This window comes from Streptomyces brasiliensis (genome assembly GCF_014647875.1).
GTDB lineage: Bacteria > Actinomycetota > Actinomycetes > Streptomycetales > Streptomycetaceae > Streptomyces > Streptomyces brasiliensis.
Genome location: NZ_BMQA01000033.1, coordinates 1 through 57,671, shown reverse-complemented (window position 1 = coordinate 57,671; position 57,671 = coordinate 1). Strand labels below are relative to the sequence as shown.

Genomic DNA, 57,671 nt, shown 5'->3' with positions numbered 1-57,671 from the left:
GTGCTGGAGGCCGCGGCGAGCGGGCTGCCGGTCCGTCAGGTCGCCGTGTACGAGACGCCGTTCGCGGACCACAGCGGCGACGGTGCGAAGGAGCGCGCCGAGTACACCGAGCGGCTGACCGAGGCCCTCGGGGCGGAACGTCGCGGGGACGCGGTCGAGCTCTTCCTGCGTCTGACCGGGATGGCCGAGGAGATGATTCTGGGCGCCCGCAACTCCCCCATGTGGGCCGCGATGGAGGCGATCGCGCCGAGTCTGGCGTACGACGACGCCGTGATGGCCGGCGGCCTGGTGCCCCGGGAGCGGATCGCGTCGATCGGTGTGCCGGTGCTTGCGGTCGCGGGCGGCGCGAGCCCGACGTGGCTCCAGGCGGCGGTCGAGGACGTCGCCGACGCTGCCCCCAAAGGCATGTACCTCACCCTCGAGGGCCAGACCCACATGGTCGACCCGGACGTACTGGCGCCGGTGCTGGCGGAGTTCTTCCAGGTGTAGGCGCTCGGTTACGCCGAAGCGCCGGCCCGCCGGGGCGGGAGGACGACGGGAACGGCTTCCGTGACCGGGTCGTGGTGGACGCGCTCCGGCGGCACGCCGAGTGCCGTGAGCCGGCGTACCGCGACTGCGACCAGCCGGGCGGGCCCCTGACGTGGGCGTCGTGGCTAGGCGACCCCGGCCGTCGCCCGGACCGTCGACGCGATCGTCGCCGAACCCACCACGCGTGTGTCGTCGTACAGGACGATCGCCTGGCCGGGGGCCACGCCGCGGACCGGCTCGGTGAAGATGACGCGCAGGTCGCCGTCGACCAGTTCGGCCGTCACCTCGGTCTCGCCGCCGTGTGCGCGCAGCTGGGCCGTGTAGGTGCCGGAGCCGGTCGGGGCGGTGCCGCACCAGCGGGGCTTGATCGCTGTCAGGCCGCTGACGTCCAGGGCGGCGGCCGGGCCGACCGTCACCGTGTTGGTCACCGGGGAGATGTCGAGGACGTAGCGCGGCTTGCCGTCTGCGGCGGGCGTGCCGATGCGCAGGCCCTTGCGCTGGCCGATCGTGAAGCCGTACGCCCCGTCGTGCGTGCCCACCTTGCTGCCGGACTCGTCGACGATGTCGCCCTCGGCCTTTCCGAGGCGCGTCGCGAGGAACCCCTGGGTGTCGCCGTCGGCGATGAAGCAGATGTCGTGAGAGTCGGGCTTCTTCGCGACCGCGAGGCCGCGGCGCTCGGCCTCGGCGCGGATCTCGTCCTTGGTGGTCACCGTGTCGCCCAGCGGGAACAGGGCGTGCGCGAGCTGCCGCTCGTCCAGGACACCGAGGACGTACGACTGGTCCTTCGCCATGTCGGAGGCGCGGTGCAGCTCGCGCGTGCCGTCGTCGTGGGTCACGATCTTGGCGTAGTGGCCCGTGCAGACCGCGTCGAAGCCGAGCGCGAGCGCCTTGTCCAGCAGCGCCGCGAACTTGATCTTCTCGTTGCAGCGCAGGCACGGGTTGGGGGTGCGCCCCGCCTCGTACTCGGCGACGAAGTCCTCGACGACGTCCTCGCGGAAGCGGTCGGCGAGGTCCCAGACGTAGAACGGGATGCCGATGACGTCGGCTGCGCGCCGGGCGTCGCGCGAGTCCTCGATGGTGCAACAGCCCCGCGCGCCCGTACGGAACGACTGCGGGTTCGCGGAGAGCGCGAGGTGGACGCCGGTGACGTCGTGGCCGGCTTCCGCGGCGCGGGCGGCGGCGACGGCGGAGTCCACGCCGCCGGACATGGCGGCGAGGACGCGGAGGGGGCGCTGCGAGGTCTCAGTCATAACCCTTCCAGGGTACGGGTCCACGGGAACCCGGACCCGCGGGTATCCGTTGACGATCACATGGGGGAGAAACAGGCCGACGCGAAGCGCGGCGACTCGGACCGTCGGCTGGGGCGGCGGGCCCTGCTCGTGGGCGGCGCCGTCGCCGCGGTGGGCACGGCGGCGCTGGCGCGCGAGGAGCTGGCCCACCTGTGGTGGCGGCTGCCGGGCGTGGAGAAACCGCGGGTGGCGGGCGCGGTCGACTTCCGTGGCGCGCGCTGGGTGGCGGCGTCCCCGGCGAACTACCGGCGGGCGGACCGGCCGGACGACTACGCGATCGACCGCGTCGTCATCCATGTCACCCAGGGCGGCTACCGCAGCGCGGTGCAGGTGTTCCAGGACCCGGGGCACGGGGCGGCGGCGCACTACATCGTGCGCAAGGACGGGCTGATCACCCAGCTGATCCGCGAGCTGGACGTGGCGTTCCACGCGGGCAACCGGGGGTACAACGAGCGGAGCGTCGGCATCGAGCACGAGGGCTTCGTGGAGCGCGCCTCCTCGTTCACGGGCGAGATGTACGCGTCCTCGGCACGCCTGACGGCCGCGATCTGCGGGCGGTACGGCATACCCGTCGACCGGAAGCACATCATCGGCCACGTGGAGGTACCGGGCACGGACCACACGGACCCGGGACCGCACTGGGACTGGGACCGGTACATGGGACTTGTGCGGAAAGCCCGGTCGGCGGGGGCGGTGCGGGGGGCCTGACGGCCGGGGCTTCGGGAGCACCGCGGCGCTCCCGCGCCCGCCGTGCAGCCGGGCTTCGGGAGTTACGTCAGGCCCGCCGCGCGGGCTCGTTCCACCGCCGGGCCTATCACCTTCGCGACCGCTTCCACGTCCGCCTGCGTCGAGGTGTGGCCGAGGGAGAAGCGGAGGGTGCCGCGGGCCAGGTCCGGGGCGGCGCCCGTGGCGAGCAGGACATGGCTGGGCTGGGCGACGCCCGCGGTGCAGGCGGAGCCGGTGGAGCACTCGATGCCCTGGGCGTCCAGCAGAAGCAGCAGGGAGTCGCCCTCGCAGCCCGGGAAGGTGAAGTGCGCGTTGGCCGGGAGGCGGCCCTCCGGTGCCGGGTCGCCGCCGAGGATCGCGTCCGGGACGGCCGTACGGACCGCCTCGATCAGCTCGTCGCGCAGGGCGCCGATCTCGCGGGCGAACCACTCGCGCTGCTCGGCGGCCAGCCGGGCGGCGACCGCGAAGGAGGCGACCGCGGGGACGTCGAGCGTGCCCGAGCGGACGTGCCGCTCCTGCCCACCGCCGTGCAGAACGGGTACGGGGGTGTACTCACGGCCGAGGACGAGGGCGCCGATGCCGTACGGACCGCCGATCTTGTGCCCGGAGACCGTCATCGCGGCGAGGCCGGAGGCGGTGAAGTCGACGGGGACCTGGCCGAAGGCCTGCACGGCATCGGAGTGCAGCGGGACCCCGAACTCCCCTGCGACCTGGGCGAGTTCATGGACCGGCATGATCGTGCCGATCTCGTTGTTCGCCCACATGACGGTGGCGAGGGCGACGTCGTCGGGGTTGCGGGCGATGGCCTCGCGCAGTGTCTCCGGGTGGACGCGGCCGTAGCGGTCGACGGCGAGGTACTCGACCGTGGCGCCCTCGTGTTCACCGAGCCAGTGGACGGCGTCGAGGACCGCGTGGTGCTCGACGGGGCTGGAGAGGATGCGGGTACGGGCCGGGTCGGCGTCGCGGCGGGACCAGTACAGGCCCTTCACCGCGAGGTTGTCGGCCTCGGTGCCGCCGGCCGTGAAGACGACCTCACTGGGGCGGGCGCCCATGGCTTCGGCGAGCGTCTCGCGGGACTCCTCGACCGTACGCCGGGCTTTACGGCCGGATGCGTGGAGCGAGGAGGCGTTGCCGGTGATGCTCAGCGCGGCAGTCAGTGCCTCTGCCGCCTCCGGGAGCATCGGGGTGGTCGCGGCGTGGTCGAGGTAAGCCATGATGAGGCCGATTCTACGGTGCGGGACCCGGGCAGTTGGCCTTGGCCGCGGCTTGAACAGGTGCAGCCGGGGTCGGTCGTGCGGCGCCCGGTGTGTCGGCCGTGCCCACCCTCCCCCACTCCCGGCTTCGCTCGAGCGAGGGACCCCATCGCCCTGCGGAACGACCGCCCGCAGCAGTAGCGGACGATCGTCCGCGTCAGGTGCGGGTGGTGGGTGCGGCCCGCCCCTGGCCGCCCGTCGTCGCCCTGGAACGAGTCGACGTCGCTGGTGCTGTGACCGGAAAGGTTCACCGGCTCGCGACGCCCGGCACGGCACCTCGCGGCGTTGTCGCATCACCCGAGTACATCCAGTACGCGGGTGACGCTCCGCCTTGCGATGCACCGCACCGGACCCCGCGAGCTTCCCGGCAAACCTTCCCGACCGCAGCACTAGAGGCTCCAGGACACCGTGCTGTCCGCCTGCATGAACGCCACCAGGACCAGCAGGTCCGCGAGGCCCAGGGCCAGGCCCAGGAGGGCTCGGCCTCGGCGGGTGGTGCCTCGCCGGAGCGCCGCGCCTGCCAGGGCGATGGCGATCGGGCCGAGGAAGAGGTTGAGGACGAGGAGGCCCAGCAGGCCCAGGATGAAGGATGCGACGGCCATGCCGTCGGCGTCAGGCGTGCCGGTGCGGCGCGTGGCCGCTGCGGTGAGTTGCATGGTGGTCGGCTCCCGGTGCTCGGGGCGGTCAGTGATTCGGGGTCAGTGGGTGGGCGTGCCGCGGTGGCGCGCGCGACGCTCGCGGAGCGCGAAGACGCCGAGCCAGACGGCGATGACGGCGGCGGCGACGGCGACGGCGGTGAAGGACAGCGGCGCGTGGGCGACGGTGCCGATCACGACACCGAACAGCAGAAGCGCGGCCACGATGAACAGCATGGGATGTGATCCCCCCTCCGAGATGCTCGCGGATGCTCGCACGGAACTTCGGCGAACGGTTTTGGTGAACGGTTGTAGAAACAACTGTTCACTGACTAGTGAGTCTAGTGCTCCCCGTCGCTTTGAAATTCCGGAGAACAGTTGTTAACTGGATGACATGAGTCACACCCTCGGCATCCGGCAGGCCCAGAAGCAGAAGACCCGGCAGGCGCTCCTGGACGCGGCGCTCGGACTGCTGGAGGAGCAGAGCCTGAGCAGCCTGGGCCTGCGCGAGGTCACCCGCGCGGTCGGCGTCGCCCCGACCGCTTTCTACCGGCACTTCCGCTCGATCGCGGACCTCGGCGTGGCCCTGGTGGACGAGGCGCTGGGCAGCCTGCACCCCATGGTCCGTACGACGGTCTCCGCCACCCGCGGCATCGACGAACGGATCACGCGTGCCGTCGAGTTGATCGAAAGGCACGTGGCGACGCACCCCGCGCACGTCCGGTTCATCGCCCGCGAGCGGCACGGCGGGGTCCAGCCGGTACGGGAGGCCGTCCAGGCCCAACTGGCCCGGTTCACCGACGAGGTGAAGACGGAGGTGGCCAAGGACCCGGAGGCGGCCGGCTGGAGCGACGAGGATCTGCTGATGCTCGCCCAGCTCTACGTCGACCAGATGCTCATCACCTCCTCGCTCTTCCTGGATGCCCTGGAGGAGTCCCAGGAGGAGCGGGAACGCGTCGCCCAGGTCGCCACCCGCCAGCTCCGCCTGATCAGCATCGGCCGCCGGCACTGGCTGGACTGACCCGCGCCGGGCCCCCGCCCATCACCCGTCCGGGTACGACTCCATGACGGAACACGCCGCCGTGAGTTCCGCGCGCCTCGGGCGGGTCTACGACCTCCGCCAGGCCGGAGAACACGGGCAGTCGACGGGCCGCGCGGACGACCGGCCACGACAGCCGTGCCGTCACCCACTCGCCCGTGCCGTCGCCGTCGTCGGGAAGTTCCGTCAGCGAGGCGGCCGCCAGGCGACGGAACAGGTCGAGCCGCTCGCACCGCGCCCGCACCGTGACCTCGACCCGGACGCCGTCCACCTCGCCACCGCGCGAGTACTGCGAACGGACTCGACAGCCCTCGTCACGTACGACGACCGGCCGGCGCTCGCCGCCAAGAACGCCGGCATCGAGGCCGTCAGCCCCCGTTGACGAGCCTGACCCGGGCCAGCTGCCGGGACTGGGCGACCAGCCGGTCCTGGCTGTCCCAGACCTCGGCGTCCTCCTCCAGGAAGCCGCCGGCCAGGTTGCGGGTGGTGATCGACACCCGCAACGGGCCGGGGGCCGGACGGTGGCGTACGTGCACGGTCAGCTCGACCGTCGGCACCCAGCCGGACAGGCCGAGTTCGAAGGCGGTGGGCGGCAGGGCGTCCACGGCGAGCAGCAGGGAGAGGGGGTCGGCGTCCCGGCCGTCCGCGAGGCCGAACCAGGCGCGCATCTCACCCTTGCCGGAGGGCGAACCGAGCGCCCAGCCCAGGGTGGCCGGGTCGAGCTTGAGCATCAGCCGGTCGGTGATCGCCGAGCTGCCCGACACCGGGGACGGACCGTCCTGCGGGCCGAAGCACTGGTCCAGGGGCGGCATCGCGGGCGGCGTCGCTGCCGTACGGACGTCGTCGGGGAGGGCGCCGAGGTCGCCATAGGAGGCGAGGACGCGGATGCGCTCGACCTCGTCGCCCTGCTCGTCGTACTGGAAGAGGGAGGCCTGGCCGGTGGACAGGGTGCGGCCGGTGCGCACGGTCTCGGTGCGGACCACCGCCGGGCCCGGCTGGGAGGCGGTCAGGTAGTGCGCGGAGATCGTGAACGGGTCGGGGTGCGGGAGCGCGTCCGCGAGCGCTCGGCCGAGGACGGCCAGCAGATAGCCACCGTTGACCGCGTTGATGATGGTCCAGCCGGCGGAGAGGTCGATGTCGTAGACGCCGGGCCCGCGCCGGGTGAGCGCCGTGTCGCGGTCGAACTCGCTGTCACCGATCACGGCCTGCGGTGGGGGTCCCCCCGCTCGAGCGAAGCCGAGAGCGGGGGAGGATGCGGTAGCTGCTTCTGACATGGATGAACGGTACAACATGCAATTACTAAGCGGTAGCTTTGCCTTTGGGTGAGATTTGAGCAATATCTTAGTAAGCGTCCGCAGTTATCCATGAACCTGACGTCCCAGCTCCCCCTCTATGAGGACATGAGCCTCACCGGGACTCCATTCCTTTCCACCCTGATCCTGCTGTCCGTCGTCGCCGTCGTCCTCCCGCTCATCCTGTGGACGCGGCTCCAGGGGCCGCGGGCGCTGCGCGCCGCGGGCCGGATGCTGATGCTCGCGTTCGCCCAGGGGACGGCGATCGCCCTGGTCTTCGTGCTGGTCAACAACGAGAACAACCTCTACGACAACTGGTCCGACCTGCTCGGCACGGGCAACGAGGTGCAGCAGGCCGCGAACCTGGGCGCGGACGGCACCGGCGGGGTCGTCCCGGACCGGCTGCCCCGGGTCAGGCAACGCTTCGGCGAGGCCGGCGACGGAGTGCGCGTCAGCCAGCTCAAGGGCCGGGTGTCCGGGGTGAACGCCGAGGTCTACGTCTGGCTGCCGCCGCAGTACGGCCAACCCGCCTACCGGCACCACAGGTTCCGCGTCGTGGAGCTGCTGCCGGGCTACCCCGGCTCGGCGAAGGCCTGGTTCGGCGCGCTCAGCGCACAGAAGCAGCTGGAGCCGCTCATGCGCACCGGCCAGGTGGCGCCGTTCATCCTGGTGGCGCCACGCACCAATCTGCTGGCCGGCGTGGACACCGGCTGCGCGAACATCCCGGGCACGGTCAACGCCGACAGCTGGCTGAGCATCGACGTGCCCAAGATGGTCATGGACAACTTCCGAGCCAAGCCCGCGCCGTCGGGCTGGGCGGTCGCCGGGTACTCGGCGGGCGCCCACTGCGCGGTCAAGCTCGCGGTGGCCCACCCCGACCGCTACCGCGCCGCCGTGAGCCTCTCCGGCTACAACGACCCGATCGGCGAACGCACGTCACTGGCCGCGCAGAGCCGGGCGCTGCGTGCCGCGAACAACCCCTACTTGCTGCTGCGGCGGCGGGCCGTACCGCCCCCGATCGCCCTCTATGTCTCCGGCCAGCCGCACGACGGCTACGAGGCGGGTCTGGCCCTCCACTCGATCGCCAAGGCGCCGACCACCGTGCACGTGGTGTTCCTGCCGCGCAGCGCGGGCGGGCACACCGCTGCGCTGTGGCGCCCGCAGGTGGTCCCGGCGTTCCGCTGGCTCACCCTGGAAATGGGCCAGGCCCATGTCCGCGGCCTCGCTATTCCTCGGTCACCGTCGACCGCCGGTTCCAAGCACGCGGCGCTCGCCAGTGGTACCGCATCGCCAACAGGCGCAGCACGAAGGCCACGACGACCGCGACCCCGCTGGTGAACGGGGTGAGCGCGTCGTAGTGGATGCAGAGCACCACGATGCACGCGCCGACGATCGCCGGGACCGCGTACAGGTCGCGGTCCCAGCGCAGCAGGGACGGCACCTCGTTGGCGAGCACGTCGCGCAGCACACCGCCGCCGACGGCGGTGGCCAGCCCCAGGGCCGCGGACGCGGTGAGGTTCAGACCGTAGGCGAACGCCTTCGTCGTCCCCGTGACACAGAACAGGCCGAGACCGGCCGCGTCGAAGACGTTCACGCCGACCTGGATCCGCTCCACGTGCGGGTGCAGGAAGATGACCAGCAGGGCGGCGAACAGCGGGGTGATGAAGTACCCCAGGTCCGTGAAGGCCGCCGGGGGCACGGCCCCGATGACCACGTCCCGGAACAGCCCCCCGCCGAGCGCGGTGACCTCGGCGAGGACAGCGATGCCGAAGACGTCGAAATTCTTGCGTACGGCCAGCAGGGCGCCGGAGATGGCGAACACGAAGATGCCGATGACATCGAGCGTGTGCTGGACGGAGGGGGTGAAAAGCGGCTGGAGCACCCTGCCATTCTCACCCAAGAACGAGCCCCTGCCTTACATTGCAAGGCAGGGGCTCGTCCGGGGCTTCGGCCGTTACTTGTCGGTGGCCTTCGGCGCGGTGGTGTCGGTCTCGGCCGTGTCCGGCTCGGTCGACTCCGACTCCTCGGCGGCCTCGGGCGCAGAGTCCTCGGGCTCGCTCTCAGCAGCGGTCTCCGTCGCCTCGCTCGCCTCGGCGGCTTCCGTCGCCTCGACCTGCGCGGCCACCGCGGCCGACGTCTCGGCCGACTCCGCCAGGACCTCGTCGGCGACCAGCTCGGCCGCCTCCTTGGCCACGGTCAGCAGCACCGTGTCCTGCGGGGCCTGGTCCTCGAAGTTCTCCGGGTGGTGGCAGGCCACGCGCTGACCGGGCTTCAGCTCCAGGAGCTGCGGCTCGGTCGTCCGGCAGATCTCCGTCGCCTTCCAGCACCGGGTGTGGAAGCGGCAGCCGCTCGGCGGGGAGATCGGCGAGGGCACGTCGCCCTTGAGCAGGATGCGCTCGCTCTTCGCGTTCTTCCGCTTCGGGTCCGGGATCGGCACCGCCGACATCAGCGCCTTGGTGTACGGGTGCATCGGCGCGCTGTACAGCGACTCGCGGTCGGCCAGCTCGACGATCTTGCCGAGGTACATCACCGCGATCCGGTCCGAGACGTGCCGGACGACCGAGAGGTCGTGCGCGATGATCACGTACGTCAGGCCGAGCTCCTCCTGGAGGTCGTCCAGGAGGTTCACCACCTGCGCCTGGATCGACACGTCGAGGGCGGAGACCGGCTCGTCCGCCACGACGAGCTTCGGGTTGAGCGCGAGCGCGCGGGCGATGCCGATGCGCTGGCGCTGACCGCCGGAGAACTCGTGCGGATAGCGGTTGTAGTGCTCGGGGTTGAGACCCACGACCGACAGCAGCCGCTGCACTTCCTTCTTGATGCCGCCCTCGGGCGCGACGCCCTGGAGCTTGAAGGGAGCGCCGACGATCGTGCCGATGGTGTGGCGCGGGTTCAGCGAGGAGTACGGGTCCTGGAAGATCATCTGCACGTCCCGGCGCAGCGGGCGCATGCCGCCCACACCGAGGTGCGTGATGTCCTTGCCCTCGAATTCGACCTTGCCGCCCGTCGGTTCGAGCAGCCGCGTGATCAGCCGGCCCATCGTCGACTTGCCGCAGCCGGACTCGCCCACGACACCGAGCGTCTCGCCGGCCCTGACCTCGAAGTCGAGGCCGTCGACCGCACGGACCGCACCGACCTGCCGCTGGAGCAGGCCCTTGCGGATCGGGAAGTGCTTCTGGAGGCCGGTCACCTTCAGCAGGGTGTCGCCGGGAGCGGCGTCCTTGGTGAGGGCGGCGCCGCCACTCTGCGCGGGGATGGTCACTGCCTTTTCGTCGCTCACAGCTTCGGCGCAATCTCTTCGGTCCAGATACGCTCCCGCTGCTCCTGCGTCATGTGGCAGGCGGCCCAGTGCTGACTGCCGACCTCGGTCAGCTCGGGGCGGACCGTGCGGGTGACGTTGTCCTTGGGGATGTCGGCGTACGGGCAGCGCGGGTTGAAGGCACAACCGGACGGGACGTTGATCAGCGAGGGCGGGGAGCCCTTGATGGGCACGAGCCGGTCGGTCTCCTCGCGGTCGAGACGCGGCATCGAGCCGAGCAGACCCCAGGTGTAGGGATGGCGAGGCTCGGAGAAGACCTTCTCGGCCGGACCTCGCTCGACGCACCGGCCGCCGTACATCACGAGCAGGTCGTCAGCCATCTCGGCGACGACGCCCAGGTCGTGCGTGATCATGATGACCGCGGAGCCGAACTCCTTCTGCAGATCCCGGATCAGGTCGAGGATCTGAGCCTGCACGGTGACGTCCAGGGCGGTGGTCGGCTCGTCGGCTATGAGCAGCTCGGGGTTGTTCACCAGCGACATCGCGATCATCGCGCGCTGGCGCATACCGCCGGAGAACTCGTGCGGGTAGCCGTCCACGCGCTTGTCGGGCTCAGGGATGCCCACGCGGTCCAGCATCTCGACGGCGCGCTGTCTGGCGACCTTCTTGGACACCTTGTGATGGACCCGGTAGGCCTCGATGATCTGGTGCCCGACCGAGTAGTACGGGTGCATCGCGGACAGCGGGTCCTGGAAGATCATCGCCATCTTCCGCCCGCGCAGCCGGCGCACCTCGTCGGGTTCGGCGCCGATCAGCTCCTGACCGTCCAGCCAGACCTCACCGGAGACCCTGGCGTTGGCCGAGCGGTGCAGGCCCATGACGCCGAGGGAGGTGACGGACTTTCCGGAGCCGGACTCACCGACGATGCCCAGGGTCTTCCCGCGCTGCACGTCGAAGCTCACCCCGTCGACGGACTTGACCAGACCGTCGTCGGTGTTGAAGTGGATGCGCAGGTCGCGGACGGAGAGGAACGCGTCGTCGGCGTCGGTGGGGGCGACGGTGGCCGGTTCGCCCAGCGCCGCCTTTTCGAGCTTGCTCACGAGTACCTCACGCGGGGGTCGATGGCTGCGTACACCAGGTCGACGATGAGATTGCAGAAGACGATGAAGAACGCGGCGACCAGAGTCACGCCCATCACGATGGGCAGGTCGTTGTCCTTGATCGCCTGGATGGAGTAGGCGCCGATGCCCTGCAGGGAGAAGACGGTCTCGGTGAGCACCGCCGTACCGATCAGGGTGCCGAAGTCCATGCCGAAGATGGTCACGATCGGCGTCAGCGCGGCGCGCAGGCCGTGCTTCGTGACGACCGTGGTCTCCTTGAGGCCCTTGGCCCGTGCCGTTCTGATGTAGTCCTCGCCCATCGTCTCCAGCATGCCCGCCCGGGTGAGCCGGGCGTAGAGGGCGGAGAAGAGGAACGCGAGGCTGATCCAGGGCAGCAGCAGATGCCAGGCCCAGTCGGCCGGGTTCTGGGTGAACGGCACATAGTCGGTGCTGTCCCAGATGGGCCACTGGTAGACGAACAGCGCGTTGATGACCTGGCCGGTGAAGAAGATCGGAAGGGAGACGCCGGCGAGCGCGATGAACATGGCGATGCGGTCCACCGGCTTGCCCTTGCGCAGCGCCGAGATGACACCGGTCGTCACGCCGAAGATCAGCCAGATCACGGCCGCGCCGACCGCCAGCGAGAAGGAGACCGGAATACGCTCGGTGAGCTGCGGCCACACCTCGACGTGACTCTTGAAGGAGTACCCGAAGCAAGGGGCGGCGCAGTGCGTGGCGTCGGGGCCGAACTTGTAGTCGGCGCCCACGAACAGGCCCTTGAGGTAGTCCCAGTACTGGATGTAGATGGGCTGGTCGAAACCCAGGTTCCGCTTGATCGCGGCAACGGACTCGGGGTTGGCGTCCTTGCCGACGTACTGGGTAGCCAGCTGGGTGGCTGTCTGACCGCCGAGGCGGGGGACCAGGAAGAAGATGGCGAAGGTGACTGCGCTGACCACCAGCAGCAGTACCAAGGCGCCGAAGACGCGTCGGATGATGTACGCAGCCACAGCTGTGCGGCTCCCGGTGGCCGGGACGGGGTTGTCCGTCCCGGCCACCCGGTGCCTTCACCTGCCTTTCAGGGGGATCCGGCCTGTGCTTACTTCGACGAACTCAGCAGCAGGTAGTCGTACATGCCGAGGTACGCCTGCGTGACCGTGACGTTGGTCGCGGACGACGGCCGGAGCAACAGGTTCTTGCGGTAGACGAGCGGGACGACCGAGGCGTTGTCGAGCACCATCTTGTCGATGTCGCCCCAGGCCTTGGTGCGGGCCGCGGAGTCGGTGTTGGCGATCGCGCTCTTCAGGGCGTCGTTGATCTTCGGGTCGTCCAGCTCCATCAGGTTGTTGCCACCCGACGGCTTGATGGCCGCGCCGTTGATGATCTGGTCCAGGAAGCCGTAGCCGGTCGGCCAGTCGGCACCCCACGCCATGGAGAGCATGCCCAGCTTGTGCTCGTGGACGTAGCTCGGGACACCGGCGAAGTTGGAGAAGTACTTGCCGGAGGGGAACTGCTTGATCTCGACGTTGATGCCGACGCTCTTCAGCGAGTTCTGGATGGCGGTGGCCTGGGCGACCTCGGCGGGACGGTCGGAACGGGCCGTCAGCGTGGTGGAGAAGCCGTTCGGCTTGCCGCACGCCTTGAGCTCTTCCTTGGCCTTGGCCGCGTCACCCTTGTGACCCGCGGACGCGTAGGTGTCGAACTTGGTGTAGCCGTTGACCGACGGCGGCAGCAGCGTGGTGGCCACGTCGCCCTTCGGGGTACCGCCGATGGCGTCGAGCACGGACTGCTTGTCGATCGCCCACTGGACGGCCTTACGGCAGTGGACGTTGTCGAACGGCGCCACGTGGACGTTCAGCGCGATGTACGACGTGGCACCCGCGTACGAGTTGTCCGTCTGCTTGGAGTACTTGCCGTTGAGGACCTTCGGCTGGGTCTGCGGCTGGACGCCGGTGCCCGCGATGTCACCCGTGATCTTGTCGGCCAGCAGGTCGTTGTCGATCGTGACCGGGTTGACCTTGAACTTGACCGTGATCTTGTCCGGCAGCGCCTTGCGGATCGAGTCGGTCTTCTGGTCCCAGTTCGTGTTGCGGACGAGGGTGGCCGCGCGGCCCTCCTCGTACGACTCGAACTTGTAGGGGCCGGAGGACACGATGTGCTGCACGTACTTCGCACCGTCGTCCTTCGCCGCCGGCACGGGGGCCGTCTGCGAGAAGGTCGCCAGGTAGTCGAAGTCGGCGAACGGCTGGTTCAGCTTGAAGACGATCGTCTGGTCGTCCGGGGTCTCGATCGACTTCAGGCCTTCGGGGGACTTGTCCTTGTAGGGACCCTTGTACTTGTCGCCACCCTGCAGGTACGCCTTGAAGTACGTCGGGCCGTTGGACAGAGCCTCGGGCGCGAAGTTGGAGCGCTCGATGGCGTACTTCACGTCCTTGGACGTGATCGGCGTGCCATCGTCGAACTTCAGACCGGAACGCAGCTTGTACGTCCAGGTCTTGGCGCCGTCGCTGGGCGTGCCCAGGGACTCCGCGAGGTCCGGGACGACCGTCAGGCCGTCCTTGCCGGCGGCCGGCTTGAACGTGACGAGCGTACGCGCGTAGAGGCGCGAGAAGTTCTGCACGAACCCGTAGTACGTGTTGCCCGGGTCCAGGGAGTCCGGCACGTCGGAGTCCTCCAGCGTGACAGTACCCCCCTTCTTGTTCGACACGTTGACGATGGCGTCGAGCGCCGCGTCCTTCTTGCCGCCGCCGCCACCACTGCTGTCGTTCTTGCCGCCCCCGCCGCCGCATGCGGCAGCTCCGAGCGAGAGTGCCAGCACCGACGCCACTGCGGCGGTAACCCTTCTCGTCTTCACGTGAGGAAAGCCCCCTCTATCGTTGTGGATCACTTGCTGCGAGGGTCGAGTGCGTCACGCAGCCCGTCACCCAGCAGATTGAAGGCCAGGACAGTGATGAAGATCGCCAGTCCGGGCACGAACATGTACTGCGGATCTGCGGTGTAGAGATCCACGGCGTTGCTGAGCATTCCGCCCCAGGAGGCCTGCGGCGGAGCGATGCCGACTCCGAGGAAGCTCAGCGCGGCCTCGAAGAGGATGTTCGTCGGGATGATCAGCGTCGAGTAGACGAGGATCGGCGCGACGAGATTGGGGAGCAGTTCACGGAACAGGACGTACGGACCACGCGCTCCGAGGCTCTGAGCCGCTTCGATGAACTCACGCTTGCGCAGGCTCATCGTCTGGGCGCGCACGATGCGGCCGATGTACGGCCAGCTGAAGAAGCCGATCACGAAGATCAGCACGCAGATGCGCAGCGACAGTCCGTTGAGCCCGAAGAAGCCGTCCTGCACCGACGCCGAGATGGCGATGGCGAACAGCAGGAGCGGGAAGGCGAGGAAGGTGTCCATCAGCTTGCTGATGAGACTGTCCACCCAGCCGCCGTAGTAGCCGGCGACGACACCCAGCACGGTGCCGATCACCACCGACAGCAGTGTGGCGCCACCCGCGACCAGGAGCGAGACCCAGGACCCGTCGATGATGCGGGCGAGCATGTCGCGACCGTACTGCGGCTCGACGCCGAGCGGGTGCGACCAACTCATGCCGCCCCAGCCGCCCTTGGGGGCCAGCAGGGCGGGGTCGATGAGGTCCTGGTGGAACTTGTCGGGGTCGAGCCCGAAGATCCACTCGATGGGCTTGGCCAGCACTGCCATCAGAACGAGCAGCACGACGATCACGCCACCCGCAACAGCCACCTTGTCCCGCTTGAACCGGGTCCAGGCGATCTGTGTGAGTGAACGCCCTTCGATCTGGCTCTTCTTGACCCCGGCGAGCACAGCCTCGGGCTGTGCTCCAGCCTCCGCGCCGGTGGTCTCGATCGGTGCGGTCACAGTGACCTGACCCCTCTCGCCGGTGGTGACCGGCCTTTGTCCGCCGCTGTGGGCGGCTTGGTTCGCTTACGTGCTGCGCGGCCTGTGTCGTGATGCGACCCAACTGTCCAACTGATCCTCGATTGGCACCGATGGGCACTCGCTCACAGGATCGATGGCCTCGCGTCTGAGAGGCGAGTCTTCAACGCGTTCACGATCACACGCCAGATCTGATGGAGAAAGTATGCGCAACCGTGATGCCACCCTGGGGAATCCGTTATCCGAACAATGGGATCCGGCCTGCGGGGCGACCCATCGGAAGCGGGACCGCGCAGCACCCTCGCTCTCAACTCACGCTACAGGCGTCCCGGCTGAGGTCGCGTGCACCATATGTGACGAGCATCACATCATCCATGCATTTGGGTGCTCGATCGCAAATGGGATCCCCGAGGATGAGGAAAAAGCGGGGGCGAGAGCCATTTCGTCCCGACATCTGGACGAATTTCAAGTTCGCAACAGCAATGTCCTGACCGTGGGACCGGCGCTCAGTAGGCGCGGGGGCCCGGATAGCCGTACCCAGCCGCCGGGGACTGGGCCGGGGCCGTCGCGTGGGCCTCTCGGTCGTAGAACGGGCGGCTGCCGGCCCGCATCCACATCACGACCGGGTCGTACTCGTCGGACATCGCGACCGTCGACACCGGCAGCCCGTCCGGGACCGCGCCGATGGACTGCTGCATCATCGCGCGCACGGAGTCGACCGCGGGCGGGGAGCTGTCGTACACGTCCAGGCCGATCGCGAGGTACGGCGACCCGAGCGCCGGCTGGACCCAGGCGCGGCGCAGGGCCCGGACCGCCGGGGTGCGGTGGGCGTTCTGCGCGAGCAGGGCGTAGAACTGCGGGATCTCGATGCCCGGTTCCGACAGCCGCAGCGGGCCCGCGGGCTGGCGGTCCAGGCCGGTCGCGATGCGGCGCAGGTCGAGCCACGGGATGCCGACGCCGCCGCCCGGGGCGTGCGGATTGAGCCAGAGACCGTGGTGGTCCGGGTAGAGGGTGCGGGCGACGTCGACCCCGTCGACCACCTCGTACGAGCGGTTCCAGCCGCTGGCGGACAGTTCCTGGGCGGAGGTGACGCACGGGGCGTAGCCGTAGCCGTCGATCTCCATGTTCCCGTACTGGGCGTCGGGGGAGCCCGCCTGGCCGTGCCACAGGAGCATCCAGATCTGGCCGGAGGACGGGGTGGCGAGGGCGCGCAGCAGGGCCTCGTAGGCGTCGTATCGCCCGGGGGTCACCTGGCGCAGCATGTGCTCCACGCTGCCGCTGCGGCTTGCACTCACCTTTCGTACCGCCCTCTTTGAGAAGTTGCCCCGCGTTGGCGAACAGCTTAAGCGCCCACCGGCTCGGGGCCTTGTGTTCGTCGGCGGGTACGGGTGCGTTGTGGCTTGCCGCGCCCACGCGGCGGAGCCGCATGTCGATACAACCCCGCGTCCCCGGGTCGGCTGCCCCTGGGTGGGCTGCTAGTGGCCGTACTGGTAGAACGGCCGTACGTGCTGCCTCATCCAGTGGCCCACCGGGTCCTCCGCGACGTCCAGGAGGACCAGGTTCACCGGCCACTGGACCGGGACCTTGCCGAGGGCCTTGCCCAGGGCTTCCAGGGGGCGGGCTCTCAGGTCGCCCTCCCACTGGGAGAGTTCGACTCCTACGAACATCACCGGGTCCGCCGTCTCTATCGCGGCCAGGCAGCGGCGGGCCGTGGCGACCACGCCCGTCGCCGCGAACTCCGCGGAGGCCGCAGCGAGGAAGTCGACCGGGTCGTCCTGCCAGTCGGGTTCGAAGAGGCGGACCCGGCCGCCGCTCGCGGCGCCGTCGAGCGGGGTGCGGCCCGCCCGGCAGAGTTCGGCCACCGCCTCCGGCGGCAGCGGGACGCCCACCACGCCGCCCGGGTTGACGGCGATGCCCACCTGCGGGGGCAGACCGCGGGCGAACTCGACCGCCGGGGCGATGGTGTACGACATGTGGGAGCCGACCACCTGCTGGAACTGCTCCTCGGAGCTGAAGACCGGGACGTACACCTGGCCGCCGATGTCCGTCGTGGGCAGGTCCAGCGGGCCGCTGTGCGGACCGCCGCCGGACGGCAGGGGTATCCAGACGAAGCTGCGGCCCAGGACCTCGACGATGCGGCCGCCGGCCGACGGGACGCCGAGGGAGGCCGAGAGGACCTCCTCGAGTTCGTTGCCGGGCCATCCGCCGTGTGGATGGGGGTGCGCCTGTGCCGGGAAGTCCGTGGGAAAGTCCGCCGGGAAGTCCATGTGCCTACCGCCTGCTGGGAACCACTGGTGTGGCTGAAAAGGCTAGCGGGTACCGGTGACAGCCCCTCAATCCGAGAAGCCGATCCGGCGCAGGACGTCCGCCGCGTCCCGGTCGAGCAGCACCGCCGAACCGCAACCCTCGGGCAGGGTGCCCTGCTCCACGGAGCGCAGCAGCCGGCCGGCCGCCCTGCGGTGGCGCAGGAAGGCGTAGCGCGAGACGCCCCGGCCGCGCTCGCGCTGGCCCTCGAGTGCCGTGTCCGGGGTGACGTCCAGGAGCAGCAGGTGCAGAGTGCCGCCGCGGCGGCGGGCCTCGCGGGCCAGCCAGCCGCGCACCCAGGCCTGGGTGCCGCAGTCGTGCACGACGACGCCCGCACCGGAGCGAAGGGCGCGGCGCAGTCCGGCGAAGTGGGCCAGGCGGACCAGGGGGCGGTAGAGGGTGTAGGGGAGGAGGCGCGGGGTGCGGGCGTCCCAGCGGTCGCGGGTGTCCTGCGAGTCGACGCGGACGCCGTGGACCGCGCGGTGCATCAGGGTCGACTTGCCGCTGCCCGGCAGGCCCGTGATCACGACCAGGTCGCGGGGGCCGAAGAGAAGGTGGTGCGGGCTGCGGCCGGAGCGTTCGCGCAGGTCGCGGAGTACGGGGGCCGGATGTTCGGCGCAGCGCTCGCGGGCCGGTGCGGCGGGCCGCTTCGGCAGTGCGAGGCCCGTCGTCGTGGCGTACGCCGTGGTCCTGTTCACCGTGAATCGTCCTCCCCTGGGCTCGGAGGGTCCCCTGCCCGTCGAGTGTAAAGAGAAGGTAATACTCGGTGTCCCGGGTTTTGTACGCGTAGTGCCACAGGCTGGTTACAGAGGTGGCCTGCCGCGCGGCGGCCGGGCGTGCAATGATGTCCGCGCCAACTGCATACCGGCCGCTTGAATCCGCGCGGGAGAGTCCCCGGCAGTACGTCACCGGGGCGCCGAAGGAGCAAGTCCCTCCCTTGAATCTCTCAGGCCCCGTTACCGCGCGGGCGAGGCACATCTGAAAAGCGGGCCGCTGCCACAGTGGCTCCACCCAAGGTGCAAGCCGTGACCGTCGTCCCAGGTGGTCATGGCGAACCTCTCAGGTTCCGATGACAGATGGGGAGGAACGACCTCGCCCGTCATTTCCTGGGAGACGACCGTCCGATGAGCAGTACCGAATCCTCAGCATTCCCCGGAGTTCGCCGCACCGCGCTCGACGCGCTGCACCGTTCCCTCGGCGCGACGATGACCGACTTCGCCGGCTGGGACATGCCCCTGCGCTACGGCTCCGAGCGCGACGAGCACATCGCCGTGCGCACCCGGGCCGGCCTGTTCGACCTTTCCCACATGGGCGAGATCACCGTCACCGGACCGCAGGCCGCCCAGCTGCTGAACCACGCCCTGGTCGGCAACATCGCCTCCGTCGGCGTCGGCCGTGCCCGCTACACCATGATCTGCCGGGCCGACGGCGGCATCCTGGACGACCTGATCGTCTACCGGCTGGCCGAGGCCGAGTACATGGTCGTGGCCAACGCCTCCAACGCCCAGGTGGTCCTCGACGCGCTCGTCGAGCGGGCTGCCGGCTTCGACGCCGAGGTCCGCGACGACCGGGACAACTACGCGCTGATCGCCGTACAGGGCCCCGAGTCCCCCGCGATCCTCAAGTCGGTCACCGACGCCGACCTGGACGGCCTGAAGTACTACGCGGGCCTGCCCGGCACCGTCGCCGGTGTCCCCGCGCTGATCGCGCGCACCGGCTACACCGGTGAGGACGGCTTCGAGCTGTTCGTGGCGCCGGAGCACGCCGTGGAACTGTGGCGCGCGCTGACCAGGGCGGGCGAGAGCGCCGGGCTGGTCCCCTGCGGTCTGTCCTGCCGGGACACGCTGCGCCTGGAGGCGGGCATGCCGCTGTACGGGCACGAGCTGAACACCTCCCTGACCCCGTTCGACGCAGGGCTCGGCCGGGTCGTGAAGTTCGACAAGGAGGGCGACTTCGTGGGCCGCGAGGCGCTGGCCGAGGCCGCGTCCCGCGCCGAGGCGAACCCGCCGCGCGTCCTGGTCGGCCTGATCGCCGAGGGCCGCCGGGTCCCGCGCGCGGGGTACCCGGTCGTCGCCGGTGGCGAGGTGATCGGCGAGGTCACCTCGGGCGCCCCCTCGCCGACGCTGGGCAGGCCCATCGCCATGGCGTACGTCGACGCGGCGCACGCGGCGCCAGGGACGGCGGGCGTCGGTGTGGACATCCGGGGCAGTCACGAGCCGTACGAGGTCGTGGCGCTGCCCTTCTACAAGCGGCAGAAGTAGACACTGGGCGCGGTCACGGTGTGACCCTGCGCATGTTTCACCTGCTCACGAGCAGTCACTCGAGTCCCCCATTCACCAGCACTCCCCCGCGTACAGGAGAATTCAGGCCATGAGCAACCCCCAGCAGCTGCGTTACAGCAAGGAGCACGAGTGGCTGTCGGCCGCCGAGGACGGCGTCTCGACGGTCGGCATCACCGAGTTCGCGGCCAACGCGCTCGGCGATGTCGTCTACGCCCAGCTCCCGGACGTCGGCTCCACGGTCACCGCGGGCGAGGCCTGCGGCGAGCTGGAGTCGACCAAGTCCGTCAGCGACCTCTACTCGCCGGTCAGCGGTGAGGTCACGGAGATCAACGAGGACGTGGTGACCGACCCGTCGCTGGTGAACTCGGCCCCCTTCGAAGGCGGCTGGCTTTTCAAGGTGCGCGTCGCGGAGGAGCCGGGCGACCTGCTCTCCGCCGACGAGTACGCCGCCCACACCGCCGGCTGAGAGGTCGTAGAGCATGTCACTTCTGAACACCCCCCTGCACGAGGTCGACCCGGAGGTGGCCGCCGCGGTCGACTCCGAGCTGCACCGCCAGCAGTCCACGCTGGAGATGATCGCGTCGGAGAACTTCGCTCCCGTCGCGGTCATGGAGGCGCAGGGCTCGGTCCTCACCAACAAGTACGCCGAGGGCTACCCGGGCCGCCGCTACTACGGCGGCTGCGAGTACGTCGACGTCACCGAGCAGTTGGCCATCGACCGGGTCAAGGAGCTGTTCGGCGCCGAGTACGCCAACGTGCAGCCCCACTCGGGTGCCTCCGCCAACCAGGCCGCGCTGTTCGCGCTGGCCCAGCCCGGCGACACCATCCTCGGTCTGGACCTGGCCCACGGCGGCCACCTCACCCACGGGATGCGGCTGAACTTCTCCGGCAAGCAGTTCGACGTGGTCGCGTACCACGTGGACGCCGAGACCGGCCTGGTCGACCTGGCCGAGCTGGAGCGGCTGGCCAAGGAGCACCGCCCGAAGGTGATCATCGCGGGCTGGTCGGCGTACCCGCGGCAGCTGGACTTCGCCGAGTTCCGCCGGATCGCCGACGAGGTCGGGGCGTACCTGTGGGTCGACATGGCGCACTTCGCGGGTCTGGTGGCCGCCGGCCTCCACCCGAACCCGGTGCCCTTCGCCGACGTCGTCACCTCCACCACGCACAAGACGCTGGGCGGCCCGCGCGGTGGCATCATCCTGGCGAAGAAGGACTTCGCGAAGAAGCTGAACTCGTCCGTCTTCCCGGGCTTCCAGGGCGGCCCCCTGGAGCACGTGATCGCGGCCAAGGCGGTCTCCTTCAAGATCGCCGCGTCGGAGGAGTTCAAGGAGCGCCAGCGCCGTACGGTCGAGGGCGCGAAGATCCTCGCCGAGCGGCTGACCGCTCCGGACGCCCGCGCGGCCGGGGTGAACGTGCTGTCCGGCGGCACCGACGTGCATCTGATCCTGGTCGACCTGCGCGAGTCCGAGCTGGACGGACAGCAGGCCGAGGACCGGCTGGACGAGGTCGGCATCACGGTCAACCGCAACGCGGTCCCGAACGACCCGCGTCCGCCGATGGTCACGTCCGGCCTGCGCATCGGCACGCCGGCCCTGGCGACCCGCGGCTTCCTCGCCGAGGACTTCGCCGAGGTCGCCGACGTGATCGCGGAAGCGCTGAAGCCGTCGTACGACGCTGCGGCGCTCCGGGGCCGGATCCTCGCCCTGACCGAGAAGCACCCGCTGTACCCCGGTCTGAACAAGTAGTTCCCCGGTGGGGGCACCCGATCCGGACGCCCGGCGCCCGGGTGCCCCATCACCCCCTTCCTGAGGAGATCCCGTGGCCGTCTCGGTCTTCGACCTGTTCTCGATCGGCATCGGCCCGTCCAGCTCCCACACGGTCGGCCCGATGCGCGCGGCGCGCATGTTCGCCCGCAGGCTGCGCAACGAGGGCCTGCTGGGCTCCGTCGCGTCGATACGCTCCGAGCTGTACGGCTCCCTCGGCGCCACCGGCCACGGCCACGGCACGCCGAAGGCCGTCCTGCTCGGTCTGGAGGGCGCCTCGCCGCGCACGGTGGACGTGGAGACGGCGGACGACCGGGTGGACGCCATCAGGTCGTCGGGCCGGCTGCGGCTCCTCGGCGAGCACGAGATCCCGTTCGACTTCGACGCGGACCTGAAGCTGCACCGCCGCAAGGCACTGCCGTACCACGCGAACGGCATGACCGTCTGGGCGTACGACGCCTCGGGCGCGGAGCTGCTGTCGAAGACGTACTACTCGGTGGGCGGCGGCTTCGTCGTGGACGAGGACGCGGTCGGCGCGGACCGGATCAAGCTCGACGACACGGTCCTCAAGTACCCCTTCCGCACGGGCGACGAGCTGTTGCGGCTGACGAAGGAGACGGGTCTGTCGATCTCCTCGCTGATGCTGGAGAACGAGCGGGCCTGGCGCACCGAGGAGGAGATCCACGAGGGCCTGCTGGAGATCTGGCGGGTGATGCGGGAGTGCGTGTCGCGCGGCATGTCCCGCGAGGGCATCCTGCCGGGCGGCCTGAAGGTGCGTCGGCGCGCGGCCGTCACCGCACGTCAACTGCGGGCGGACGGCGACCCGTTGGCGCACGCGATGGAGTGGATCACGCTCTACGCGATGGCGGTGAACGAGGAGAACGCGGCGGGCGGCCGGGTGGTCACGGCGCCGACGAACGGCGCGGCCGGCATCATCCCGGCGGTCCTGCACTACTACATCAACTTCGTGCCGGGCGCGGACGAGGAGGGCGTGGTCCGCTTCCTGCTGGCGGCGGGCGCGATCGGCATGCTCTTCAAGGAGAACGCGTCCATCTCCGGCGCCGAGGTCGGCTGCCAGGGCGAGGTCGGCTCGGCCTGCTCGATGGCGGCGGGCGCGCTGGCCGAGGTGCTCGGCGGATCTCCCGAACAGGTCGAGAACGCGGCCGAGATCGGCATGGAACACAACCTCGGCCTCACCTGTGACCCGGTCGGCGGCCTCGTCCAGATCCCCTGCATCGAGCGCAACGGCATGGCCGCGGTCAAGGCGGTCACGGCCGCCCGCATGGCGATGCGCGGCGACGGCTCCCACAAGGTGTCCCTGGACAAGGTCATCAAGACGATGAAGGACACGGGCGCGGACATGTCGGTCAAGTACAAGGAGACGGCCCGGGGCGGGCTGGCTGTGAACATCATCGAGTGCTGAGTACCGAGGGGGCGGGTCCGGCCGCCGGCCGTTCCTGACGGGGCATCACGTCGCAGGTGCACACGGCGAACACCGGCATTCCGCCGCGAGGAAAGATGCAACTTACAGCCAGCGTTAACCGACGGCTCGCAATGGCGTCGTTCGCACGTATCGGTCGATCTTTGTAATCGGGTATGCACCCATGATCGAAATGGGCGTAGCGGGAGAGTTTTCCCCGCTTCCTTTCCTGACCCGAGGTTCCCATGAGATTGATGGTCTTGAACCATCGACGCAAGAGACCACTGCTGGTCGTGCTCGCCACAGCGACCGCGCTCGCCGCCGCACCTACCGTCGCGTACGCGGACAGCGGCCCGCTCGCGCCCGTCGCCGTTGCTCCGGCCAACATTGATCCGGTCACCGGTGTGCCGGTCACCGGTGCTCAGACCACTGGTGCGCCCGTCACCGGTGCACCGGCCACCGGTGCGCCCGTCACCGGCGGAATCCCCCTGACCAACACGTCCGAGAAGATCGGTCCGGGGATCGACCTGCAGCATGTGAAGGCGCTCGACCAGAAGGGCTGGTACGACGCACAGTTCCTGAACGTGGACCTGTCCAACAGGGCGGTCAGCACGGACCTGCTGACCTCCGGAGCGGTCGCGTCCGGGGCGCCGCTCAGCACGGCCGCCAACAAGGCCGGCGCCGTCGCGGGCGTCAACGGCGAGTTCTTCGACATCGGAAACTCCAACGCGGCGCTCGGCGGCGAGGTTCAGAACGGGCAACTGGTCAAGTCCGCCGACATCGGCGGCCGCCAGCACGTGGGCATCAGCAAGGACGGCATCGCCCAGCTCGTGGACCTCACCGTCGACGCGAACGCGAACTTCGCGGGCGCGGACCACAAGGTCCTGTCGCTCAACGCCGCGAACGGCGGCGGGGTCCCCGCGGACGGCCTGGTCGCGTTCACGTCCGCGTGGGGCGACTACAGCCGCAACAGCGGCCTGACCGGCGTGGCCAACGACCAGATCGCCGAAGTGCTGGTCAAGGACGGATCGGTCGTGTCGGTCACGCCGAACGGTCCGGCGGGCTCGGGGACGATCCCGGACGGCGCCTTCGTGCTCGTCGGGCGCGGGGCCGCGGCGACCGCGCTGCGCGTGCTGCAGCCCGGCGACCCGGTGAAGCTCGACTACGATCTCGCCGACAACGTTGCCAAGACGATGAAGTTCGCGCTCGGCCACGGCGGCACCATCGTCTCGGGCGGCCAGGTCGTCAAGGGTCTCGACACCTCGATCGCCCCGCGCACCGCGCTCGGCTTCAAGAACGGCGGCAAGACGCTCGTGCTCGCGACCTGGGACGGTCCGGGCGGCACGGGCAAGGGCGGCGTCGGGATCGACAAGGAGGCGCGTGACCTCGCCGCGATGGGCGTGGAGACCGCGGTCAACCTCGACGGCGGCGGCTCCACCACGATGGTCGCCCGCGCCCTCGGCGAGGACGCCGCGACCGTCCGGAACGTCCCGTCCGACGGCCATGAGCGCAACGACCCGAACGGCGTGGGGGTGTTCGTCGCGAAGGGCGACGGCAAGCTGGACCAGCTCCTCGTCAAGCCCGCGCCCGGTGCGGCGGCTGCCGATGGCGGCGTGAAGGTCTTCCCGGGGCTGCACCGCGCGCTCGTCGCGGAGGGCGTCGACGACCACGAGACGCCGGTGGCGGTCGACCCGCAGTCCGTGCACTGGTCCGCGGACGGAGCCTCCGTCAAGGGCGGCGCGCTCACGGCCCCGGCCGCAGCGCGCGGCACGATCACGGTCGGCGCTCGTGTGCGGAGTGAGGAGGCGGCCAGGAAGGTCACCGTCCTCGGCCCGGTCAACAGCGTGGAGCTGTCGTCCCAGCGCCTGTCGATCGCCGACGCGACGCCCGACAACGCGGTCTCCGTCTCCGTGACCGGCCGCGACGCCCAGGGCTACACGGCTCCGATCGACCCGCAGGACCTCTCGCTCGACTACGACCACAGCGTCGTCGACATCAAGTCCGTGAACGGCAAGCTGAAGATCACCCCGCTCACCAACGCGGGCACGATCCTCACGGTCTCGGTCGGCGGCAAGTCGGTCCAGCTCCCGATCACGGTCGGCGTGCAGACCAAGACGGTCTACGACTTCGACGACGACGTGCTCGCCCGCTGGCGCAACAACAGCACCGCGGCCACGACGTTCTCGGCGGACCCCGACGGCCTGCGGATCGACTTCAACGCGATGCGCAACGTGGGCATCACGGTGACGTCGGCGACCGGGCGCATCCAGGTGCCCGGCCAGCCGCTCCGCCTGCGGATGCGGATCAAGTCGAGCATCAGCGTGCCGAACGGTCTGACCTACATCAGCTACGTCGACGCGGACGGCAAGAGCAACGGCGTCTACGGCACCGGTCTGAGCGCGAGCAACGACTGGCAGTACGCGTCCTTCACGCTGCCGGCGAACACGAAGTTCCCGATCGCGGTCTCGGGCTTCCAGGGCATCAACACGAGCGTCGCCCAGCAGAAGGCGGGCACGTTCGTCCTGGACCGCGTCGAGGCCGACGTCCCGACGTCGATCGACCTGCCGGCCCAGCCCGACCTGCAGCCCGACGCGCTCGTCTCCGACGACGGCTCGCTGCTCCAGGGCCCCCACACGTGGAAGTTCGCCACGCTGTCGGACGTGCAGTTCACGGCCGACAATCCGGCGCTGACCCAGGTCGCGACGGCCGCCATCCAGCGGATCCGCAAGACCCGTCCGGACCTGATCGTCCTGAACGGCGACATCACCGACCGCGGCCTGCCGCAGGACCTCACACTGGCCCGCCAGGTGCTCACCGACGCCGGATGCGACCTCGTCCTGCTCGGCCAGGAGCCGGCCGAGGACAGCACTCCGGACCCGAAGGCCGGCTCGGTCCCCTGCTACTACGTGCCGGGCAACCACGAGTCCTACGGCCTCAACAACGTCCAGTCCGACCTGACGAACTTCACCAACGAGTTCGGCCGGCCGTACCGGACGTTCGACCACAAGGGCACGCGGTTCATCCTGCTCGCCAGCTCCCTCGGGTCGCTGCGCGCGACGGCCTGGGACCAGCTCCCGATGCTCCAGCAGGCTCTCGCCGACGCCGAGAAGGACAAGTCGGTCCACAACGTCATGGTCTTCGCCCACCACCCGGTGGACGACCCGGCCGAGACGAAGGCCAGCCAGCTCGGCGACCGTGACGAGGCCGCGCTCATCGAGAAGATGCTCACGGACTTCCGTGGCGCGACGGGCAAGGGCGCCGCGATGGTCGGATCCCACGCCCAGATAGCCGACGTCCACCGCATCGAGGGCGTCCCGTACACGGTGCTGCCGTCGTCGGGCAAGGACCCGTACGGCACGCCGGACCGCGGTGGCTTCACCGGGTGGGTGGACTGGTCCGTCGACTCGCAGCGGCACGCGAACCAGCAGTGGCTCGAGGCCGACGTGCGTGCCTTCGCGCAGTCCATCACGCTCAACACCCCTGAGTCGCTCGAGGTGAGGGGGACCGCACAGCTCTCGGGCAGCATCGTGCAGCCGCAGGGCGTGTCGACGGGCACGCGTGTGGTGCCGCTGCGGTACCCGATGTCGGTCGACTGGAGCGGATCGCGCAACCTGGCGATCGGCAGCGGGGAGGAAGCAGTCGCCGAAGCCCGCCACGAGGGCAAGGTGGCGATCCTCGACCCGCAGACCCGGAAGCTCACCGCGCTGCGCCCCGGCACGGTGACCGTGTCGGTGACGAACGACTCGATGCGCGCGTACACCGACGACAGCTCGCTCGCGCCGCTCACGACCTCGAAGACCATCGAGGTCGTCCCGGCCGCGGCCGACAGCGAGTGACCGTCACCAGCATGCGGCCTCTGCGGACCGACTCCTGAGCGTCCTGTCCGGCGCACGAGGCCTTGGCTGAGGGCGAGCACGTACGTGCTCGCCCTCAGCGCACCCGTCGAGTGCTGAGACGGCGGATACGGGGCATACAAGAGTCAACTCCTGTCACCCCACTGACACTTCGGGAAGTACCCGCATGCTGCACGGCATCGACGTGAGCGCTTACCAGCCCACCGACTACGACACGGACGGCAGTTCCTTCGTCTTCATCAAGGCGACCGAGGGCCGTTCGTACGTCAACCCACGACTCAGCGCCCAGACCAGGACGGCCCGCGACGCCGGACTGGTCGTCGGCTTCTACCACTTCCTCTGGCCCGGCAACCTCACGGCCCAGGCCGAGTACTTCGTCAAGCACGCCCCCGAGAAGGCGGGCGACATCCTCGCCGTCGACTGGGAGACGACGAGCGAGGGAACCCACGCGACGAACGCGGAGAAGGACCTGTTCATCCGCAAGGTGAAGGACCTCCGCCCCAGCCACAAGGTCCTGCTGTACGCGAACCGCAACTACTGGCTGAACGTCGACGTCACCTCGTACGCCGGGGACGGCCTCTGGATCGCCGACTACGTCACCGCGGGCAAGCCCCGCATCAAGGCCAAGTGGCGCTTCCACCAGTACACGAGCGACCCGCACGACAAGAACGTGGCCGCCTTCGCGGACAAGGCCGCCCTGCGCGAGTGGGCCGAGGAAGGCTGACGCACAGGGCGGTTTCAGGTCGCGGAACGTGTGGTGGGCTGACCCCGGAAGTCCGCCGGGCGTTCCGGGGAGGCTTCTGCGAGGGCCTTGGTCACTCCGGCCACTCCCTCGCGGAGGCCGTACACCGGCGTGCCCGGCTGCTGGCGCCAGGAGTCGGCGATGCCGCCGGAGTCGACCGTGTCGAAGCCGAGTTCGTCGATCAGGGCTCGGACCTTCGCCTTCGCCGCCGCGTCGTCGCCGGCCACCGGGAGGGCCATGCGGTCGGGGTCGCCGGCCGGGCGGGGGCGTTCCAGGATGTCCTGGGCGAAGGTGCCGTTGAAGGCCTTGACGACCGGGTGGCCGATCTGCTGTTCCGTCCAGCGGCTCTCGGTGATCCCGTCGTCCTCGATCCCGGCGATACGGCCGTCCCGCTCGCGCGGGTAGTAGTTGCCGGTGTCGATCACGACGACGTCGTCGGCCGCGCCGTCCAGCAGGCCGGACGGCAGGTTCGGTACCGCCTTCACAGGGACCGTGACCACGACGACCTCCGCGCCGCGCGCCGCCTCCCCGACCGGGACGGGGGTCGCGCCCGTCTCCTGGGCGAGGTCGGTGAGGGTGTGCGGGCCGCGTGAGTTGGCCACCGAGACGTCGTGGCCGAGCACGGTGAGCCGGCGCGTCAGATTGCCGCCGATGTTGCCCGCGCCGATGATGCCGATCTTCATGACAGACCCTTCCGGCATACGCATGCTTCTGGGAGAGGCGTCAGCCCCGGCACACAAAGGTGTATTCCGGGACTCCGGCAATCGGGTGGCCTTCGGGGCGCAGGACACGACGACGGGGGGTGTCCGGCCGGACACCCCCCGTCGCGGTCGTGTCACTTGCTCAGGTACGCCCAGAACTCGTCGAACGACAGGACCTTGTCGTCGTTGAGGTCCCGCTGCGCGATGATGGTCTCGGCCACCGACTCGGTGACGTTCCAGTCGCCACCCTGGGCGAGGGCGGACTTGAACTCGGCGGCGGTGATGAACCCGTCACCGTCCGCATCGATCCGCTGGAACTGCTTGCGTGCTTCCTCGATGTCCGCCACCGATCCGCCCCTTTTTGTTCGTGTTGCTCATGCCGTTCTGGCCTGCTGACGCAGGTCAGATTAACGGCCCGCGCGCGCCTCCAGTGCAGCGACCACCCACGCGAAGTCCTCCTCGTGCGCGGGCGCGGCCGTTCCCTTGAGGCTGGCCAGCAGCTCGCGGTAGCGGGCGAGCCGTACGTTGTGGGACGCCTTCATACGGGCGAGTACGGCGGCCCGGTCGGCGGTGCCGAGCAGGTCCGCCAGCACCCGGTCGGCCTCGGGCGCCTCGGGGGCGATCCCCTTCTCACGGGCCCGCCCCACCAGCTCGACCAGCCGCTTGAAGAACCACATGGACGCGCCGGCGGGCGTCTCGTGCCCCCGGTCGGCGGCGTTGAACTCGGCCGCCTGCCGCATCTGAGCCCGGAATTCGGGGTCCTGGATCAGCTCGGCCAGCTCCACCCAGGCGTCGACCTGCTCGGGCGTCGGATCGTCCGGCAGCGAGAGCGCGGAGGTGCGCATGCGCTCGCGGATGTCCGGGTCCGCCGTGTCCAGTCCGTGGAACATCTCCTCCACGAACTCCTCCACGATCCGCCGCCGCTCGGCGGCCGACAGCCGTGCCAGTTTGTTCATCAGGGTCATCTCCTCCGCGGTCGCGCCGCGTTTCGCCACGGTCGACAGCACCGCCCTGGTCACCTTCAGCGAGCGGATCTGTGCGTCAAGGGCGGCCACGTGCGCGGCCGCGACCTCTGCCACCGTCGTCTCGCCCGCCAGCACCTCACGGACCGCGTCCAGGCCGAGGCCCAGTTCGCGCAGGGTGCGGATGAGCTCCAGACGGGCGGCGGACTCGGCGTCGTAGAGCCGGTAGCCGCCCGCGGAACGGGCCACGGGGGTCAGCACGCCCTCGTCGGACCAGTAGCGGATGGTGCGCACCGTGAGACCGGTGGCGCGCGCCAGCTCGCCGATGGTGAAAAGTCCGGTGCCGTCGTCGATCATGTCTGCGAGTCTGGGCCTTCCAGTGGGTGGAGACTCAAGGAGCGCCGTGGTGGAGACTTTGCGGGACATTCTCGACGCGGCGGTGCGCGGTGTCTTCCCGCCCGCTGACGGCGGTACGACCGTGGTGCCACAGCCCTCGGACCGGGACGCGGGCGTGCTGTCCTTCACCGCGCACTCGGTCGTGTTCACCGACGAGGACCCCGCCTGGGTGCGCGAGACGCTGCGCGCGGCCGACTGCGACGCGCTGGCCGCGACCATGAACCCCCGCTTCCTCATGGCCTTCCTGGCGCGCACGGGCCGCCGGCACGACACGATCGACGCGCTGCTGACCGCCGCTCCCCTGCCCGGCGCGCCGCCGCTCGCGCTGACGGAGATCAGCGACCCCGCCCACTCCCGGATCGCGTACGCGCGGCGGCGGCGCGACGACGTGCGCGCGTGGGCGGCGGACGGTGGCGTGGTGGTGCTGGGGCGCGGGGTGGCCGGACGCCTCGAGGTGTCGGTGGAGGTGGACGAGGCGGTGCGGCACCGGGGACTTGGGCGGCTGTTGGTCACGGCCGCCCGGCATCTCGCGGGCGAGCCGCTGTGGGCGCAGGTCTCACCGGGGAATGCCCGCAGCATGCGGGCGTTCCAGGCGGCGGGCTACCTGCCTGCGGGGGCGGAGGCGCTGTTCCTCGCCCCCTAGGCCCCCGCGCTCAAGTCGCCCTTTCTCAACGGAAGACGCCCGTGTGCCCGAGCGAATAGCGGCCCGGCTGCGGGTAGACGGCGAGTCCGTGCGGGCCGCTGCCGACCGCGATGCGGGCCAGCAGGGTGCCGGTGCGGGTGTCGAGGGCGTACACCTCGGAGTTGTAACGGCCCGACAGCCACAGGACTTTGCCGTCCGCCGAGACGCCGCCCATGTCGGGGCTGCCGCCGCCGGGCAGATGCCACTTGGTGGCGAGCCGGTTCTGGGCGAAGTCGAAGAGGGAGATGGTGCCTTCGCCCCGGTTGGAGATGTACATCACGCGGGAGTCGCGGCTGACGTACAGGCCGTGAGCACCCTTGCCGGTGGCGAGGAACGTGGGCTTGGCGAAGGTGTCGCCGTTCAGGATCCACAGCCCGTTGGCCACCATGTCGGCGATGTAGAAGCGCCTGCCGTCGGGCGAGACCTTGACGTCCTGCGGCATCGCCCCCTGGAACGGGAGTTTCTCCTGGGCGACGACCTTCATCATCGCGGTGTCGACCTTGAGGATCTCGCCGCTGAACTCGCAGGAGACGATGAAGTAGCGGCCGTCCAGGGAGAAGTCGGCGTGGTTGACGCCGGAGCAGCTGACCGGGACGGTCTTCACGCGCTTCATGGTGTGCGCGTCACGGAAGACGAGTTCGCGGTCGAGGGAGGCCATGACGACGGCGTACTTGCCGTCGGGCGTGAAGTACAGGTTGTACGGGTCGTGCACGGAGACCGGCTTGCCCGTCTTGCCGGTCCTGGGGTCGATGGGGGTGAGGCTGTTGCCCCGGTCGTTGTTGACCCACAGCGTCTTCAGGTCCCAGGAGGGGACGACGTGCTGCGGCTGGGTGCCGACGGGAACGGTCTCGACGACCTTGTACGTCGCCGGGTCGATCACCGAGACCGTGTTGGAGTTGGTGTTGGGGACGTAGACGCGGGAGGGGAAGCCCTTGACCACCGGGGACAGCCGATTGGGGCGGTCGGCGGCGTAGACGTCGGACGGGTCGAGCACGGGCGGCATCCCGGGCAGCCCGTCGACGACCCGCCCCTTGTTCGGGGGCTTGACGGGTGCCGGGCTGGCGAGGGCCTCGTTCGCGCGGTGGCGGACGTCGCTGCTGCACGCGGACAGCAGCGTCAGGGCGGCGAGGGCAGCGCCTGCGGCCAGGACGCGGGCGGCGTGTTGGGGTTGCATCAGCTCAGCAGCTCCGTGGTGGTGACCGCGCGCAGTCCACGGCGGTCGAGTTCTTGGAGTACGGCGGGGAGGGCGGTGACCGTGTCCGCGTAGCCGAAGTGCAGGCTCACCACGGAACCGTTGCGTACCTCGGCGAGGATCTTGCGGGTGACGGCGCCGGCCCCGGGCCGGGTGTAGTCGAGCGAGTCGACGTCGTACGACAGCACGTGCGGATAGCCCGCGGCGCGGGCCAGCCGGGCGACGAGCGGGGTGGCGGTCGGGGCGCGGGAGGGCCGGAACCAGGTGCCGATGGAGCCGGTGAGCCGCCGCAGGCGGTCCGCGCACCCGGTGATCTCGGCGCGGGCGCCGGACTCGGACAGGGTGTTGACGGCGATGTGCCGCTGGGTGTGGTTGCCCAGGTCGTGGCCGCCGTCGAGGATACGGCGGGCGATGCCGGGCTGTTCGTCGAGCCAGCTGCCGACGGCGAGCACGGTGACGCGGGCGCCGTGCTTCTCGGCCGCGGTGAGCAGGTCTTTGGCGATGGCCGGGTCGCCCTGGCCGTGGAAGGTGAGGGCGACGCGGGGGCGGTCGCGGGGGCCGTGGGTGATCTGGCCGGGCTGCCGGGGGAAGGCGCGGGGTGCGGGGGCGGCGAGCGCGGTGGCGCGCGCCGGGGTGCGGGAGGGCGCTCGCGCGGCGGTGGGCCGGGCGGCGGGGTCGATGGCCGGTGAGCATCCTGCGCCGAGGGCGCCACCGACGACGAGCCCGGCACCCGCGCGCAACGCCCCGCGGCGGTCGGTCGTGGTCACGCGCACCATTTAAGACGCAATAAGCAGGAAAACATACGATTGCCCCATTTGAGGGACATTCTCGAGTCGCGCTCAGCGAAGCCGAAGAGGGTTCACGGCCCTCACCGATCGGGGACCCGCATCTCGAACCACGTCGTCTTGCCGCGCGGCAGCAGGTCCACGCCCCAGCGGTCGGACAGCTTGTCCACCAGGAACAGACCCCGGCCGCTGACGTCCAGTTCCTGGACCGGCATCAGACACGGCAGCCCGCGCGAGGGGTCGCGGACCTCGAAGCGGATCCAGCCGCGGCGGCGGCGCATGCGGAGGCCGAAGACCCGGGCGCCGGTGTGCCGTACGGCGTTGCCGACGAGTTCCGAGACGAGTAAGACGGCGTCCTCGGTGAGCTTGGGGGTGAGCCCCCAGTGGCGCAGGACGACGACCTGGGCGAGCCGGCGGGCGGTGGCGGCGGACTCGGGGCGGGACGGCAGCGGGACCTCCGCCTCGGTCGGGTTGCCGAACAACTCCAGTGCCCTGAGCGCCCGTTCGTCCTCGACTGCGGGCGACCATCGCGCCGCGGTCGCACGGCTGTGTCCCCGCGGCTGTTCGATGCCCTCCAGCCCCGCCATGCCCCCATCATGGACGCCCTGCGCGGGCTCCGGGGCCGTTCCGGAGGAATCCACCCCCCGGAACGTTTCGTCGCGCCGGCTCCGATCGGCATATGCCGACGGCATTTCAGGGCCGTCCGCGGCCCCGCCGACCTGCGGAGATGTCTCGCTTCCGGGCAATCGACAGGCCTCCTCGACAAGGCAGGCTTAAGGGTGCTTTAAGGCTCCCATAAACCGCCCCATCGAGGGACCCGGATCAGACATCGCGTCAATTGCAAGGACTTCGGCGGAAATCCTCAGAGGAACTTGGCCTTGCCGGGGCCCTCCTCCACGAAGCTGCGCATGCCCCGCTCGCGGTCCTCGGTGGCGAACAGGCCCGCGAACCAGTTCCGTTCGACGGCGAGCCCGGTCTCGAGGTCCGTCTCGATCCCGGTGTCGACCGCCTCCTTCGCCGCCCGGAGCGCGATCGCCGGACCCTGCGCCAGCCTCGCGGCCCAGGCGTGCGCCTCGGTGTACACCTCTTCGGCCGGCACGACCCGGTCCACCAGGCCGATGGTGAGCGCCTCGTCGGCCTTCACCATCCGGCCCGTGAAGATGAGGTCCTTGGCCTTGGAGGGGCCGACGAGCCGGGGCAGGCGCTGGGTACCGCCGGCGCCCGGGATCAGACCGAGCAGGATCTCCGGCTGGCCGAGCTTGGCGTTGTCGGCGGCGATGCGGTAGTCGGCACACAGGGCCAGTTCGCAGCCCCCGCCGAGCGCGTACCCGGTGACGGCCGCGACCACCGGCTTGGGGATGCGGGCCACGGCGGTGAAGGAGTCCTGCAGGGCGCGGGCGCGCAGGACCATCGCGGTGTGGTCCATGTTCTGCATCTCCTTGATGTCCGCGCCCGCCGCGAACACCTTCTCGCCGCCGTAGATCACCACGGCGCGCACGTCGTCGCGGCGCGTGGCCTCCTCGGCGAGTTCCTTGAGCCGGTCCTGTGTGGCGACGTCCAGCGCGTTCATCGGCGGACGGTCCAGGCGCAGCGTTCCGACGCCTTCGGCGACTTCGAGATTCACGGTCATGCCCGCAGGTTAGCGGCCGTTCACGCGGATGGGGACGCGCGGTCGGTGCGCCGTACGACACAGCGACGGCGAAGGGGCGGGGCGCCCGGCGCCCCGCCCCTTCTCACACGCTGTCGTGCGACCTCACGAAGTCCACTTGTCCCACGACATGTTCCAGCCGTTGAGCCCGTTGGCCGGGTCCACGGTGCGGTCGTTGGAGTTCTTGACGACCACCACGTCACCGCTCATCGAGTGGTCGAAGAACCAGGCCGCCGGGGCGTTCTTGTCCCAGCCGCCGCGCACGTCGCGCAGGCCGATGCAGCCGTGGCTGGCGTTGTAGTTGCCGAACGCGCCGCCGCCCCAGTAGTTGCCGTGGACGAAGGTGCCGGAATCGGTCAGACGGATGGCGTGCGGGACGTCCTTGATGTCGTACTCGCCGCCGTAGCCGACGGTCTCGCCGTTCATCCGGGTCACCGTGAGCTTCTCGCGCATGACCATCTGGCCGTTCCAGGTGTCGTAGCCGGGCTTGCCGGTGGTGACCGGGATGGTCCTGATGACCTGGCCGTCCTGGGTGACCTTCATGGTGTGCTTCTTGGCGTCCACGTACGAGACCTGGTTGCGGCCGATGGTGAACTTCACGGTCTTGGCCTGCTTGCCGTAGACGCCCGGCCGGCCCTCGACGCCGTCGAGGGAGAGCGTGACCGTGACCTTCGTGCCTTTCTTCCAGTACTTCTCCGGCCGGAAGTCGAGACGGTCGTTGCCGAACCAGTGGCCCTCGACGTCGACGGCCGGCTCGGTCTTGATGCTGATGGCCTTCTCGACGTCCTCGGGGTGCGTGATGCCCCGGGTGAAGCGGAGTGAGAAGGGCATCCCGACGCCGACCGTGGAGCCGTCCTCCGGGGTGAAGTAACCGATGAAGGTGTTCTGCGGTGTCAGTGTGGTGAAGCTGGAGTCCTCGGCGGCCTCGCGGCCCGCGGAGTCCTTGGCGACCGCGTGCACCGTGTACTTGGTGGACGCGGCCAGATGCGTCGAGGGCGTCCAGCCGGTGCCGTCGCCCGTGATGGCGCCGTCGACCTTCGCGCCCTTGACGTCCTCGACCTCGACCTCGGTCAACTTGCCCTTCGCGGCGGTCACCTTGAGGACGCCGCTGGTGTCGACCGACTTGGCGCCGTCCTTCGGCGCGATGGTGACCACGGCGTCCGACTGCTTGCTCTGCTGTGTCGCGGAGCCCTTGTCCTTGCCGTCGCCCGAACCGGACTCCCCCGAGCCCGATCCTCCCCCGCCGCAGGCAGTGACGGCCATGAGCACCACGCCGGCCATCAGCACCAGGCCCCTCCGGCCCCGCCCCCGCGCCCCTGTCGGCGCCCCCGATATCGGCCGCACGTTCAAGTTGTCTCCCCTCGCCGGGCCTGGTCAGACCCGCACCCCGGCGCGTCCCGTGCGCGCCCTGGCGCATATTAACTGCAGGGTTTTTGACATCGTGTTAGTCCGAGGTCACCGTTCTGTCGCAAATTCAACTGCGTGTCGGCGCGGCTCCCTCCTGATTACTTCACCGCGCTGCCGGCCTTCCATTCCTTCCAGGCCATGTTCCATCCGCCGAGTCCGTTGTCGGGAGAGACCGTCTTGTCCTTGCTGTTGACGACCTCGACGACGTCGCCGATCAGGCTGCGGTCGTAGAACCAGCCCGCCGGCGTGGCCGAGCTGCCGCCCTTCACATCGCGCAGACCCACGCAGCCGTGGCTGACGTTGACGTTGCCGGGGGCGTCCGGCGACCAGTAGTTGCCGTGCAGATAGGTGCCGGAGTCGGTGAGCTTCATGGCGTGCGGGACGTCGGCGATGTCGTACTCGCCGCCGAAACCGACCGTCCGGCTGTTCATGCGGGTGACCTCGAGCATGTCCATCACCACCATCTTCCCGTTGTAGGTGGTGGTCTTCGGGGCGCCGGCCGTGATCGGGACGGTGGCCAGCAGTGCGCCGTCGCGCGTGACGTCCATCGTGTGCGCGGCCGCGTCCACCAGCGAGACCTGGCTGCGGCCGACGGTGAAGCCGACCGTCTTGTACTGCAGCCCGAAGACGCCGCGCGCCCCCTCGACGTCGCGCAGGCGCAGGTCGACGGTGACCTGGGTGCCGGGCTTCCAGTAGCGCTCGGGGCGGAAGTCCAGGCGGTTCTTGCCGAACCAGTGGGGGCGGATCTCCACCGCGGGCTTGGCCGTGACGCGGACGGCGCGCTCGACGGCGGCACTGTCGGCGATGTCCCGGCTGAACGCCAGCGACACGATCATCCCGGTGCCGACGGTAGAGCGGTTCTCCGGGGTGACGTACGCGATGAAGCGCTCGTCGGGAACGTACGTCGTGAACGTGGTGTGCCGGGCCGATCGGTGCCCGTCGTCGTCCAGGGCCACCACGTCCACGGTGTACTCGGCGGCCAGGGCCAGTTGCCGTTCGTCGGGTTCCCAGCTCATGCCGTCGTCGGTCATGTGCCCGGGCACCGGGGAGTCCTGCGCGTCCTGGGACTTGACGACGCTCACCGATTCCAGGCGCCCCTCGGACACACGTACGTGCAGCCGTTCGGCGGAGCGCACGCCCTTGCTGCCGTCGTCCGGGGTCACCCGGATGACGTCCTCGGGGGGCTGTGGTTTGCCGCCGAACACGCCGCCCGGGCCCGAGCCGCCGATGCCGTCCGAAGTGCAGCCGACCGCTGTGACCAGCAGCGTCGCCCATGTCAGTACCGCGGCCAGCACGGCCGCCGCGCGCCGTGCGCGCCCTTGTGCATGCCTCACGGGTGACACAACGACCGGGCCCGCCCTGGGGAAACGTGAGTGCGACGCAAGCGCTGGGCAGAACAGTGGGAGGACGAGTTGGGGAGCCGCCGCACCCGCGGGAGCCGTCGTGGGAGCAGCCGTGCCGCGCGGTCGCGTGCGCTCCGGGCCCCGAGGGGCGCGGAGCGACCGCCCGGCACCGGCCGAGTGCGCCCCGGAGGCGAACGAGCCGACACAGAGGGGCCGACAGGTGACGAGCGCAGCCGAGCAGGAGGCAGTGGCTCAGGAGCGGGCCGCACAGGGCGGGCTCCCGGCAGCCGTGGTGAACGGCCCCCGGCGCTCCGCGCCGCCCACCGTGTCGGCCCGGCCGGGTGCTCCCACCCCGCTCGGGGCCCGCTTCCGGGTCGGCCCGGACGGCGTGGCCGGCACCAACTTCGCGCTGTGGGCGGCCGGGGCGGAGGCGGTCCAGCTGTGCCTGTTCGACGCGGGAGGCCGGGAGACCCGCGTGCGCCTGACCGAACTGACGCACGAGATCTGGCACGGCTTCGTGCCGGGCGCGATGCCGGGCCAGCGGTACGGCTTCCGGGTGGACGGCCGCTGGGACCCGTGGATCGGCGCCCGCTGGAACCCGGCGAAGCTGCTCCTGGACCCGTACGCCCGTGCGGTGGACGGCGAGTTCGGCCTGCCGCCGGAGACGTACGGGCACGTGCGGGACTGGCCGGAGCAGCATGTCGCGGACACCGTGCGCGACGACCGGGACTCGGCGCCGTTCGTCCCGAAGGGCGTCGTCGTCCACGACGACGACGACTGGTCCGACGACCACCGTCCGAAGACGCCCTGGGCGGACTCGGTCATCTACGAACTGCACGTGCGCGGTTTCACCAAGCTGCACCCCGGCATCCCCGAGGACCTGCGCGGCACGTACGCCGGCCTGGCCCACCCGGCGGCGATCGCGCACCTCGTGGACCTGGGCGTGACGGCCGTGGAGCTGCTGCCGGTGCACCAGTTCGCGCACGAGGACCATCTGCTGCGCCGGGGCCTGAAGAACTACTGGGGCTACAACTCCATCGGCTACTTCGCCCCGCACGCGGCGTACGCGGCCTCCGGTACGACGGGGCAGCAGGTCGGCGAGTTCAAGCGGATGGTCCGCGCGCTGCACGCCGCCGGCATCGAGGTCATCCTCGACGTGGTCTACAACCACACGGCGGAGGCGGGCGAACTGGGCCCGACGCTCTCCCTGAAGGGCATCGACAACCGCGGCTACTACCGTCTCCAGGACGACGCCCGCCGCTACGCCGACTACACCGGCTGCGGCAACACCCTGCACGTCGTCCAGCCGCAGGTGCTGCGTCTGATCACCGACTCGCTGCGCTACTGGGTCACCGAGATGGGCGTGGACGGCTTCCGCTTCGACCTGGCCGCGGCGCTGGCCCGCTCGATGCACGACGTCGACATGCTCTCCCCGTTCCTCGCCGTGATCGCCCAGGACCCGGTGCTGCGCAGGGTGAAGCTGATCGCGGAGCCCTGGGACATCGGCTCGGGCGGCTACCAGGTGGGCGCCTTCCCGCCCCTGTGGACGGAGTGGAACGACCGCTACCGCGACGCCGTCCGCGACTTCTGGCGCGGCGCGCTCCCGGACGTGCGCGACCTCGGCTACCGCCTGTCGGGCTCCAGCGACCTGTATGCCTGGGGCGGCCGCCGCCCCTACGCGTCCGTCAACTTCGTCACCGCGCACGACGGTTTCACGCTGCGCGACCTGGTGTCGTACGAGGGCAAGCACAACGAGGCCAACGGCGAGGGCAATCGCGACGGCACGAACGACAACCGCGCGTGGAACTGCGGCGCGGAGGGCGCGACGGACGACGAGGGTGTGCAGTCGCTGCGGCGCCGGCAGCTGCGGAACCTGCTGACGACTCTGCTGCTGTCCACAGGCGTGCCGATGCTGGTGGCGGGCGACGAACTGGGCCGCACGCAGCGCGGCAACAACAACGCCTACTGCCAGGACAACGAGATCAGCTGGCTGGACTGGAGCCTGCTGGAGGAGCCCGGCTGGCGGGCCCTGTACGACCTGACGTCCCGTCTGATTTCCCTCCGTCACCGCCATCCCGTGCTGCGCCGCCGCGCGTTCTTCTCCGGCCACGCCCACTCGGCGGACGGGCTGCGCGACCTGGCCTGGTTCACCGCGCGGGGCGAGGAGATGACCGAGGGCGACTGGTACGCCCCGGCGCCCACGCTCGGCATGTATCTGTCCGGGAGGGACATACCGGGCCGGGACGAGCGGGGAGATCCGATACTCGACGACAGCTTCCTGGCCGTCCTGCACGCGGGCGCCCACCCGACGGACTTCGTCCTGCCCGGACTGCCGTGGGCGGCGAGCTACGAGGTGGTCGTCGACACGTCGCACGAGGACCAGGAGGCGGTGACCGGGCTGCTGCACCCGGCGGGGACGACGGTCTCGGTACCGGCGCGATCGGTGCTGCTGCTGCGGGTGATCGGTTAGCCGAGGATCCCGCGGTCGTAGGCCACCGCCACGGCCGCCGCGCGGTCGTTGACGCCCAGCTTGGCGTAGAGGTGGGTGAGGTGGGTCTTGACCGTCGCCTCACTGATGAACAGTTCACGGGCGATCTCGCGGTTCGACGTGCCCTTGGCGACCAGGGCCAGGACCTCGCGCTCCCGGGCGGACAGCGGTTCGTTGCCGGGCGCCCTGGGCGCGCGGACAGCGGAGACCAGCCGGGAGGCGACCGCCGGGGACAGCACCGTACGGCCCTCGGCGGCGGCGCGGACGGCGGTGAACAGTTCGTCGCGCGGGGCGTCCTTGAGGAGGTAGCCCGTCGCGCCCGCCTCGATCGCGGGGAGGGTGTCGGAGTCGGTGTCGTACGTCGTCAGCACCAGGACCTTGGCGCGGGCGCCGCGACGGGTCAGCTCCCGGATCGCGTCCACTCCGCTGCCGCCCGGCATGCGCAGGTCCAGGAGGATCACGTCGGGGTCGAGGGCGGCGGCCCGTTCGAGGGCCTCGACGCCGTTGGACGCCTCACCGAGCACGGCGAATCCGGGTGCGGACGTGAACATGCCGCGCAGACCGTCGCGTACGACGGGATGGTCGTCGACGATCAGCAGGGTGATCAGCGCGTCATCGGTCATGGCGGACCAACGGTACGCGAGCCGACACCGCAGTGCCGTGGCCGGGCTCGGACTCGACAGTGAGAGAGCCGGCGATGCGTTCGGCGCGGGCACGCATGCCGTCGAGGCCGAAGCCGCCGGAGTGCGAGCGGGCGGGGACGGTGAGGAGGTCGAAGCCGGTGCCGTCGTCGCGGATGTCGAGGATGACCTCGTCGCCCAGGAACGAGAGGGTGACGCCGACACGGGTGGCCCGTGCGTGGCGGCCGGCGTTCGCGAGGGCCTCCTGGACTATGCGCAGGAGGGTGGCGGCGACCTCCTCGTGGAGCTGTTCCGCGGCGCCGGTGACCGTGAACTCGGCGCGTATACCCGTCCGTTCGCCCCATCCGGTGACCGTCTTCGTCAAGGCTTCGGGCAGTCCGTCGTGCTCCAGCGCCACCGGGGCCAGGTTGTGCACGGACCGGCGGGCCTCGCCGAGGCTGTGCCGGGCCAGGTCCGTGGCGCGGTCCAGGTGCTCGCGGGCCAGGTCCGGGTCGGGGATGTTCGTCACGACCTGGAGCTGGGCGATGATGCCGGTCAGGCCCTGGGCGATGGTGTCGTGGATCTCGGCGGCGAGCCGGCGCCGTTCGTCGGCGACCCCCGCCTCCCGCGCCTGGACGAGGAGTTGGGCGTGCAGGGCCGCGTTCTCGTCGAGGGCCTGCTGCAACGCCGTGTTGGTGCGCTCGAGTTCGGCGATGGTCTCGGTGCGCTCGCGGGAGCGCTGCGTCTCCTGCTCGGTGAGATGGGCTACCACCATCTGCAGGCCGGAGTTGGCGACCAGGAGCCCGGCGAAGACGATCCACTGGACTCCGCTCCCGAACGGCAGCCCGCCGGACTGCGCACCGGCCACGGTGACCGCGCTCCCGAACAGTCCGAGCCGCTGCCACCTGACCGGTATCAGCTCGTCGGCGTCCATGTAGCCGGAGGCGGCGTAGAACGCGAAGAACGGGCTGAGCCAGGTGAGGGCGAAGGCGATGGCCCAGCGGACGGTGTAGTACGCCGTCCCCGCCGGGGACGGCGTCCGGCCGCGGCCGGCCCGGCGGGAACGGGTGCCGTGCCACCACAGCTGGAGAGCGACCGCGGCGGCGAACAGGGCCCAGGCCGTGTACCACTTGGTGGGGCCGGCCGTCGGATCGGCGGAGGCGACCGCGAGGACGAAACTGATGCCGAGCAGCCCGTACGGCCCCCACGTGTGCAACTGCTCCCAGCGCCGATCCATCTGCCTGTCCGCGATGGTCATCTCCCCAGTCTGCACGGCCTCTCGCCTACTCCCAGCGGAACCAGCGGGACGCGGCTCCGGTCAACACCAGGATCCACATCGCCAGCACGCCCAGGTGGCCCCAGCCCGGCCAGTGCCCGGCCATCGCCCGGTTGAGGGCCTGCGCGGCCGCTCCGAACGGGGTCCAGCCCACGATCCGGGCCAGCAGGTCCGGCATGGCCTGCACCGGCAGCCACACGCCGGCGCAGAACATCGACGGGAAGAACACGGCGGACCCGATCGCACCCGCGATCTTCGTCGTACGGGACAGGGCGGAGACCACCGATCCGAGAGCGAGGGCGACCAGGACGGCCAGGAGCAGGGCGAGGGCGTATCCGAAGGGCTGCTCCGGCACGCTCACGTCGTAGGCGAGCCGCCCGACCGCGAGGACGAACACCGCCGATGCGAGGGAGGCCGCGCCGTACACCAGCATGTGCGCGGACAGCAGGGCACTCGGCCGGACCGGCGTGACGGCCATCCGGCGCAGGATGCCCTGCTCCCGGTAGCCGGTGAGGGTCTGCGGCATGGCCTGCAGCCCGCCGACGATGAGTCCGGTCAGCACGGCGATGGGGACGTAGGCGTCGATGGTGCGCAGACCGCCGAGGTCGTCGTCGGCCTGCCGGAACGAGGGGATGGAGCCGAGGATGACCAGCAGGAGGGTGGGAAAGAGCAGGATCCAGAAGACACTGCCCGGTTCACGCCGGAAGAGACGGATTTCGGTGCGCAGGACGGCGGAATTCACGTGAGTGTCCCTTCTGTCTTCTCCTTCTTCTCCTTCGTCAGGTCGAGGAAGGCGTCGTCGAGCGTGGCGTCCAGGACGCGGAGCTGGTGGGCGGTGATGCGGTGGCGGGCGAGGAGGGTGATGACGGCGTTGACCGTCCCGTCGGTGCCGGAGAGCGTGATCCGGCCGTCCTTGCGCTCGACGGAGACGAGGTCGGGAAGGGCTCCGACTTCGTCGTCGTCGAGGGGCGCCGAAGGGGTGAAACTGATGACGGTGGCCCCCGCGGAACGCCGAACGAGCCCGGCCGGCGTATCGAGAGCGACCACGGCGCCCCGGTCGATGACGGCGATGCGGTCGCACAGCCGCTGGGCCTCCTCCATGAAGTGCGTGACGAGCAGAACGGTCACCCCGCCCGCCCGCACATCCTCGATGAGCTCCCAGGTGCCGCGCCGCGCACGCGGATCGAGCCCCGTGGTCAGCTCGTCGAGCACGACGACGCGCGGATTCCCGACGAGGGCGAGGGCGATGAACAAGCGCTGCTTCTGTCCACCGGAGAGCTTGCCGAACCGGCTCCCGAGCTTCTCGGCGAGCCCCAGCCGCTCGGCGAGCGGCCGCCAGTCGAGCGGACGCGGATGGAAGGCGGCGTACAGTTCGAGCGCCTCCCGCACGGTCAACTTGGCCTGCAGCTCGCTCTCCTGCAACTGGGCACCCAGCACACGGGCGACCTTCTCGTGATCGGCGACGGGATCGAGCCCGGCGACCCGGACCCGCCCCGCATCGGGAACACGCAACCCCTCGACACACTCGACGGTGGTGGTCTTGCCGGCGCCGTTGGGTCCGAGAATCCCGAAGATCTCGCCTTCCTCGACGCCGAACGAGACCCCGTCGACGACGGCCCGGCCGCCGTAGGACTTATGCAGATCGGTGACTTCGATGACGGGCATGGATCGAGAGTGCCGGGAGGGCGGGGGCCGGCACATCGCCCGTCGCGCTCGGATCCGCATCAACCGATCGGACGATGCCGCTGTACGCCCCCTCGAACGCGCTGGTCGTAGGTCCAGGGGCCGAGGAGGGTCCGGCCGAAACTCGGTGGGCGTTGTCAGTGGCGAACCGTAGGCTCGCTGCTGATGTCGACGACACCTGTAACCACCAAGGACCCCGGACAACGCTCCGTCGTGCGGACGCTGCTGCGTCTGTGGCCGTATGTACGGCCCGTGCGGGTGCGGCTGTTCACCGCCGCGTTCGTGGCCGTCGTCGCCTCCTGTACGGGGCTGGTCATCCCGCTCGTCCTGAAGTGGCTGGTGGACGGGCCGGTGGCCGACCGGGACACGGGCGGCGTGTGGCTCGGCGCGCTGTATCTGCTGCTGCTCGGCATCGCGGAGGCCGGGCTGTTCGGGCTGCGGCGCTGGCTGGTGGCGCGGCCGCTGTCGCACGTCGAGGCGGAGATGCGGGCGGATCTGTACCGGCATCTGCAGCGGCTGCCGGTGGCCTTCCACGACCGCTGGGCGTCCGGCCAGCTGCTCTCCCGGGGCACGACCGACCTCATGCTGCTGCGCCTGTTCCTCGCCTTTCCGCTGACCTTCCTGCTGGTCAACGGCGTCACCATCCTCGTCGGCGTGGCGATCATGCTGATGCAGGACTGGACGCTCGGCCTGGTCATCCTCGGGCCCGCCCTGCCCGTGATGTGGACGTGCGTCGTCTTCGAGCGGCGGTACGCGGACGTGGCCCGGCTGGCCCAGGACCAGGTCGGGGACCTGACGACGGTCGTCGAGGAGAGTGTGCTCGGCATCCGCATCGTCAAGGGGTTCGGCCGGCACCGCAGTCAGGCGCGGGCGTTCCAGAAGCTGTCGCGGAAGCTGCGGGGGACGGAGCTGCGGAAGGCACGGCTGCTGGCGTCGATCTGGGCTGTCATCGTGACGCTGCCGGAGGTGGCCATCGGGGCGGCGCTCGTGTTGGGGGTCGTGCAGGTGGCGGACGGGGAGCTGTCCGCGGGGACGTTGGTCGCCTTTTTGAGTACGGCACTCGCTCTGCGGTGGCCCGTGGACTCGATCGGGTTCCTGCTGGCGATGACGCAGGAGGCGGCTACCGCTACCGAGCGGTACTTCGAGGTGCTGGACGAGAGGCCGGAGTCCGAGGATGCCGACGGAGGCGCGGGCACCCGAGACACCGAGTCGCGCGGCATCCGGTTCCACGACGTCCGGTTCCGTTACCCCGACGCTCCCCCCGGCTCGCCGCCCACCCTTGACCTCATCGACCTCCACATCCGCCCCGGTGAGTCCATGGCCCTCGTCGGGGCCACCGGCAGCGGTAAGACCACCCTCACCGCTCTCGTCCCCCGGCTGCACGAGGTGACGTCCGGGCGGATCACGCTCGACGGTGAGGACATCACCGCCATGTCCCGCGCAGCGCTCCGGGACATGGTCGCCGTCGCCTTCGAGGAGCCCACCCTGTTCTCCGCCAGCGTGGGCGACAACGTGCTCATGGGGGCAGGGGACGGTTCGGGCGCGGCGGAGCTGAACCGGGCCCTCTCCGTCGCGCAGGCCGAGTTCGCGCACGCGCTGCCCCAGGGGACGGACACGCAGGTCGGTGAGCAGGGGCTCAGTCTGTCCGGTGGACAGCGGCAGCGGCTCGCTCTCGCACGGGCCGTCGTCGGCAGGCCCCGGTTCCTCGTGCTCGACGACCCGCTGTCCGCCCTCGACGTCCACACCGAGGCCGCGGTCGAGGCCGCGCTGCGGGACGTCCTCGCCGACACCACCGCCCTCATCGTCGCGCACCGCCCCTCCACCGTGCTGCTCGCCGACCGCGTCGCCCTGCTCTCCGGCGGCCGTATCGCCGCCGTCGGCACCCACCACGAACTGCTGCGCACGAACGCCGAGTACGCCCATCTGATGTCAGGGGAACAGGAGGACGACGCCCGATGACCGCCCCCGCCACCTCCACCTCCGCCCCCACCGGAGACGCCGAGGACGATCTCCCCCGCCCGCCCGACTCCGGCGACCCCTTCGACCGGGACGTCCTGCCCACTCCCCCCGGTGCCACGGCCATCCTGCTTCGGTCCCTCCTCGCCCCGCTGAAGCGTCGGGTCGCCGTGACCACACTCCTGCTGCTGCTTCAGCAGGCGGCCGTGCAGGTCGGCCCCCTCCTGGTGGCGTACGCCATCGACAAGGCCGTACCCGCGTTCCGTGACCACGACCACGGGCCGCTCGTCGCCGTCGGCGTGGGCTATGTGCTGTGCGCGCTGGTCGCGGGCGTGCTCCAGTTCGCGTTCATCGAGGCCTCCGCGCGCGTCAACCAGGACGTGCTGCTCGATCTGCGCGGCCGGATCTTCCGGCACGCGCAGGCGCTGAGCATCGACTTCCACGAGCGGTACACCTCCGGCCGGCTCATCTCCCGCTCCACCACGGACGTCGAGTCGCTGCGCGAGTTGCTCAGCGAAGGGCTGCAGGAACTCGTCACCGTCATCCTCTCCTTCGTCTACATCTCGGCCATGCTGCTCTGGCTGGACCTGGGGCTCGGTGCCGTCGCGGTGGCTTCGTTCGTGCCGCTGTACCTCCTGGTGCGGGTCTACCAGCGGCGCGCCGGGCGGGTGTTCCAGGCGCGGTCCACCGCCATCGCGGCCGTGATCGTGAAGTTCGTGGAGACGATGAACGGCATCCGGCCGGTGCGCACCTTCCGCCGGGAGGCCGCGAACGAGGCCGATTTCCGGGTGCTGAACCGGCGGCACGAGTGGACGAACGGCGACGCCCTGCACGAGATGGCCCGCTATGTCGTCGGCTCCCGGCTGGTCGCCAACACGGCGGTCGCGGGCATCGTCCTCTGGGGCGCCTACCGGGTGGCGAGCGGCTCGCTGGAACTGGGTGTGCTGGCCGCGGCGGTGCTGTATCTGCGGCGGCTGTACGACCCCATCGACCGGCTCGGCATGTTCCTCAACTCCTGGCAGTCGGCGGCCGCCTCGCTGGAGAAGATCGCAGGCCTGCTGGCCCAGAGGCCGTCGGTGCCCGAGCCGTCGGCCCCCCGGGAACTGCCCCCACCGGCGAGCGAGTTCCCCGGCCGCGAGGTCGTCTTCGACGGCGTCCGCTTCGCCTATCGCACGGGCGGCGAGGTCCTGCCCCGCTTCGACCTGGTGATCCCGGCCGGGCAGACGGTAGCGGTCGTCGGCTCGACCGGCGCCGGCAAGTCGACCCTGGCCAAGCTGCTCGCCCGCTTCTACGACCCCTCCGAGGGCCGGGTCCTGCTCGACGGCGTGGACCTGCGCGAGCTGGCCCTGCCCGAGCTGCGGCGCGGGGTGGTGATGGTGACGCAGGAGGCGTTCCTGTTCTCCGGCACGGTCGCCGAGAACATCGCCGTCGGGCGGCCGGATGCCACCCGTGAGGAGATCGAGCAGGCCGCGAAGGCCATCGGCGCCCACGAGTTCATCAGCGCCCTGCCCGACGGCTACGACACGGACGTACGCAAGCGCGGCGGCCGTATCTCGGCGGGCCAGCGCCAACTGGTGGCGTTCGCACGTGCGTTGCTGGCCGACCCGGCGGTACTGATCCTCGACGAGGCGACCAGCTCGCTGGACATCCCCGGCGAGCGGGCGGTGCAGCGGGCGATGACGACGGTCCTGCGGGGCCGCACGGCCGTGGTCATCGCGCACCGGCTGTCCACCGTCGAGATCGCCGACCGGGTGCTCGTGATGGAGCACGGCCGGATCGTCGAGGACGGCGGCCCGGCCGAGCTGATCGCCGGGACGGGCCGGTTCGCCGATCTGCACCGGGCGTGGCGGGACAGTCTGGCCTGACGGGTACCGGGACGGGGGAATCGATGATCGACGCGTACGAGGAGCCGGGCACGCCGGACTGTCGTGGCGGATGGCGGTTTCTGTGGTGGCTGGTGCTGCGGCAGCCCGCGCGGTCCCTCGCGGGCGCGGCGCTGGCCAGTACGTGGATGGTGCTGATGGCCACGGCGCCGTATCTGATGTCCCGGGCGATCGACGACGGGCTCGTGGCCGGTGACCTGGGCGCGCTGACCTGGTGGTGCGTGGTGCTGTTCGTGGTCGGCGCCGTCAACTCGTGGGTCAGCATCATGCGGCACCGGACGATGACGCGGGTGCGCATGGACGCCAACTTCCGCACGGTGAAGGTGGTGGTGCGGCAGGCGGTCCGGCTGGGGGCCGCGCTGCCGCGCCGGGCCGGGGCCGGGGAGATCGTGACGATCGGCGTCGGCGACGTGCAGACGATCGCGACGGCGCTGACCGTCGTCGGACCCGGTGTGGGCTCGGTGGTCGTGTACGCGGTGGTGGCCGGCGTGCTGCTGTCGATCTCGGCGCCGCTGGCCGGGGTGGTGCTGCTCGGGGTGCCGGTGATCGTGCTGGTCGCCGGGCCGCTCACGGTGCGGCTGCAGCGCACGGAGACCGAGTACCGGGAGCGGCAGGGCGTGCTGACCGCCCGCATCGGCGATCTCGCCGGCGGGCTGCGCGTCCTCAACGGGCTCGGCGGGAAGGGCCTGTTCGCTGACGCCTTCCGGCACGACTCGCAGCGGCTGCGCGAGCAGGGCTACCGGGTGGGCGCGGTGGCCAGCTGGGTGCAGGCGCTCGGAGTGGGCCTGCCGACGCTGTTCCTGGCGACGGTGACCTGGCTCGCGGCCCGGCTGGCTGCCCAAGGAGACCTGACCATCGGCGAGTTGGTGTCGGTGTACGGCTATGTCGCGGTCCTGGTGGGCCCGGTGGCGTTCTTCCTGGAGATGGGCTACCAGCTCAGCCGGGGCGTGGTGGCCGCGCGTCGGGTCGTGGGGCTGCTGCGGCTCGAGCCGGAACCTGACCGGGGCACGCGGCCCGCGCCCGCCGAACCGTCCGTGCTGTACGACCCCGAGTCCGGTGTACGGGTGGCGCCCGGCCGGCTGACGGCGCTGGCCGGTGCCCGGCCCGCCGACGCCGCCGCCGTGGTCGACCGCCTCGGCCGCTACACGCCGTCGGCAGCCACCTGGGGCGGGGTACGGCTCGACGCGGTCCCGTCGGCGGAGGTGCGGGAGCGGATCCTGGTCGCCGACAACGAGGCGGACCTGTTCGCCGCGACACTCCACGAGATGGTCGCCGGGCGGGGCTCGCCCGGCGAGGAGGCCGTACGACGGGCCGTGCACGCGGCCGCCGCCGACGACATCGTGCAGGCGCTGCCGGAGGGGCTCGACTCCCCGGTGACGGCGCAGGGCCGCAGCCTGTCCGGCGGTCAGCGGCAGCGGGTGCGGCTGGTGCGGGCACTGCTGGCCGATCCGGAGGTGCTGCTCGCCGTGGAGCCGACGTCGGCACTGGACGCCCACACGGAGGCCACGGTCGCCGAGCGGCTGCGGGAGGCGCGAGCGGGCCGTACGACGGTGGTGACCAGCACGTCCCCGCTGGTGCTGGACCGTGCGGACACCGTGCTCTATCTGGTCGACGGCAAGCTCGCGGCCGGCGGCAGCCATCGCGAACTGCTGGCACGGGAGCCGGGCTACCGGGCCCTCGTGGCACGGGACGCCGAGGAGGCCGTACGGTGACGGCGTCCTCGGGCCGGCTGCCGGTCGCGGAACGGGCCGACGTACGGCGGGCGACCGTTCGGTTGGTCCGGGCGGACGGGCGGAGTTTCGCCGTCGCGCTGGTGCTGAACGCGCTGGCCGCGTCCGCGGGGCTCGCCGGACCGTGGCTGCTCGGGCGGATCGTGGACGAGGTGCGGGCCGGACGCGGTGTCGGCGCGGTGGACCGGCTGGCCGCGTGGATCCTGGTGTGCGCGCTGGCCCAGCTGCTACTGGCGCGCTGGGCCCGGTACGTCGGGTACCGCTTCGGGGAACGGACGCTGGCCCGGGTCCGCGAGGAGTTCGTCGACCGGGCGCTGGCGCTGCCCGCGTCGGCGGTGGAGCGGGCCGGCACCGGTGACCTCACGGCGCGCGGCACCGCGGACGTGGCCGCGGTCGGGACCACGCTGCGGGACGTCGGCCCGGACCTGCTGGTCTGTGCCGTCCAGGCGCTGTTCGTGCTGGTCGCGGTCTTCGTGCTCGACCCGCTGCTCGCCGCCCTGGGCGTGCTGGGGCTGACCCCGATCTGGTTCGCCCTGCGCTGGTATCTGCGCCGGGCGCGGGACGGCTATCTCGCCGAGGGGGCGGCCACCTCGGAGGTCGCCGAGATCCTGGCGGCGACCGCGGCCGGGGCCCGTACGGTGGAGGCGTTCCGGCTCGAGGAGCGGCGGACCGGGGCGAGCCGGGACGCGCTGGAGACGGCCCGCAGGACACGGCTGTACACGCTGTTCCTGCGCACGGTGTTCTTCCCGGCCGTCGAGGTGTCGTACACGATCCCGGTGGCGGGGGTCCTGCTGGCCGGCGGTGTGCTGCACGCGCACGGACAGGTGGGGCTGGGCACGGTGGTGGCGGCCACCCTGTATCTGCGCCAGTTCACCGATCCGCTGGACCAGTTGCTGAACCGGGTGGAGCAACTGCAGAGCAGCGGCGCCTCGTTCGCGCGGGTGGAGGGGCTGGCGCGGGCTCCGAGGGCCGTGCCGGGCGGCGCTGCCGCGACTCCGGCCGACGACCGCATCGACGTGACCGGGGTGCGGTACGCCTATGAGCGCGGTGGTGAGGTGCTGCGCGGGGTGGATCTGACGGTGCGGCCCGGGGAGCGGCTCGCGGTGGTCGGTCCGTCCGGCGCGGGCAAGACGACGCTGAGCAGGCTGCTCGCGGGCGTGGACGCGCCGGGAGCGGGCACGGTGACGGTGGGCGGGGTGCCGGTCGCGGGCCTGGAGCCGGAGCGGCTGCGCCGCCAGGTGGTGTTGGTGACCCAGGAGCACCATGTGTTCCTCGGCACGGTGCGCGACAACCTGCGGATCGCCGAACTCTCCGCTACTAACGAGGAGTTGTGGGACGCGCTCGCCGCGGTCGGCGCCGCGGACTGGGTGCGGGAGCTGCCCGACGGACTCGATGCCCGTCTGGGGACCGGCGGTTGCCCGACCGATGGTTCACAGGCCCAGCAACTCGCCCTGGCCCGCGTGGTGCTGGCCGACCCGCACACGCTCATTCTGGACGAGGCCACGGCGCTGCTCGACCCGGCGACGGCCCGGCACACCGAGCGCGCCCTGGCCGCCGTACTGGAGGGCCGTACGGTCATCGCCATCGCCCACCGGCTGCACACGGCCCATGACGCGGACCGGGTGGCGGTGATGGAGGACGGCCGCCTCACCGAACTCGGCACGCACGACGAACTGGTGGCGGCCGACGGGGCGTACGCGGCGCTGTGGCGGACCTGGCACGGGGACCCGCCCGGCTAGTGCTGTGTGTCGCGAGCCGGTGAACCTTTCCGGTCACAGCACTGGCGTCGTCCGAATCGGCCAATGGCACCGGGAAGTCGAAGGTCCAGGACCAGGCCGCGCAGGACGTCGGAAGGATCAACAGCTGAAAGCCGACGTTTCCGTAAACCGCTGAGCACGGCCGCGGGCACAGGGCGTCGTCCCGGGGGTCCGGCCCCCCGGGACGACGCCCCTTCACATGTCGGCAATGTTCACCGGGCAGTCGCGTTTCGGCCAACATCACGATGAGGGCCTGACATGTACGCGTCCTTGATGTCACTCTTCCCTCAACCGCCGCAACAGCACAGCAGCTTCACCTCACCACACCCCGGACAGCACCCCCACGCTGCCCGGACTCCCCCACATGAAGGAGCTTGAGTGAGCCCCCTCTACGCGCGTCACCAGCGCACCACGCTGGCCATCGCCACCGCTGTCGCAGCCGGAGCCCTGCTCACCACGGGCCTGACCACCACCGCCTCGGCCCAGACCCCGACCGGGTCCGCCACAGCCGAGTCCCTGGCCGCCGCACCCACGGCACTGACCGCCGCGACCCGCACCACTCTGATCCAGCAGGCACAGGCCGACGCCGCCGACACGGCGCAGCGAATAGGCCTCGGCACCAAGGAGAAGCTGGTCGTCAAGGACGTCGTGAAGGACGTCGACGGCACCGTCCACACCCGCTACGAGCGCACCTACGCGGGCCTGCCGGTGCTCGGCGGCGACCTGGTCGTCCACACCTCGAAGACCGGCAAGGCCGAGGGCGTCACCAAGGCCGCGAAGAGCGCCATCAAAGTGGCCTCGCTCACGCCGCGGATCGCCTCCGGCAAGGCCGAGAAGCAGGCGCTGACCGCGGCCCAGACCGCGGGTTCGGACAAGACCGCCGCGGACAGCGCGCCACGCAAGGTGATCTGGGCCGGCTCCGGCAAGCCCGTCCTCGCCTACGAGACGGTCGTCGGCGGCCTCCAGGACGACGGCACCCCGAACGAGCTGCACGTCATCACCGACGCCGCCACCGGCAAGAAGCTCTTCGAGTACCAGGGCATCGAGACCGGCACCGGCAAGACCCTGTACTCCGGCACGGTCACCCTGAACACCACCCTGTCGGGCTCGACGTACCAGCTGACCGACTCCACGCGCGGCGGTCACAAGACGTACAACCTGGCCCACAAGACCTCGGGCACCGGCACGCTGTTCACCGACGCGGACGACGTGTGGGGCACGGGCTCGGCCTCCAGCTCCACCACGGACCAGACCGCGGCCGCCGACGCGGCGTACGGCGCGCAGGCCACCTGGGACTTCTACAAGAACACGTTCGGCCGCAGCGGCATCAAGAACGACGGCAAGGCCGCGTACTCCCGCGTGCACTACGGCAACTCGTACGTGAACGCGTTCTGGGACGACAGCTGCTTCTGCATGACCTACGGCGACGGCTCGGGCAACACCCACCCGCTGACCTCGCTGGACGTGGCGGGACACGAGATGAGCCACGGCGTCACCTCCAACACCGCGGGCCTCAACTACAGCGGCGAGTCCGGCGGCCTGAACGAGGCGACCTCGGACATCTTCGGCACGGGCGTGGAGTTCGCCGCGAACAACTCGTCCGACGTCGGTGACTACCTCATCGGCGAGAAGATCAACATCAACGGCGACGGCACCCCGCTGCGCTACATGGACAAGCCCAGCAAGGACGGGGGCTCGGCGGACTACTGGTCCTCCTCCGTCGGCAACAAGGACGTGCACTACTCGTCCGGCGTCGCCAACCACTTCTTCTACCTGTTGTCCGAGGGCAGCGGCTCGAAGACGATCAACGGCGTGACGTACGACTCGCCGACGTCCAACGGCTCCACGGTCACCGGCATCGGCCGCGCCAAGGCGCTGCAGATCTGGTACAAGGCGCTGACGACGTACTTCACGTCGACGACCAACTACAAGTCGGCCCGCACCGGCACGCTGAGCGCGGCTGCGGCGCTGTACGGCTCCGGCTCCACCGAGTACAACGCGGTGGCGGCGGCGTGGTCGGCGGTCAACGTCAGCTGATTGCAGGCAAGTTGACGAGGGGCGGCACCCGGGAGGAAGCCATTCCGGGTGCCGCCCTACTCTTGGGTGCCATGCCCACGGACTCCTCCCCCGACTTCACCTACGAGCCGGTCGGCGCGACCCGCGACAACCTCACGGTCTGCCCGCCCGGCTACCACCCCCTGCACGTACGCACACGCGTCGGCGAGGGCGGGGAGTTGTTCCGCCGGGCCGCCGAAGCGGTCCTCACCTGGGAGATGCACCGCGCGCTCGGCGTGGGCATCGACGCCACGGCAGACCGCGCGGCCCCCGGCGTCGACGTCACGGTCACCCTGGCCGGCGTGGTCAAGGCCCCCTGCCGCGTCGTCTGGACGCTGGAGGAACCCCGCCATGCGGGCTGGGCCTACGGCACCCTCACCGGCCATCCCGAATCCGGCGAGGAGGCCTTCGTGGTGGACCGCACGGGCGACGGCACGGTCTGGCTCACCGTGGCGGCCTTCAGCCGCGCGGCCAAGTGGTACGCCCGAGCGGGCGGCCCCGCGACCCGGGGGTTGCAGCACGCGTACGCCCGCCGGTGCGGGACGGTGCTGCGAAAGCTGTGCGCACCGTACGACGAGGCCTGAGCGAGACGCCGCGTCAGTCCCCCTCGAGGTGCAGTTCCGGCGTGGCATCGACGGCGCACCGGTCGGCCAGTCCTCGGACACCGTCCAGGACGTCCCGCTCCGCCGCCCCGACCGCGCCGCCTCGCTCCGCGTCGAAATGCGGCATGTCCCGGGCGGTCAGGACCAGCGTCCCGTAGGGATCCACCCGGCCCAGCAGGGGCCGCCCGCTCCGGCCGCAGATCCCGGCGAACACGTCGGAGCCGTCCGGCACGACGTCCACCTGGGTCAGCCGGCGTCGCTTCGGACTCGTCCCCGCACGGCTCACCCGCTTCAGGACCACGTCCACGCCCATGACGGCCCCGACCTCCTCGCCGGCCTCGCGGTGATCAGCCCCCGCTCACCGCAGCAACACCCCCGCCGCCTCCACCACGTCCTCCGAGGGCGACACCACCAGTCCCAGTTCCGCGCTCGAGGCGAGGAGAGGGTGGGACGGAAGGATACGGACCGTATAGCCGTACGGGCCCGTGCGGTCCAGCGCCAGGGGGCCCTCGTAGAGCCAGCGGCCCTCCAGGTCCGAGCCACCCGCCGGTTTCAGCGGAACCGTCGTCGCGTCCGTGATGCGGTCCTCCGCGTCGACCCGGCCCGAGACCGCCTGTACCTCGACGTCGTCGGGGGTGAGGCCACCGAGGCCGACGCGGACGCGCAGGCCCAGGGTGCTGCCCAGTTCCGCGGTGGCCGCGGCCGCCGTGGTCTCGACGTGGTCGACCGTCACCCCGTGCCAGGCCGAGCGGACCCGGGCCTTCCAGGCGGCGAGTTCCCGGGCCGCGTCCTGGGTGAGGGCGCGATGGGCATGGGCGGCCGGGGTGTAGAGGCGCTCCACGTACTCCCGGACCATCCGGCCGGCCAGCACCTTCGGGCCCAGCAGGGTCAGGGTCTGGCGGACCATCTCGATCCAGCGGTCGGGCAGACCGCTCTGCCCGCGCTCGTAGAAACGCGGCGTCACCCGCTGCTCGAGGAGGTCGTAGAGCGCGGCGGCCTCGATGTCGTCCCGCCGCTCGGGGTCCGTGCCCACGCCGTCCGCCGTGGGGATCGCCCAGCCGAAGTCCGGCTGGAACCATTCGTCCCACCAGCCGTCGAGGACGGACAGGTTGAGGCAGCCGTTGAGCGCGGCCTTCATCCCGGAGGTGCCACAGGCCTCCAGCGGGCGCAGCGGGTTGTTGAGCCAGATGTCGCACCCGGGGTAGAGCTTCTGCGCCATCGCCATGCCGTAGTCCGGGAGGAAGACGATGCGGTGGCGCACCCGCGGGTCGTCGGCGAAGCGGACCAGTTCCTGGACCAGGCGCTTGCCGCCGTCGTCCGCCGGGTGCGCCTTGCCCGCCACCACGATCTGGACCGGCCGCTCGGGGTGCAGCAGGAGGTCCATGAGCCGGTCGCGGTCGCGCAGCATCAGCGTCAGGCGCTTGTACGACGGCACGCGCCGGGCGAAGCCGATGGTCAGCACGTCGGGGTCCAGGACGCCGTCGATCCAGCCCAGCTCGGCCGTACCGGCGCCGCGTTGCCGCCAGGAGGCGCGCAGCCGCCGCCGCACCTCCACCACCAGCTGCTCGCGCAGCGTGCGGCGCAGTTCCCAGATGTCCTGGTCGGCGATGCCCGCGACGACGTCCCAGCGCTCCGCGCCCCCGGCCGACAGCTCGTCCTCGGCGCGCTCGACACCGAGTGCGCGGGCGCCGAGCCGGAAGACCTCGGGCGCGACCCAGGTCGGGGCGTGCACGCCGTTGGTGACGGAGGTGATCGGCACCTCGTCGGGGTCGAATCCCGGCCACAGCCCGGAGAACATCTCCCGGCTGACGTTGCCGTGCAGCAGCGAGACGCCATTGGCCCGCTGGGCCAGACGCAGCCCCATCACGGCCATGTTGAACAGGTTGGGCTCCCCGCCCGGGTAGGTCTCCATGCCCAGGTTCAGGATGCGCTGGACGTCGATGCGCGGGAGTTCGGCGTCGGGGCCGAAGTGCCGGGCGACCAGCTCGCGGTCGAAGCGGTCGATGCCGGCCGGGACGGGGGTGTGGGTGGTGAAGACGGTGCCGGCCCGGACCGCCTCCAGCGCCGCGTCGAAGTCCAGCCCGCGGCCGGACAGTTCGTTGATCCGCTCCAGGCCGAGGAAGCCCGCGTGGCCCTCGTTGGTGTGGAAGACCTCGGGCTCCGGGTGGCCGGTGAGGCGGCAGTACGTCCGTACCGCCCGGACACCTCCTATGCCGAGCAGCATCTCCTGGAGCAGCCGGTGCTCGCTGCCGCCGCCGTAGAGCCGGTCGGTGACGCCGCGCTCACCGAGGTCGTTCTCCTCGACGTCCGAGTCGAGCATCAGCAGCGGGACGCGGCCGACCTGGGCCAGCCAGATCCGGGCGTGCAGCTGCCGGCCGCCGGGCAGGGCGAGGGAGACCTGCGCCGGACTGCCGTCGGCCTCCTTCAGCAGGAACACCGGGAGTTCATGGGGGTCGAGCACCGGATAGTGCTCCTGCTGCCAGCCGTCCCGGGACAGGGTCTGCCGGAAGTAGCCGTGCCGGTAGAGCAGGCCGACCCCGATGAGGGGCACGCCGAGGTCGCTGGCCGCCTTGAGGTGGTCGCCGGCGAGGATGCCGAGGCCGCCGGAGTACTGCGGCAGGGCGGCGGTGATGCCGAACTCGGGGGAGAAATAGGCCACGGCGGCAGGCAGTTCGGTGGACCGGGTCCGGTACCAGCGGTCGCCGGTCACATAGTCGCTCAGGTCGCCCGCGGCCGCGGTGAGACGGCGCAGGAAGCGGCGGTCCTCGGCGAGCTCGGCCAGCCGCGACGGCGGCACACTGCCCAGCAGCCGCACCGGGTCGCCCCCGGAGGAGGCCCAGCGTTCGGGATCGACGGTCTGGAAGAGGTCACGCGTCTCCGCGTGCCAGGACCAGCGCAGATTGCGCGCCAGGTCGCTCAGCGGCCGGAGAGACTCGGGGAGAACGGGACGGACGGTGAACCGACGGATCGCCTTCACACTTCCACCTCGGACGCGTTGCATGGTGAGCCGCACGGCGATGTGCGACTCGTCGTCTGTGACGAAGGTACCGGTGCGAGGGCCCGCCCGATGCGGGCTTCGCCGGGCGACTCCACCCGCGCTCCAGCCATGACCGATATGGCCGATTCCGCCCCCATAGGGGTTCTTGTCGCACCGCACCCCGCACGAGACGCTGCCCGGGTGAGCCAAGGAGGGGAACTCGGACCATGGCACGGACGCGAACACGGTGCCTGCGCCGGGCGGGAGGCCTGATCACGGCCGTCACGGCCGTGGTGCTCTCGGTCGTCACCCTGCCCGCGCACGCCGCACCGGAGGGAAAGAAACTCGGCGCCGGCGAGCCCTGCTCGGTCGGCGGAAGCCATCTCGTGACCCTGAAGGCGGGGTGACGGCCGCGTCGACGGCCGGCCGGAGCCTCGTCGCCGCATACGGGGCGAGAATCAGCCATGTCTACGGCAGCGTCCTGAACGGCTATGTCGTCCGGGCCGGTCAGAGACAGGCCCGGCTGCTCGCCGCGGACCCGCACGTCGCCTCGGTCAGCCAGGACAGCCACGTCAATCCGGAAAAGCGGCAGAAGAACCCGCCGCCGCGGGGCATCGACCGCCTCGACCGGCGCGGACTCCCGCTGAACAGGAGCTGTACCTCGCCCGGGCCGGGGGCGCCGGGGTGACGGTGAACGTGATCGACACGGGCATCCGCATCACGCACGACGAATTCGGCGGCCGGGTGGGCTACGGCTGGGACTTCGTCGGCGACGACAAGACCGCCGAGGACGGCAACGGCCACGGCACCCATGTCGCCGCGACCGTCGCGGGCACCCGGTACGGCGTCGCCGAGAAGGCCCTCCCGGCGGTTCTGTACTCCCCGGCCTACGTGAAGGATGCGATCACCGCCGGGGCCACGGACCGGACGGACGCGCGTCCTTCTCCGACTTCAGATCCGCGCTCGATCTGTTCGCCCCGGGCGTGTCGATCACGTCCGCGTCCTCCGCGAGCGGCAACGGCACGGCCACCTACTCGGGTACGTCGATGGCGTCACCGCACGCGGCCGGCGCGGCCGCGCTCCATCTGTCCGCCCACCCGCGGGCCACGCCCGCCCAGGTCGCGAAGGCCATGGCCGGGCGGGCGGCGAGCGTCAGGGTGTCCGGTCGGGGTCCGTTGTCTCCCGGCAAAATCCTCCAAGTGCCGCCCTCGTAATGGCAGAGTGTTGCCACCGGCCCCCTTCGCACCGGATGGGGCCGGTCTTGTGTGTAGACATACGCGTGAGTAGTTAACAAAGTGCCGGATTGCCCACCCGAATAGGGTGGGAAGGCTCCTCCGGTACCCCTCACAGGCACACCACGGTTCCACCCGCAGGACCCCCTCCCCATATCCATCCGCCCACACCCCCGTTGACGCGGACAGGAGCGGTCATGCCCGCCACGCACAACTCGTCACCACCCCCGACAAGCAGCAGGAACTCCACGCGGGCCAGTACGCCGGAGCGCCCGGCCGGCCCCGCCACGGCGACGGACCGGACCGACGCGCGGCCACCCGGCCGGGAGGCGCCCGCCGCGGTCGGGAGGACCGCCGTCGGCCGTGTACCGGTCCTGGACGTCCGCCCTGTGATCCAGCACGGTTCCAGGCCGGCCAAGGCGGTCACCGGAGAGTCCTTCGAGATCTCGGCCACCGTGTTCCGCGAGGGACATGACGCCGTGTCGGCCAATGTCGTCCTGCGCGACCCCGACGGCGTCCCGGGTCCCTGGACGCCGATGCGCGAACTCGCGCCGGGCACCGACCGCTGGGGCGCCACCGTCACCGCCGGCGCCCCCGGGCTGTGGACGTACACGGTCGAGGCGTGGGGAGACCCGGTCGGCACCTGGCGGCACCACGCGCAGATCAAGATCCCGGCCGGGATCGACACGGACCTCGTGCTGGAAGAGGGCGCGCGGCTCCACGAGCGGGCGGCCGCACAGATCCCCGTGGACGGCGGCCGACGGGACGTCGTCCTGGCCTCGGCGGCGGCCCTGCGCGACGACGACCGGCCGGCCGCGTGGCGCCTTGCGGCGGCGCTGACGCCGGAGGTGACCGAGGTGCTGGGGCGGTATCCGCTGCGGGAGCTGGTCACCGCGTCCGAACCGCTGCCGCT

Annotated in this window: 49 protein-coding genes, 1 pseudogene and 2 riboswitches (1 of these 52 running past the window's edge); of the genes and pseudogenes, 21 read left to right on the top strand and 29 right to left on the bottom strand. The window is 70.8% G+C overall.

From position 1 onward, the window contains the following. Positions 1–489 carry the 3' portion of an alpha/beta fold hydrolase gene (locus IEZ19_RS33825; protein WP_189315141.1) on the top strand. The gene continues 294 nt to the left of window position 1, outside the view, so the window shows 489 of its 783 coding nt (coding positions 295–783); its start codon lies off the left edge, out of view; the stop codon is at positions 487–489. Positions 490–653: 164 nt separating this feature from the next. On the opposite strand, the gene mnmA is transcribed toward IEZ19_RS33825, so the two are convergent. Beyond that, positions 654–1,778, bottom strand: a complete 1,125-nt coding sequence (gene mnmA, locus IEZ19_RS33820; RefSeq protein WP_189315140.1) for a tRNA 2-thiouridine(34) synthase MnmA — start codon at positions 1,776–1,778, stop codon at positions 654–656. Positions 1,779–1,838: 60 nt separating this feature from the next. Between mnmA and IEZ19_RS33815 the strand changes: the two genes are divergently transcribed. After that, positions 1,839–2,525 carry an N-acetylmuramoyl-L-alanine amidase gene (locus IEZ19_RS33815; protein WP_189315138.1) on the top strand — a complete coding sequence of 229 codons (687 nt, stop codon included), beginning with the start codon at positions 1,839–1,841 and terminating at the stop codon, positions 2,523–2,525. 62 nt (positions 2,526–2,587) lie between these two features. On the opposite strand, the gene IEZ19_RS33810 is transcribed toward IEZ19_RS33815, so the two are convergent. From IEZ19_RS33810 to IEZ19_RS33800, 3 genes are all read right to left on the bottom strand, one after another. Further along, complete coding sequence (locus tag IEZ19_RS33810) at positions 2,588–3,757, bottom strand: cysteine desulfurase family protein (protein WP_189315137.1); 1,170 nt, start codon at positions 3,755–3,757, stop codon at positions 2,588–2,590. 428 nt (positions 3,758–4,185) lie between these two features. Beyond that, a complete protein-coding gene (locus tag IEZ19_RS33805) occupies positions 4,186–4,452 on the bottom strand; it encodes a DUF4190 domain-containing protein (RefSeq protein ID WP_189315135.1) in 267 nt (88 codons plus the stop codon). 42 nt (positions 4,453–4,494) lie between these two features. Next, positions 4,495–4,668 (bottom strand): hypothetical protein, encoded by a 174-nt coding sequence (locus tag IEZ19_RS33800; protein WP_189315134.1) that lies wholly within the window; start codon positions 4,666–4,668, stop codon positions 4,495–4,497. Between the two features lie 157 nt (positions 4,669–4,825). On the opposite strand from IEZ19_RS33800, the gene IEZ19_RS33795 reads away from it, so the two are divergent. After that, positions 4,826–5,452: a TetR family transcriptional regulator gene (locus tag IEZ19_RS33795; protein WP_189315133.1), complete on the top strand. Its 627-nt coding sequence runs from the start codon at positions 4,826–4,828 to the stop codon at positions 5,450–5,452. Positions 5,453–5,495: 43 nt separating this feature from the next. Beyond that, a complete protein-coding gene (locus tag IEZ19_RS53155) occupies positions 5,496–5,852 on the top strand; it encodes a PIN domain-containing protein (protein ID WP_189315132.1) in 357 nt (118 codons plus the stop codon). Here IEZ19_RS53155 and IEZ19_RS33785 read toward each other — a convergent pair. Further along, entirely contained in the window at positions 5,839–6,744 is a 906-nt protein-coding gene (locus IEZ19_RS33785; RefSeq protein ID WP_229841159.1) for a thioesterase family protein, read from the bottom strand. The two genes, IEZ19_RS53155 and IEZ19_RS33785, sit on opposite strands and share 14 nt — an antisense overlap. A gap of 126 nt (positions 6,745–6,870) precedes the next feature. On the opposite strand from IEZ19_RS33785, the gene IEZ19_RS33780 reads away from it, so the two are divergent. Next, positions 6,871–8,100: an alpha/beta hydrolase gene (locus tag IEZ19_RS33780; RefSeq protein ID WP_189315193.1), complete on the top strand. Its 1,230-nt coding sequence runs from the start codon at positions 6,871–6,873 to the stop codon at positions 8,098–8,100. Here IEZ19_RS33780 and IEZ19_RS33775 read toward each other — a convergent pair. The 9 genes from IEZ19_RS33775 to IEZ19_RS33735 all read right to left on the bottom strand — a co-directional run bounded on the left by IEZ19_RS33775 (position 7,988) and on the right by IEZ19_RS33735 (position 18,020). Beyond that, on the bottom strand, positions 7,988–8,644 hold the full coding sequence (locus IEZ19_RS33775) for a trimeric intracellular cation channel family protein (RefSeq protein ID WP_189315131.1): 657 nt from the start codon (positions 8,642–8,644) through the stop codon (positions 7,988–7,990). The two genes, IEZ19_RS33780 and IEZ19_RS33775, sit on opposite strands and share 113 nt — an antisense overlap. A 72-nt stretch (positions 8,645–8,716) precedes the next feature. Continuing rightward, complete coding sequence (locus IEZ19_RS33770) at positions 8,717–10,042, bottom strand: ABC transporter ATP-binding protein (RefSeq protein WP_189315130.1); 1,326 nt, start codon at positions 10,040–10,042, stop codon at positions 8,717–8,719. Continuing rightward, the gene (locus tag IEZ19_RS33765) at positions 10,039–11,121 is read right to left on the bottom strand and encodes an ABC transporter ATP-binding protein (RefSeq protein WP_189315129.1); all 1,083 of its coding nucleotides are present in this window, start codon (positions 11,119–11,121) and stop codon (positions 10,039–10,041) included. Before IEZ19_RS33765 ends, IEZ19_RS33770 begins: the two co-directional genes overlap by 4 nt. Further along, positions 11,118–12,128, bottom strand: a complete 1,011-nt coding sequence (locus IEZ19_RS33760) for an ABC transporter permease (RefSeq protein ID WP_189315128.1) — start codon at positions 12,126–12,128, stop codon at positions 11,118–11,120. The genes IEZ19_RS33765 and IEZ19_RS33760 overlap by 4 nt, the downstream gene beginning before the upstream one ends. Before the next feature lie 89 nt (positions 12,129–12,217). Continuing rightward, positions 12,218–13,972, bottom strand: a complete 1,755-nt coding sequence (locus IEZ19_RS33755) for an ABC transporter substrate-binding protein (protein WP_189315127.1) — start codon at positions 13,970–13,972, stop codon at positions 12,218–12,220. Between the two features lie 29 nt (positions 13,973–14,001). Then, positions 14,002–15,000 (bottom strand): ABC transporter permease, encoded by a 999-nt coding sequence (locus IEZ19_RS33750; RefSeq protein WP_189315126.1) that lies wholly within the window; start codon positions 14,998–15,000, stop codon positions 14,002–14,004. A 524-nt stretch (positions 15,001–15,524) separates the two neighbouring features. Beyond that, entirely contained in the window at positions 15,525–16,280 is a 756-nt protein-coding gene (locus tag IEZ19_RS33745; RefSeq protein ID WP_189315192.1) for an enhanced serine sensitivity protein SseB C-terminal domain-containing protein, read from the bottom strand. Positions 16,281–16,493: 213 nt separating this feature from the next. Continuing rightward, positions 16,494–17,285 (bottom strand): enhanced serine sensitivity protein SseB, encoded by a 792-nt coding sequence (locus tag IEZ19_RS33740; RefSeq protein WP_189315125.1) that lies wholly within the window; start codon positions 17,283–17,285, stop codon positions 16,494–16,496. A 66-nt stretch (positions 17,286–17,351) separates the two neighbouring features. Beyond that, positions 17,352–18,020 (bottom strand): AAA family ATPase, encoded by a 669-nt coding sequence (locus IEZ19_RS33735; RefSeq protein WP_189315124.1) that lies wholly within the window; start codon positions 18,018–18,020, stop codon positions 17,352–17,354. Between the two features lie 175 nt (positions 18,021–18,195). After that, a riboswitch (glycine riboswitch) is annotated at positions 18,196–18,294 on the top strand. Beyond that, positions 18,295–18,408, top strand: a riboswitch (glycine riboswitch). 38 nt (positions 18,409–18,446) lie between these two features. On the opposite strand from IEZ19_RS33735, the gene gcvT reads away from it, so the two are divergent. The 6 genes from gcvT to IEZ19_RS33705 all read left to right on the top strand — a co-directional run bounded on the left by gcvT (position 18,447) and on the right by IEZ19_RS33705 (position 27,365). Then, positions 18,447–19,583, top strand: coding sequence for a glycine cleavage system aminomethyltransferase GcvT (gcvT, locus tag IEZ19_RS33730; RefSeq protein ID WP_189315123.1), 1,137 nt, complete (start codon positions 18,447–18,449; stop codon positions 19,581–19,583). 109 nt (positions 19,584–19,692) lie between these two features. Further along, positions 19,693–20,070, top strand: coding sequence for a glycine cleavage system protein GcvH (gene gcvH, locus IEZ19_RS33725; RefSeq protein ID WP_189315122.1), 378 nt, complete (start codon positions 19,693–19,695; stop codon positions 20,068–20,070). Positions 20,071–20,083: 13 nt separating this feature from the next. Further along, positions 20,084–21,349, top strand: a complete 1,266-nt coding sequence (gene glyA, locus IEZ19_RS33720) for a serine hydroxymethyltransferase (RefSeq protein WP_189315121.1) — start codon at positions 20,084–20,086, stop codon at positions 21,347–21,349. 73 nt (positions 21,350–21,422) lie between these two features. After that, the gene (locus tag IEZ19_RS33715) at positions 21,423–22,790 is read left to right on the top strand and encodes an L-serine ammonia-lyase (protein WP_189315120.1); all 1,368 of its coding nucleotides are present in this window, start codon (positions 21,423–21,425) and stop codon (positions 22,788–22,790) included. A 257-nt stretch (positions 22,791–23,047) separates the two neighbouring features. Next, positions 23,048–26,623, top strand: a complete 3,576-nt coding sequence (locus IEZ19_RS33710; RefSeq protein WP_189315119.1) for a phosphodiester glycosidase family protein — start codon at positions 23,048–23,050, stop codon at positions 26,621–26,623. 184 nt (positions 26,624–26,807) lie between these two features. Further along, a complete protein-coding gene (locus tag IEZ19_RS33705; RefSeq protein ID WP_189315118.1) occupies positions 26,808–27,365 on the top strand; it encodes a GH25 family lysozyme in 558 nt (185 codons plus the stop codon). A gap of 14 nt (positions 27,366–27,379) precedes the next feature. Here IEZ19_RS33705 and IEZ19_RS33700 read toward each other — a convergent pair whose 3' ends face one another. From IEZ19_RS33700 to IEZ19_RS33690, 3 genes are all read right to left on the bottom strand, one after another. Next, the gene (locus tag IEZ19_RS33700) at positions 27,380–28,090 is read right to left on the bottom strand and encodes an NADPH-dependent F420 reductase (RefSeq protein WP_268248707.1); all 711 of its coding nucleotides are present in this window, start codon (positions 28,088–28,090) and stop codon (positions 27,380–27,382) included. 128 nt (positions 28,091–28,218) lie between these two features. Next, entirely contained in the window at positions 28,219–28,431 is a 213-nt protein-coding gene (locus IEZ19_RS33695) for an EF-hand domain-containing protein (RefSeq protein ID WP_189315116.1), read from the bottom strand. Positions 28,432–28,491: 60 nt separating this feature from the next. Continuing rightward, complete coding sequence (locus IEZ19_RS33690; RefSeq protein ID WP_189315115.1) at positions 28,492–29,403, bottom strand: MerR family transcriptional regulator; 912 nt, start codon at positions 29,401–29,403, stop codon at positions 28,492–28,494. Positions 29,404–29,452: 49 nt separating this feature from the next. On the opposite strand from IEZ19_RS33690, the gene IEZ19_RS33685 reads away from it, so the two are divergent. Next, entirely contained in the window at positions 29,453–30,085 is a 633-nt protein-coding gene (locus tag IEZ19_RS33685; protein WP_189315190.1) for a GNAT family N-acetyltransferase, read from the top strand. Between the two features lie 25 nt (positions 30,086–30,110). Here IEZ19_RS33685 and IEZ19_RS33680 read toward each other — a convergent pair whose 3' ends face one another. The 6 genes from IEZ19_RS33680 to IEZ19_RS33655 form a co-directional block, all read right to left on the bottom strand. Further along, on the bottom strand, positions 30,111–31,298 hold the full coding sequence (locus tag IEZ19_RS33680) for a YncE family protein (RefSeq protein ID WP_189315114.1): 1,188 nt from the start codon (positions 31,296–31,298) through the stop codon (positions 30,111–30,113). After that, positions 31,298–32,092: a polysaccharide deacetylase family protein gene (locus IEZ19_RS33675; protein ID WP_189315113.1), complete on the bottom strand. Its 795-nt coding sequence runs from the start codon at positions 32,090–32,092 to the stop codon at positions 31,298–31,300. Before IEZ19_RS33675 ends, IEZ19_RS33680 begins: the two co-directional genes overlap by 1 nt. A gap of 92 nt (positions 32,093–32,184) precedes the next feature. After that, complete coding sequence (locus IEZ19_RS33670; protein ID WP_189315112.1) at positions 32,185–32,688, bottom strand: ATP-binding protein; 504 nt, start codon at positions 32,686–32,688, stop codon at positions 32,185–32,187. Positions 32,689–32,963: 275 nt separating this feature from the next. Then, positions 32,964–33,731 carry an enoyl-CoA hydratase/isomerase family protein gene (locus IEZ19_RS33665; RefSeq protein ID WP_189315111.1) on the bottom strand — a complete coding sequence of 256 codons (768 nt, stop codon included), beginning with the start codon at positions 33,729–33,731 and terminating at the stop codon, positions 32,964–32,966. Between the two features lie 123 nt (positions 33,732–33,854). Next, a complete protein-coding gene (locus tag IEZ19_RS33660; protein WP_189315110.1) occupies positions 33,855–35,099 on the bottom strand; it encodes a L,D-transpeptidase in 1,245 nt (414 codons plus the stop codon). Between the two features lie 155 nt (positions 35,100–35,254). Next, entirely contained in the window at positions 35,255–36,490 is a 1,236-nt protein-coding gene (locus tag IEZ19_RS33655; protein WP_189315109.1) for a L,D-transpeptidase, read from the bottom strand. Positions 36,491–36,719: 229 nt separating this feature from the next. Between IEZ19_RS33655 and glgX the strand changes: the two genes are divergently transcribed. Continuing rightward, on the top strand, positions 36,720–38,969 hold the full coding sequence (gene glgX / locus IEZ19_RS33650) for a glycogen debranching protein GlgX (RefSeq protein WP_189315108.1): 2,250 nt from the start codon (positions 36,720–36,722) through the stop codon (positions 38,967–38,969). Here glgX and IEZ19_RS33645 read toward each other — a convergent pair. Genes IEZ19_RS33645 through IEZ19_RS33630 form a run of 4 tightly spaced genes read right to left on the bottom strand, consistent with a single transcriptional unit; the run spans position 38,966 to position 42,548 of the window. After that, positions 38,966–39,610: a response regulator gene (locus tag IEZ19_RS33645; protein ID WP_189315107.1), complete on the bottom strand. Its 645-nt coding sequence runs from the start codon at positions 39,608–39,610 to the stop codon at positions 38,966–38,968. The two genes, glgX and IEZ19_RS33645, sit on opposite strands and share 4 nt — an antisense overlap. Continuing rightward, complete coding sequence (locus IEZ19_RS33640) at positions 39,600–40,865, bottom strand: sensor histidine kinase (protein WP_189315106.1); 1,266 nt, start codon at positions 40,863–40,865, stop codon at positions 39,600–39,602. Before IEZ19_RS33640 ends, IEZ19_RS33645 begins: the two co-directional genes overlap by 11 nt. A 25-nt stretch (positions 40,866–40,890) precedes the next feature. Then, positions 40,891–41,625 (bottom strand): ABC transporter permease, encoded by a 735-nt coding sequence (locus tag IEZ19_RS33635; RefSeq protein WP_189315105.1) that lies wholly within the window; start codon positions 41,623–41,625, stop codon positions 40,891–40,893. Next, positions 41,622–42,548 (bottom strand): ABC transporter ATP-binding protein, encoded by a 927-nt coding sequence (locus tag IEZ19_RS33630; protein WP_189315104.1) that lies wholly within the window; start codon positions 42,546–42,548, stop codon positions 41,622–41,624. Before IEZ19_RS33630 ends, IEZ19_RS33635 begins: the two co-directional genes overlap by 4 nt. Before the next feature lie 183 nt (positions 42,549–42,731). On the opposite strand from IEZ19_RS33630, the gene IEZ19_RS33625 reads away from it, so the two are divergent. The 6 genes from IEZ19_RS33625 to IEZ19_RS33600 all read left to right on the top strand — a co-directional run bounded on the left by IEZ19_RS33625 (position 42,732) and on the right by IEZ19_RS33600 (position 52,531). Further along, positions 42,732–44,525 carry an ABC transporter ATP-binding protein gene (locus tag IEZ19_RS33625; RefSeq protein WP_189315103.1) on the top strand — a complete coding sequence of 598 codons (1,794 nt, stop codon included), beginning with the start codon at positions 42,732–42,734 and terminating at the stop codon, positions 44,523–44,525. Next, positions 44,522–46,387: an ABC transporter ATP-binding protein gene (locus tag IEZ19_RS33620; protein ID WP_189315102.1), complete on the top strand. Its 1,866-nt coding sequence runs from the start codon at positions 44,522–44,524 to the stop codon at positions 46,385–46,387. The genes IEZ19_RS33625 and IEZ19_RS33620 overlap by 4 nt, the downstream gene beginning before the upstream one ends. A 23-nt stretch (positions 46,388–46,410) precedes the next feature. After that, entirely contained in the window at positions 46,411–48,117 is a 1,707-nt protein-coding gene (locus IEZ19_RS33615; protein ID WP_189315101.1) for an ABC transporter transmembrane domain-containing protein, read from the top strand. Then, positions 48,114–49,874: an ABC transporter ATP-binding protein gene (locus tag IEZ19_RS33610; protein ID WP_189315100.1), complete on the top strand. Its 1,761-nt coding sequence runs from the start codon at positions 48,114–48,116 to the stop codon at positions 49,872–49,874. Before IEZ19_RS33615 ends, IEZ19_RS33610 begins: the two co-directional genes overlap by 4 nt. A gap of 396 nt (positions 49,875–50,270) precedes the next feature. Next, positions 50,271–51,929: a M4 family metallopeptidase gene (locus IEZ19_RS33605; protein ID WP_189315099.1), complete on the top strand. Its 1,659-nt coding sequence runs from the start codon at positions 50,271–50,273 to the stop codon at positions 51,927–51,929. Positions 51,930–52,000: 71 nt separating this feature from the next. Beyond that, positions 52,001–52,531, top strand: coding sequence for a DUF1990 domain-containing protein (locus IEZ19_RS33600; protein ID WP_189315098.1), 531 nt, complete (start codon positions 52,001–52,003; stop codon positions 52,529–52,531). Between the two features lie 13 nt (positions 52,532–52,544). Here the strand turns inward: IEZ19_RS33600 and IEZ19_RS33595 are convergent, their stop codons facing one another. Together IEZ19_RS33595 and IEZ19_RS33590 are read right to left on the bottom strand one after the other, a co-directional pair. Then, positions 52,545–52,862 (bottom strand): hypothetical protein, encoded by a 318-nt coding sequence (locus IEZ19_RS33595; protein WP_189315097.1) that lies wholly within the window; start codon positions 52,860–52,862, stop codon positions 52,545–52,547. Between the two features lie 45 nt (positions 52,863–52,907). Beyond that, positions 52,908–55,526 (bottom strand): glycosyltransferase family 1 protein, encoded by a 2,619-nt coding sequence (locus IEZ19_RS33590; RefSeq protein ID WP_189315096.1) that lies wholly within the window; start codon positions 55,524–55,526, stop codon positions 52,908–52,910. Between the two features lie 227 nt (positions 55,527–55,753). Between IEZ19_RS33590 and IEZ19_RS33585 the strand changes: the two are divergent. Then, positions 55,754–56,740: pseudogene (locus tag IEZ19_RS33585) on the top strand (S8 family serine peptidase). 215 nt (positions 56,741–56,955) lie between these two features. Next, positions 56,956–57,671, top strand: a 716-nt coding sequence (locus IEZ19_RS33580) for a maltotransferase domain-containing protein (RefSeq protein ID WP_189315095.1), incomplete at its 3' end; no start/stop codon positions are given.

What these genes read in the sequence shown, in the direction of transcription:
- IEZ19_RS33745 (WP_189315192.1), bottom strand. Translation starts at nt 16,280, where the DNA reads ATGCTGCGCCAGGTGACCCCCGGGCGATACGACGCCTACGAGGCCCTG.
- IEZ19_RS33630 (WP_189315104.1), bottom strand. Translation starts at nt 42,548, where the DNA reads ATGCCCGTCATCGAAGTCACCGATCTGCATAAGTCCTACGGCGGCCGG.
- gcvH (WP_189315122.1), top strand. Translation starts at nt 19,693, where the DNA reads ATGAGCAACCCCCAGCAGCTGCGTTACAGCAAGGAGCACGAGTGGCTG.
- IEZ19_RS33645 (WP_189315107.1), bottom strand. Translation starts at nt 39,610, where the DNA reads ATGACCGATGACGCGCTGATCACCCTGCTGATCGTCGACGACCATCCC.
- IEZ19_RS33810 (WP_189315137.1), bottom strand. Translation starts at nt 3,757, where the DNA reads ATGGCTTACCTCGACCACGCCGCGACCACCCCGATGCTCCCGGAGGCG.
- IEZ19_RS33675 (WP_189315113.1), bottom strand. Translation starts at nt 32,092, where the DNA reads ATGGTGCGCGTGACCACGACCGACCGCCGCGGGGCGTTGCGCGCGGGT.
- IEZ19_RS33595 (WP_189315097.1), bottom strand. Translation starts at nt 52,862, where the DNA reads ATGGGCGTGGACGTGGTCCTGAAGCGGGTGAGCCGTGCGGGGACGAGT.
- IEZ19_RS33740 (WP_189315125.1), bottom strand. Translation starts at nt 17,285, where the DNA reads ATGGACTTCCCGGCGGACTTTCCCACGGACTTCCCGGCACAGGCGCAC.
- IEZ19_RS33805 (WP_189315135.1), bottom strand. Translation starts at nt 4,452, where the DNA reads ATGCAACTCACCGCAGCGGCCACGCGCCGCACCGGCACGCCTGACGCC.
- IEZ19_RS33670 (WP_189315112.1), bottom strand. Translation starts at nt 32,688, where the DNA reads ATGGCGGGGCTGGAGGGCATCGAACAGCCGCGGGGACACAGCCGTGCG.
- IEZ19_RS33665 (WP_189315111.1), bottom strand. Translation starts at nt 33,731, where the DNA reads ATGACCGTGAATCTCGAAGTCGCCGAAGGCGTCGGAACGCTGCGCCTG.
- IEZ19_RS33680 (WP_189315114.1), bottom strand. Translation starts at nt 31,298, where the DNA reads ATGCAACCCCAACACGCCGCCCGCGTCCTGGCCGCAGGCGCTGCCCTC.
- IEZ19_RS33785 (WP_229841159.1), bottom strand. Translation starts at nt 6,744, where the DNA reads ATGTCAGAAGCAGCTACCGCATCCTCCCCCGCTCTCGGCTTCGCTCGA.
- IEZ19_RS33700 (WP_268248707.1), bottom strand. Translation starts at nt 28,090, where the DNA reads ATGCGTATGCCGGAAGGGTCTGTCATGAAGATCGGCATCATCGGCGCG.
- IEZ19_RS33640 (WP_189315106.1), bottom strand. Translation starts at nt 40,865, where the DNA reads ATGACCATCGCGGACAGGCAGATGGATCGGCGCTGGGAGCAGTTGCAC.
- IEZ19_RS33800 (WP_189315134.1), bottom strand. Translation starts at nt 4,668, where the DNA reads ATGCTGTTCATCGTGGCCGCGCTTCTGCTGTTCGGTGTCGTGATCGGC.
- IEZ19_RS33690 (WP_189315115.1), bottom strand. Translation starts at nt 29,403, where the DNA reads ATGATCGACGACGGCACCGGACTTTTCACCATCGGCGAGCTGGCGCGC.
- IEZ19_RS33620 (WP_189315102.1), top strand. Translation starts at nt 44,522, where the DNA reads ATGACCGCCCCCGCCACCTCCACCTCCGCCCCCACCGGAGACGCCGAG.
- IEZ19_RS33780 (WP_189315193.1), top strand. Translation starts at nt 6,871, where the DNA reads ATGAGCCTCACCGGGACTCCATTCCTTTCCACCCTGATCCTGCTGTCC.
- IEZ19_RS33705 (WP_189315118.1), top strand. Translation starts at nt 26,808, where the DNA reads ATGCTGCACGGCATCGACGTGAGCGCTTACCAGCCCACCGACTACGAC.
- IEZ19_RS33815 (WP_189315138.1), top strand. Translation starts at nt 1,839, where the DNA reads ATGGGGGAGAAACAGGCCGACGCGAAGCGCGGCGACTCGGACCGTCGG.
- glyA (WP_189315121.1), top strand. Translation starts at nt 20,084, where the DNA reads ATGTCACTTCTGAACACCCCCCTGCACGAGGTCGACCCGGAGGTGGCC.
- IEZ19_RS33625 (WP_189315103.1), top strand. Translation starts at nt 42,732, where the DNA reads ATGTCGACGACACCTGTAACCACCAAGGACCCCGGACAACGCTCCGTC.
- IEZ19_RS33615 (WP_189315101.1), top strand. Translation starts at nt 46,411, where the DNA reads ATGATCGACGCGTACGAGGAGCCGGGCACGCCGGACTGTCGTGGCGGA.
- IEZ19_RS33600 (WP_189315098.1), top strand. Translation starts at nt 52,001, where the DNA reads ATGCCCACGGACTCCTCCCCCGACTTCACCTACGAGCCGGTCGGCGCG.
- IEZ19_RS33795 (WP_189315133.1), top strand. Translation starts at nt 4,826, where the DNA reads ATGAGTCACACCCTCGGCATCCGGCAGGCCCAGAAGCAGAAGACCCGG.
- IEZ19_RS53155 (WP_189315132.1), top strand. Translation starts at nt 5,496, where the DNA reads ATGACGGAACACGCCGCCGTGAGTTCCGCGCGCCTCGGGCGGGTCTAC.
- mnmA (WP_189315140.1), bottom strand. Translation starts at nt 1,778, where the DNA reads ATGACTGAGACCTCGCAGCGCCCCCTCCGCGTCCTCGCCGCCATGTCC.
- gcvT (WP_189315123.1), top strand. Translation starts at nt 18,447, where the DNA reads ATGAGCAGTACCGAATCCTCAGCATTCCCCGGAGTTCGCCGCACCGCG.